General features: G+C 46.3%; 61 protein-coding genes, 1 tRNA gene and 1 riboswitch. Of the genes, 35 read left to right on the forward strand and 27 right to left on the reverse strand.

All coding sequences use genetic code 11. The features are described 5' to 3' along the window. Positions 1–226: 226 nt before the first annotated feature. The 4 genes from ACKTT9_RS09855 to ACKTT9_RS09870 all read right to left on the reverse strand — a co-directional run bounded on the left by ACKTT9_RS09855 (position 227) and on the right by ACKTT9_RS09870 (position 4,080). Positions 227–700 (reverse strand): CBO0543 family protein, encoded by a 474-nt coding sequence (locus tag ACKTT9_RS09855; RefSeq protein WP_407871404.1) that lies wholly within the window; start codon positions 698–700, stop codon positions 227–229. A gap of 247 nt (positions 701–947) precedes the next feature. After that, positions 948–1,211: a type II toxin-antitoxin system Phd/YefM family antitoxin gene (locus ACKTT9_RS09860; RefSeq protein ID WP_407871405.1), complete on the reverse strand. Its 264-nt coding sequence runs from the start codon at positions 1,209–1,211 to the stop codon at positions 948–950. Positions 1,212–1,474: 263 nt separating this feature from the next. Then, positions 1,475–2,737: a P1 family peptidase gene (locus ACKTT9_RS09865; protein ID WP_407871406.1), complete on the reverse strand. Its 1,263-nt coding sequence runs from the start codon at positions 2,735–2,737 to the stop codon at positions 1,475–1,477. Between the two features lie 1,270 nt (positions 2,738–4,007). After that, positions 4,008–4,080: transfer RNA gene (locus ACKTT9_RS09870), tRNA-Ala, on the reverse strand. 199 nt (positions 4,081–4,279) lie between these two features. On the opposite strand from ACKTT9_RS09870, the gene ACKTT9_RS09875 reads away from it, so the two are divergent. Both ACKTT9_RS09875 and ACKTT9_RS09880 read left to right on the forward strand, forming a co-directional pair. Further along, the gene (locus tag ACKTT9_RS09875) at positions 4,280–4,567 is read left to right on the forward strand and encodes a hypothetical protein (protein ID WP_157322781.1); all 288 of its coding nucleotides are present in this window, start codon (positions 4,280–4,282) and stop codon (positions 4,565–4,567) included. A gap of 15 nt (positions 4,568–4,582) precedes the next feature. Beyond that, entirely contained in the window at positions 4,583–5,101 is a 519-nt protein-coding gene (locus ACKTT9_RS09880; RefSeq protein WP_407871407.1) for a VanZ family protein, read from the forward strand. Here ACKTT9_RS09880 and ACKTT9_RS09885 read toward each other — a convergent pair. Beyond that, positions 5,076–5,225 (reverse strand): hypothetical protein, encoded by a 150-nt coding sequence (locus tag ACKTT9_RS09885; RefSeq protein WP_157322777.1) that lies wholly within the window; start codon positions 5,223–5,225, stop codon positions 5,076–5,078. The genes ACKTT9_RS09880 and ACKTT9_RS09885 overlap by 26 nt on opposite strands. A gap of 116 nt (positions 5,226–5,341) precedes the next feature. On the opposite strand from ACKTT9_RS09885, the gene ACKTT9_RS09890 reads away from it, so the two are divergent. Both ACKTT9_RS09890 and ACKTT9_RS09895 read left to right on the forward strand, forming a co-directional pair. After that, positions 5,342–7,168 (forward strand): ABC transporter substrate-binding protein, encoded by a 1,827-nt coding sequence (locus ACKTT9_RS09890; protein WP_407871408.1) that lies wholly within the window; start codon positions 5,342–5,344, stop codon positions 7,166–7,168. Between the two features lie 66 nt (positions 7,169–7,234). Continuing rightward, positions 7,235–7,639, forward strand: a complete 405-nt coding sequence (locus ACKTT9_RS09895) for a hypothetical protein (protein WP_407871409.1) — start codon at positions 7,235–7,237, stop codon at positions 7,637–7,639. Between the two features lie 33 nt (positions 7,640–7,672). Here the strand turns inward: ACKTT9_RS09895 and ACKTT9_RS09900 are convergent, their stop codons facing one another. Further along, positions 7,673–7,936: a hypothetical protein gene (locus ACKTT9_RS09900; protein WP_407871410.1), complete on the reverse strand. Its 264-nt coding sequence runs from the start codon at positions 7,934–7,936 to the stop codon at positions 7,673–7,675. Positions 7,937–8,111: 175 nt separating this feature from the next. Between ACKTT9_RS09900 and ACKTT9_RS09905 the strand changes: the two genes are divergently transcribed. Next, positions 8,112–8,777 (forward strand): tetratricopeptide repeat protein, encoded by a 666-nt coding sequence (locus ACKTT9_RS09905; protein WP_407871411.1) that lies wholly within the window; start codon positions 8,112–8,114, stop codon positions 8,775–8,777. Between the two features lie 13 nt (positions 8,778–8,790). Here the strand turns inward: ACKTT9_RS09905 and ACKTT9_RS09910 are convergent, their stop codons facing one another. Together ACKTT9_RS09910 and ACKTT9_RS09915 are read right to left on the reverse strand one after the other, a co-directional pair. Beyond that, the gene (locus tag ACKTT9_RS09910; protein WP_407871412.1) at positions 8,791–9,837 is read right to left on the reverse strand and encodes an acyltransferase; all 1,047 of its coding nucleotides are present in this window, start codon (positions 9,835–9,837) and stop codon (positions 8,791–8,793) included. A 71-nt stretch (positions 9,838–9,908) separates the two neighbouring features. After that, a complete protein-coding gene (locus ACKTT9_RS09915) occupies positions 9,909–11,141 on the reverse strand; it encodes a Gfo/Idh/MocA family protein (protein WP_407873002.1) in 1,233 nt (410 codons plus the stop codon). Positions 11,142–11,491: 350 nt separating this feature from the next. On the opposite strand from ACKTT9_RS09915, the gene ACKTT9_RS09920 reads away from it, so the two are divergent. Next, positions 11,492–11,923: a DUF86 domain-containing protein gene (locus ACKTT9_RS09920; RefSeq protein ID WP_407871413.1), complete on the forward strand. Its 432-nt coding sequence runs from the start codon at positions 11,492–11,494 to the stop codon at positions 11,921–11,923. Between the two features lie 84 nt (positions 11,924–12,007). Next, positions 12,008–12,637: a metalloregulator ArsR/SmtB family transcription factor gene (locus ACKTT9_RS09925; protein ID WP_127458053.1), complete on the forward strand. Its 630-nt coding sequence runs from the start codon at positions 12,008–12,010 to the stop codon at positions 12,635–12,637. A 970-nt stretch (positions 12,638–13,607) separates the two neighbouring features. Here the strand turns inward: ACKTT9_RS09925 and ACKTT9_RS09930 are convergent. Next, on the reverse strand, positions 13,608–14,240 hold the full coding sequence (locus ACKTT9_RS09930) for a bifunctional 4-hydroxy-2-oxoglutarate aldolase/2-dehydro-3-deoxy-phosphogluconate aldolase (RefSeq protein WP_407871414.1): 633 nt from the start codon (positions 14,238–14,240) through the stop codon (positions 13,608–13,610). Between the two features lie 170 nt (positions 14,241–14,410). Between ACKTT9_RS09930 and ACKTT9_RS09935 the strand changes: the two genes are divergently transcribed. Together ACKTT9_RS09935 and ACKTT9_RS09940 are read left to right on the forward strand one after the other, a co-directional pair. Then, positions 14,411–14,857 carry a DUF948 domain-containing protein gene (locus tag ACKTT9_RS09935; RefSeq protein ID WP_407871415.1) on the forward strand — a complete coding sequence of 149 codons (447 nt, stop codon included), beginning with the start codon at positions 14,411–14,413 and terminating at the stop codon, positions 14,855–14,857. Positions 14,858–14,871: 14 nt separating this feature from the next. Next, entirely contained in the window at positions 14,872–15,243 is a 372-nt protein-coding gene (locus ACKTT9_RS09940) for a YtxH domain-containing protein (RefSeq protein ID WP_407871416.1), read from the forward strand. Between the two features lie 53 nt (positions 15,244–15,296). Here the strand turns inward: ACKTT9_RS09940 and ACKTT9_RS09945 are convergent, their stop codons facing one another. Then, positions 15,297–16,412, reverse strand: a complete 1,116-nt coding sequence (locus ACKTT9_RS09945) for a phosphodiester glycosidase family protein (protein WP_157323261.1) — start codon at positions 16,410–16,412, stop codon at positions 15,297–15,299. 118 nt (positions 16,413–16,530) lie between these two features. Beyond that, entirely contained in the window at positions 16,531–17,199 is a 669-nt protein-coding gene (locus tag ACKTT9_RS09950) for a helix-turn-helix domain-containing protein (protein WP_407871417.1), read from the reverse strand. A 170-nt stretch (positions 17,200–17,369) separates the two neighbouring features. On the opposite strand from ACKTT9_RS09950, the gene ACKTT9_RS09955 reads away from it, so the two are divergent. The 7 genes from ACKTT9_RS09955 to ACKTT9_RS09985 all read left to right on the forward strand — a co-directional run bounded on the left by ACKTT9_RS09955 (position 17,370) and on the right by ACKTT9_RS09985 (position 24,433). Then, a complete protein-coding gene (locus ACKTT9_RS09955; RefSeq protein ID WP_407871418.1) occupies positions 17,370–19,406 on the forward strand; it encodes a glycoside hydrolase family 15 protein in 2,037 nt (678 codons plus the stop codon). Between the two features lie 18 nt (positions 19,407–19,424). Then, positions 19,425–20,576, forward strand: coding sequence for a glucose 1-dehydrogenase (locus tag ACKTT9_RS09960; RefSeq protein WP_407871419.1), 1,152 nt, complete (start codon positions 19,425–19,427; stop codon positions 20,574–20,576). A gap of 114 nt (positions 20,577–20,690) precedes the next feature. After that, positions 20,691–21,110: a disulfide oxidoreductase gene (locus ACKTT9_RS09965; protein ID WP_127454697.1), complete on the forward strand. Its 420-nt coding sequence runs from the start codon at positions 20,691–20,693 to the stop codon at positions 21,108–21,110. Between the two features lie 84 nt (positions 21,111–21,194). After that, positions 21,195–22,190 (forward strand): polysaccharide deacetylase family protein, encoded by a 996-nt coding sequence (locus ACKTT9_RS09970; protein WP_407871420.1) that lies wholly within the window; start codon positions 21,195–21,197, stop codon positions 22,188–22,190. A gap of 114 nt (positions 22,191–22,304) precedes the next feature. Next, positions 22,305–23,114 (forward strand): glutamate racemase, encoded by an 810-nt coding sequence (gene racE, locus ACKTT9_RS09975; RefSeq protein ID WP_407871421.1) that lies wholly within the window; start codon positions 22,305–22,307, stop codon positions 23,112–23,114. Positions 23,115–23,243: 129 nt separating this feature from the next. Further along, a complete protein-coding gene (locus ACKTT9_RS09980; RefSeq protein ID WP_407871422.1) occupies positions 23,244–24,134 on the forward strand; it encodes a M14 family metallocarboxypeptidase in 891 nt (296 codons plus the stop codon). 89 nt (positions 24,135–24,223) lie between these two features. Next, the gene (locus ACKTT9_RS09985) at positions 24,224–24,433 is read left to right on the forward strand and encodes a hypothetical protein (protein WP_127454690.1); all 210 of its coding nucleotides are present in this window, start codon (positions 24,224–24,226) and stop codon (positions 24,431–24,433) included. Positions 24,434–24,719: 286 nt separating this feature from the next. Here ACKTT9_RS09985 and ACKTT9_RS09990 read toward each other — a convergent pair whose 3' ends face one another. Both ACKTT9_RS09990 and ACKTT9_RS09995 read right to left on the reverse strand, forming a co-directional pair. Then, positions 24,720–24,899, reverse strand: coding sequence for a hypothetical protein (locus ACKTT9_RS09990; RefSeq protein WP_127454688.1), 180 nt, complete (start codon positions 24,897–24,899; stop codon positions 24,720–24,722). Between the two features lie 197 nt (positions 24,900–25,096). Next, positions 25,097–27,343, reverse strand: coding sequence for an FAD-dependent oxidoreductase (locus tag ACKTT9_RS09995; protein WP_407871423.1), 2,247 nt, complete (start codon positions 27,341–27,343; stop codon positions 25,097–25,099). Between the two features lie 121 nt (positions 27,344–27,464). Between ACKTT9_RS09995 and ACKTT9_RS10000 the strand changes: the two genes are divergently transcribed. Continuing rightward, complete coding sequence (locus ACKTT9_RS10000) at positions 27,465–28,247, forward strand: helix-turn-helix domain-containing protein (protein ID WP_407871424.1); 783 nt, start codon at positions 27,465–27,467, stop codon at positions 28,245–28,247. A 47-nt stretch (positions 28,248–28,294) separates the two neighbouring features. Here the strand turns inward: ACKTT9_RS10000 and ytvI are convergent, their stop codons facing one another. The 3 genes from ytvI to ACKTT9_RS10015 are packed head-to-tail and all read right to left on the reverse strand — an operon-like array spanning position 28,295 to position 30,570. Then, positions 28,295–29,407: a sporulation integral membrane protein YtvI gene (gene ytvI / locus ACKTT9_RS10005; RefSeq protein WP_407871425.1), complete on the reverse strand. Its 1,113-nt coding sequence runs from the start codon at positions 29,405–29,407 to the stop codon at positions 28,295–28,297. A gap of 24 nt (positions 29,408–29,431) precedes the next feature. Then, positions 29,432–30,178 (reverse strand): type I methionyl aminopeptidase, encoded by a 747-nt coding sequence (gene map / locus ACKTT9_RS10010; protein ID WP_407871426.1) that lies wholly within the window; start codon positions 30,176–30,178, stop codon positions 29,432–29,434. A gap of 32 nt (positions 30,179–30,210) precedes the next feature. After that, on the reverse strand, positions 30,211–30,570 hold the full coding sequence (locus tag ACKTT9_RS10015) for a helix-turn-helix domain-containing protein (protein WP_127454678.1): 360 nt from the start codon (positions 30,568–30,570) through the stop codon (positions 30,211–30,213). 249 nt (positions 30,571–30,819) lie between these two features. Here ACKTT9_RS10015 and ACKTT9_RS10020 point away from each other — a divergent pair, with 249 nt between their 5' ends. After that, entirely contained in the window at positions 30,820–31,122 is a 303-nt protein-coding gene (locus ACKTT9_RS10020; RefSeq protein ID WP_127454676.1) for an iron-sulfur cluster assembly accessory protein, read from the forward strand. Further along, positions 31,122–31,343: a DUF1450 domain-containing protein gene (locus ACKTT9_RS10025; protein ID WP_127454674.1), complete on the forward strand. Its 222-nt coding sequence runs from the start codon at positions 31,122–31,124 to the stop codon at positions 31,341–31,343. The genes ACKTT9_RS10020 and ACKTT9_RS10025 overlap by 1 nt, the downstream gene beginning before the upstream one ends. Positions 31,344–31,389: 46 nt before the next feature. On the opposite strand, the gene ACKTT9_RS10030 is transcribed toward ACKTT9_RS10025, so the two are convergent. Continuing rightward, positions 31,390–31,884 carry a glutathione peroxidase gene (locus ACKTT9_RS10030; protein WP_407871427.1) on the reverse strand — a complete coding sequence of 165 codons (495 nt, stop codon included), beginning with the start codon at positions 31,882–31,884 and terminating at the stop codon, positions 31,390–31,392. A gap of 24 nt (positions 31,885–31,908) precedes the next feature. Further along, on the reverse strand, positions 31,909–32,799 hold the full coding sequence (locus ACKTT9_RS10035) for a TIGR01777 family oxidoreductase (RefSeq protein WP_407871428.1): 891 nt from the start codon (positions 32,797–32,799) through the stop codon (positions 31,909–31,911). 132 nt (positions 32,800–32,931) lie between these two features. On the opposite strand from ACKTT9_RS10035, the gene ACKTT9_RS10040 reads away from it, so the two are divergent. The 11 genes from ACKTT9_RS10040 to ACKTT9_RS10090 all read left to right on the forward strand — a co-directional run bounded on the left by ACKTT9_RS10040 (position 32,932) and on the right by ACKTT9_RS10090 (position 42,104). After that, positions 32,932–33,957, forward strand: coding sequence for a hypothetical protein (locus tag ACKTT9_RS10040; protein ID WP_407871429.1), 1,026 nt, complete (start codon positions 32,932–32,934; stop codon positions 33,955–33,957). A gap of 126 nt (positions 33,958–34,083) precedes the next feature. Next, complete coding sequence (locus tag ACKTT9_RS10045) at positions 34,084–34,785, forward strand: FadR/GntR family transcriptional regulator (protein ID WP_407871430.1); 702 nt, start codon at positions 34,084–34,086, stop codon at positions 34,783–34,785. Positions 34,786–34,841: 56 nt separating this feature from the next. Then, positions 34,842–36,074 carry an MFS transporter gene (locus ACKTT9_RS10050; protein ID WP_407871431.1) on the forward strand — a complete coding sequence of 411 codons (1,233 nt, stop codon included), beginning with the start codon at positions 34,842–34,844 and terminating at the stop codon, positions 36,072–36,074. 21 nt (positions 36,075–36,095) lie between these two features. After that, a complete protein-coding gene (locus tag ACKTT9_RS10055; protein WP_157322730.1) occupies positions 36,096–36,887 on the forward strand; it encodes an ABC transporter ATP-binding protein in 792 nt (263 codons plus the stop codon). Positions 36,888–37,010: 123 nt separating this feature from the next. Beyond that, positions 37,011–37,142, forward strand: coding sequence for a hypothetical protein (locus tag ACKTT9_RS10060; protein WP_268597870.1), 132 nt, complete (start codon positions 37,011–37,013; stop codon positions 37,140–37,142). A gap of 86 nt (positions 37,143–37,228) precedes the next feature. Next, the gene (locus tag ACKTT9_RS10065) at positions 37,229–37,657 is read left to right on the forward strand and encodes a MarR family winged helix-turn-helix transcriptional regulator (protein ID WP_157322728.1); all 429 of its coding nucleotides are present in this window, start codon (positions 37,229–37,231) and stop codon (positions 37,655–37,657) included. Between the two features lie 233 nt (positions 37,658–37,890). Further along, on the forward strand, positions 37,891–38,580 hold the full coding sequence (locus ACKTT9_RS10070; RefSeq protein ID WP_157322727.1) for a carboxymuconolactone decarboxylase family protein: 690 nt from the start codon (positions 37,891–37,893) through the stop codon (positions 38,578–38,580). 186 nt (positions 38,581–38,766) lie between these two features. Continuing rightward, positions 38,767–39,993, forward strand: a complete 1,227-nt coding sequence (locus ACKTT9_RS10075) for an MDR family MFS transporter (RefSeq protein WP_407871432.1) — start codon at positions 38,767–38,769, stop codon at positions 39,991–39,993. A 100-nt stretch (positions 39,994–40,093) separates the two neighbouring features. Then, a riboswitch (cyclic di-GMP riboswitch) is annotated at positions 40,094–40,186 on the forward strand. Positions 40,187–40,290: 104 nt separating this feature from the next. Next, the gene (locus tag ACKTT9_RS10080) at positions 40,291–40,590 is read left to right on the forward strand and encodes a hypothetical protein (protein WP_157322706.1); all 300 of its coding nucleotides are present in this window, start codon (positions 40,291–40,293) and stop codon (positions 40,588–40,590) included. Between the two features lie 130 nt (positions 40,591–40,720). Beyond that, on the forward strand, positions 40,721–41,635 hold the full coding sequence (locus ACKTT9_RS10085) for an exopolyphosphatase (RefSeq protein ID WP_407871433.1): 915 nt from the start codon (positions 40,721–40,723) through the stop codon (positions 41,633–41,635). A 70-nt stretch (positions 41,636–41,705) separates the two neighbouring features. Beyond that, complete coding sequence (locus ACKTT9_RS10090) at positions 41,706–42,104, forward strand: VOC family protein (RefSeq protein WP_174806786.1); 399 nt, start codon at positions 41,706–41,708, stop codon at positions 42,102–42,104. Between the two features lie 188 nt (positions 42,105–42,292). On the opposite strand, the gene ACKTT9_RS10095 is transcribed toward ACKTT9_RS10090, so the two are convergent. Continuing rightward, entirely contained in the window at positions 42,293–43,801 is a 1,509-nt protein-coding gene (locus ACKTT9_RS10095; protein ID WP_407871434.1) for a stalk domain-containing protein, read from the reverse strand. Positions 43,802–44,131: 330 nt separating this feature from the next. On the opposite strand from ACKTT9_RS10095, the gene ACKTT9_RS10100 reads away from it, so the two are divergent. Continuing rightward, complete coding sequence (locus ACKTT9_RS10100) at positions 44,132–44,908, forward strand: metallophosphoesterase (RefSeq protein ID WP_407871435.1); 777 nt, start codon at positions 44,132–44,134, stop codon at positions 44,906–44,908. A gap of 696 nt (positions 44,909–45,604) precedes the next feature. On the opposite strand, the gene ACKTT9_RS10105 is transcribed toward ACKTT9_RS10100, so the two are convergent. Next, positions 45,605–46,744, reverse strand: a complete 1,140-nt coding sequence (locus ACKTT9_RS10105) for a class I SAM-dependent RNA methyltransferase (protein ID WP_407871436.1) — start codon at positions 46,742–46,744, stop codon at positions 45,605–45,607. A gap of 115 nt (positions 46,745–46,859) precedes the next feature. Here ACKTT9_RS10105 and ACKTT9_RS10110 point away from each other — a divergent pair, with 115 nt between their 5' ends. After that, positions 46,860–47,495, forward strand: coding sequence for an O-methyltransferase (locus tag ACKTT9_RS10110; protein WP_407871437.1), 636 nt, complete (start codon positions 46,860–46,862; stop codon positions 47,493–47,495). A 79-nt stretch (positions 47,496–47,574) separates the two neighbouring features. On the opposite strand, the gene ACKTT9_RS10115 is transcribed toward ACKTT9_RS10110, so the two are convergent. Further along, the gene (locus ACKTT9_RS10115) at positions 47,575–47,793 is read right to left on the reverse strand and encodes a hypothetical protein (RefSeq protein WP_407871438.1); all 219 of its coding nucleotides are present in this window, start codon (positions 47,791–47,793) and stop codon (positions 47,575–47,577) included. An 81-nt stretch (positions 47,794–47,874) separates the two neighbouring features. Beyond that, complete coding sequence (locus tag ACKTT9_RS10120) at positions 47,875–48,648, reverse strand: metallophosphoesterase family protein (RefSeq protein ID WP_407871439.1); 774 nt, start codon at positions 48,646–48,648, stop codon at positions 47,875–47,877. Positions 48,649–48,800: 152 nt separating this feature from the next. Here ACKTT9_RS10120 and ACKTT9_RS10125 point away from each other — a divergent pair, with 152 nt between their 5' ends. Then, positions 48,801–50,048 (forward strand): CapA family protein, encoded by a 1,248-nt coding sequence (locus ACKTT9_RS10125; protein WP_407871440.1) that lies wholly within the window; start codon positions 48,801–48,803, stop codon positions 50,046–50,048. Positions 50,049–50,065: 17 nt separating this feature from the next. Then, on the forward strand, positions 50,066–50,689 hold the full coding sequence (locus tag ACKTT9_RS10130) for a fumarylacetoacetate hydrolase family protein (RefSeq protein WP_407871441.1): 624 nt from the start codon (positions 50,066–50,068) through the stop codon (positions 50,687–50,689). A gap of 52 nt (positions 50,690–50,741) precedes the next feature. Here the strand turns inward: ACKTT9_RS10130 and ACKTT9_RS10135 are convergent, their stop codons facing one another. Then, positions 50,742–51,932 (reverse strand): HD domain-containing phosphohydrolase, encoded by a 1,191-nt coding sequence (locus ACKTT9_RS10135; RefSeq protein ID WP_407871442.1) that lies wholly within the window; start codon positions 51,930–51,932, stop codon positions 50,742–50,744. Positions 51,933–52,107: 175 nt separating this feature from the next. On the opposite strand from ACKTT9_RS10135, the gene ACKTT9_RS10140 reads away from it, so the two are divergent. Beyond that, positions 52,108–52,926: a DUF92 domain-containing protein gene (locus ACKTT9_RS10140; RefSeq protein ID WP_407871443.1), complete on the forward strand. Its 819-nt coding sequence runs from the start codon at positions 52,108–52,110 to the stop codon at positions 52,924–52,926. A 69-nt stretch (positions 52,927–52,995) separates the two neighbouring features. Here the strand turns inward: ACKTT9_RS10140 and ACKTT9_RS10145 are convergent, their stop codons facing one another. The 4 genes from ACKTT9_RS10145 to ACKTT9_RS10160 all read right to left on the reverse strand — a co-directional run bounded on the left by ACKTT9_RS10145 (position 52,996) and on the right by ACKTT9_RS10160 (position 56,515). After that, a complete protein-coding gene (locus tag ACKTT9_RS10145; RefSeq protein ID WP_315954197.1) occupies positions 52,996–53,304 on the reverse strand; it encodes a lipopolysaccharide assembly protein LapA domain-containing protein in 309 nt (102 codons plus the stop codon). Positions 53,305–53,368: 64 nt separating this feature from the next. Continuing rightward, entirely contained in the window at positions 53,369–55,159 is a 1,791-nt protein-coding gene (pepF, locus tag ACKTT9_RS10150; RefSeq protein WP_407871444.1) for an oligoendopeptidase F, read from the reverse strand. Positions 55,160–55,407: 248 nt separating this feature from the next. Then, positions 55,408–55,590, reverse strand: a complete 183-nt coding sequence (locus ACKTT9_RS10155; protein ID WP_127454635.1) for a hypothetical protein — start codon at positions 55,588–55,590, stop codon at positions 55,408–55,410. Positions 55,591–55,678: 88 nt separating this feature from the next. After that, positions 55,679–56,515, reverse strand: coding sequence for a YjbE family putative metal transport protein (locus ACKTT9_RS10160; RefSeq protein WP_407871445.1), 837 nt, complete (start codon positions 56,513–56,515; stop codon positions 55,679–55,681). Positions 56,516–56,644: the final 129 nt, after the last annotated feature.

Below are 56,644 nucleotides of genomic sequence, written 5' to 3' on the forward strand. Positions count from 1 at the left end.
ATGGACTACGCCCGATTTTTGGTAACCGACCATCACCGACCATTGGATCGGGCCGTCGATGATTTCGTGGCATTTTTTTGAGACACTTTCGGAGGGCGTATGGCTTCATTTCCATTACCGTTGGCGGTGTGGGATGCGCAAGTTAGAACGCCTTGGTCTGTATGGAGTCGAAAATGAGAGAGAGGCCGTATTTCCTTTCAGGGGATGCGGTGTTTTTTCGTTTTAGTTACTGGTATTTTTCTTTGATTTTTTTAAAAAACCAGAGGTAAAACCAGTAAGAAATTAATAAAGTAATTGTTAATGTTATGTAGCTTAAATACCAAGTCCAATGTATGTATTTGATTAATTCGGTATGAGTCTCTAAAATGACTTCAACTATTGTAATTACCGTGGGAAAACTAAGGGTATAAATTGTTTTAATAAGCCAAGATTTTTGCTTAGGGAAATAGACATTAAAAATGGCACTAACAGCCGGCAAGATGAAAAACTCAAAAGTAAAACTCGCTTTGTAAGCCATTTGTAGAATGCCGACAGGATACTCGATTAATCCACCTTCGACAACTAAAGCTCCGAACAACCAAGAAGGTACTTGCATAAATAAAAAGCTTAGAATGGCTTGCATCAGGTTTTTTCGGTTGATAAAAATTAACAGCAGAATAGCAGTAACGATCCAAGCGGACCAAAGGAGTATCGTATCCATGAGTATGACCATCCATGTTTGTAATACATCCATTATGATCTGAAAAGATGAGCTTTAATCGTTCGGAGCAAGCTGCTCCATTTCATTTTTTCTTTAAGACTCCGGATCATTGTAAGGGCATTAGCATTTGAAAAGTGGCTTCAGTGATTTTGGATCGAGCTGTCAATGGTTCCGGTAATTCGATACTCGGCTTTGTACAGCAAATCCGCTTCTGGTGGGTTAGTAATCACTAAGCGATATACTAAACTCACTCTGGAATACCTTTCTGGATATCTGCGAGTGCTTCACGAAAAGGCCGTACTTTCTCCTTTTTTAAAGCTTTCATACCTTCATCCAGCAGTTTATATAGCTCGAATTTACCAACTAATTTTTCGTATCTTTCAATACTCATTACAACAAGATCACCTTGGTCATTTTTCGTAATGTAGACAGGTTCATCAAAATTATGGCAAAACTCGGAGATCTCGTTGTAATGATTTCTTAGATCTGAACTTGGTCGAGTAGTGGGCAAGTCATTTCCTCCTCGTCAGTTATATCGTTATTTTATCTGAAAAACGATATATATTCGAGGTTATCACGCGGATTTTTGTTTTAGTGATAAATTCAGATGCTGTAGTCCTACGCTTGATGCAAAGCTATGAGGTCAACGTATCTATTCCGTTCGCATGGGCGAAACCCTAGGGCGCATCGCTGGCAGTGATGTACTGTATGAACGAACAGTTTGCAAACGATCCTTACCTCATTTTGATGAAGGTAGTGTAAGAAAGCGTCATTTCACTTTGTACTTTGTTGATGTTTAATTTCTGCTTGGGCTGCCATTACTCCCCTAACGATTGCCTGCTCGAGTACTACCGCTGCTACTGTCCCGACTGCTGTCACGGCAGCATTGCCTATAAGCCCGCTTTTATCGGTTCCGGTAGCTATACAGAATACAGTATCCCCGTCGGCTTGAATATGCACCGGTGAAATCGCTCGCGCCATTCCGTCATGGGCGAGTGTCGCTACCCTCCCTGCCTCAGCTTTGTCTAGTTTGGCAGTGGTTGCGATAACGGCGATGGTTGTGCTCCTGTTCTGGATTGAGCTGGGCATTGGGGGTATTCCTTCAAGAATTGCTCTGGTTTGGTTAACGAATTTACTATTAGGTTTGAGCGCCCCGGCTATGATATGATCATGATCCCAAATATCTCCAAGGGCATTAACTACTACAATGGCAGCTACGATAGGCCCACCCGGAATTTGCCAAGAGGCGGTTCCAACTCCACCTTTCATTGGCGTACCGTAAATTTTCCCTACTGTCGCACCTGCTCCAGCACCAACACTGCCCTGCGCCACTGTACCAGCCTTTGCAGCTTTTGCAGCCTTGTAGCCCAACTGTGCGTCAGGTCTGCGGGAGCCTTTCGCATAATAAAGGTCAAAAATAACAGCCGCAGGTACGGTAGGAAGTGGTCCAACATTTGTCGGAGTACCATATCCATGCTCTGCAAGCCAGTTCACAACCCCTGCTGTTGCCGCAAGGCCGAAGTTGCTGCCGCCAGTAAGAAGAACCCCCTGGATGAGGTCCGTTGAAGTACCAGGTTTAATAGCATCTGTCTGCTGCGTACCCGGAAAGCCTCCTCTAACATCCACACCGGGAACTGCGCCCTCAGGATATAAAATAACTGTACAACCAGTACGACCGCTTTTATCCTCTGCATGCCCGACCAGGACACCCGGAACATCAGTAATACTCCCTTTGGGATGAACTTTTGTTCCTTGACCAATTAAATTGCTGGCACTTGGCCCAATCGGTTGATTAAGTATGCTGCGATCGTCTCGATATTTGGTTTGCTCGGGATTTTTATCACTATTGAAAAAAACTTTGTTGTATCTTTTAGTTATTCCCTTGCCTCGGTAAATCCCTGAATTCCTCATTCGAACTGGAGAACCCCAGTATTTCGCCGATACATTAGCATTGTCTTCGTTCCTGCGTTTCTCATCATGCGATGTATCCGCTGGGCGTATGAGTTTCGCGGTCAATTTTGTTTTCTTTCTATCCATGATTTCATCTCCAATTTCATGCAGTTTGGGACTGCTTCAAGCCTTATTTGATGACATTCACCTATAAATAATATGTTTGGGCTGATAAATGTGCTCTGATAAAAAGCAATTTTTTCAATCGGATTGTTTATTTAAAAAAACAATAGAATTGCTTTGGAATCGAAAGAAGAACTTGCCGAGGAGAAAGAGGACCAGAGAAGATATGAATGTGACCGTGGAGAGATTGAGGGTAGTAAATGAAAATTAGACCTACAGCTTTCTAGGGCTGTAAGTCCAATTTCCTTTATGCTCTAACAGTGGGGTGGTCTTTAGAGTAACGAATTAAGATTAAACCAAGATTAAGTTTAGATAATTATTGTATTAAAAGAAAAATGCTTCTTTTTCTATGGAGCCTAGGGGGATGTATGAATCCCGATTTAAAAGGCTGATGAAGCAAACTCGACGAGGCCAAAGCCTAGCGGAAGATTCAGACGCCGTGCTCCTACACTCGAAGCCAAGCTACGAAGTCTAATCATCCGTTCCGTCCGCGCGGGCGAACCCTCAGGGGTTCTCTCCCCACAGCTCCATACAAAAAACCGCGATCCCGAAGGACCGCGGTTTTTTATTATGGAGCCTAGGGGGATGTATGAATCCCGATTTAAAATGCTGACGAAGCAAACTCGACGAGGCCAAAGCCTAGCGGTAGATTCAAACGCCGTGCTCCTACACTCGAAGCCAAGCTACGAAGTCCATCATCCGTTCCGTCCGCGCGGGCGAACCCAGCGGGGTTCTCTCCCCACAGCTCCATACAAAAAACCGCGATCCCGAAGGACCGCGGTTTTTTATTATGGAGCCTAGGGGGATGTATGAATTTCGATTTAAATGGCTGACGAAGAAAACTCGACGAGGCCAAGCCTAGCGGTAGATTCAAACGCCGTGCTCCTACACTCGAAGTCAAGCTACGAAGTCAAATCATCCGTTCCGTCCGCGCGGGCGAACCCAGCGGGGTTCTCACCCCCATGGTCCATACAAAAAACCTCGATCCCAAGGGATCGAGGTTTTTACTTGTATGGAGCCTAGGGGGATGTATGAATCCCGATTTAAAATGCTGACGAAGCAAACTCGACGAGGCCAAAGCCTAGCGGAAGATTCAAACGCCGTGCTCCTACACTCGAAGCCAAGCTACGAAGTCTAATCATCCGTTCCGTCCGCGCGGGCGAACCCAGCGGGGTTCTCTCCCCACAGCTCCATACAAAAAACCGCGATCCCGAAGGACCGCGGTTTTTTATTATGGAGCCTAGGGGGATCGAACCCCTGACCTCATCGCTGCCAGCGATGCGCTCTCCCAGCTGAGCTAAGGCCCCGAAATGACGTGTATCAACGTCGACTTTTCGTATTATACATGAAATATTTGAAGCAGGCAAGCCCTTTGTGCAGATATTTCATATTGTCTTTTATGCCTGCGACGTTTCTGTTGCAAACGGTGCCAAACGTTGTTTTCATTCACATTTTCATGCTAACCTAGTAACAGAAACTAGTTGATCGTGTAGGAGTGACGAAAGAGTGTCAAACGGGGTTTTGTATTGGGTTTACTTGGGAATAGCATTTATATTGCCGTTTGTGATCGGCGTGTGGTTAATGCGGAAAACGAACCGGCTCGGATTCTCTTTCTGGATAACAACAGCCTTAAATATTGTTTTGACTTTAGCTGCAGCATTTTGGTGGAAATCAGTGACGGAGGATCCGTTCCGCATGATGTTTGGGATGGCGTTTTATGGGGTATCGGCCGTGAATTTGATGGTCATCGAGTTTTTTGCGCTATTTAGCATTCGCAAGAAAATGAATTCGTAGAGGGATGGTTTCTTCATGACACAATCTTCCTCTAAGGTTTACTTTTATGTCTTTACAATTGCTGCCGTCCTATGGATGGCATTTATTTTTTTCAAGTCAGGGCAGACCTATCAGCAGCAGACACTGCGTCCGCTTTTAGAATCAAAGCTTAGTGGATCTCATCTTTTAAATTACTCCCCGCATTTGGCATTCACCTACGATGGGCAAAAACTGTCGTGGCAGGACCCCGCCGGCGTTATCGAATTCTTCATAAGAAAAGCAGGGCACGTAAGCGAGTTCGCTTTACTTACCCTGCTCTGGATCTTGGCATTACTTGCAAAACGAGTACAAGTAAACATGGCACTGCTCACCTCCTTTATCATTTCTATTTTGTATGCAGTGACCGATGAGTGGCATCAAACGTTCATTGAAGGCCGCACAGGTCATGCAATTGACGTGGTCGTCGATTCCATAGGAGCACTATTGGCTGTTTTCTTGGTATTGGCGGTTCTCGGGATCCGCGCTGCAATTAGACGAAGAAGAATAAACTTGTAATCATCATATACACTTTTCTTTTTTTGATGGATTTGAATTTCCAAAGCTCGCGAGCTTCGACTTCCAATTCGTGCTGCTGCCATTGCATTAATTTCTCAGATACATATAAGTTGGATGGTTGCATGATTCGATTCACCTTCCTTTCTTTTCCTGTTAGATCCAGTTTACATCTAGAATAAGGGGAACAAAAAGTGTATAATTCACTTTAACAATTTCCCCTTTTGGAGAAGGAGGTGGATTATGCAGCTGTTAACTCATTTTTTGGAGTTGCGTGCCAGCTTTGCGCATGACATAGAGCATGAACCGCAACCTATTACGTTAGAAGAATTATCGGAAAGAATGTATTGTACGACACGGAATGTTAAGATTTTGCTGAAAAAAATGATGGAGCAGGACTGGATTTCCTGGAAGCCCGGAAGAGGCCGAGGGAACGTATCCGAGCTGACGTTTCTGGTTTCGGCGGAGGACATGGTGTCCCAACAGGCGATGGAACTGGCGGCACAAGGGGATTACCGAGGAACGATTGAACTCATCCACCAATTGGGCAGGGGAGAGTCGTTACAGGACTCTTTTGTCGATTGGTTGTTCAGCTATTTCGGCTATCGCGCGGTCGTTCAGGAGGAGTGCTCCAGGGATACGCTCCGTTTCCCGGTGTACAAATGGCTGGTATCGCTGGATCCGGCTTTTTCTTTTTTTGCTTTTGATACGCATTTGATGAATCAAATTTTCGACACGCTCGTTCTGTACAACCCCAGTACGATGGTAGCTGAGCCGCATTTGGCTCATTACTGGGAGAAAAGTGAGGACGGTCTTCACTATACGTTTTATTTGCGAAAAGGGGTCCTGTTTCATCATGGCAGAGAAATGACGGCGAACGACGTGTATTACTCTCTGTCCAGAGTCAAGGAACTTGGCGCAAAGGCTTGTCAAGGATGGATGACGGAAAGCATCGAGAATATACGTGTGCTGAACCGAAGCGCTATTGCGATTGAACTGAAGCAGCCTAATGAGCTTTTTCTGCAGCAGCTGGCGCATACTTCTTTAGCGATTGTGCCGGAGGAAATTTGTAGGGATAACGAAAACATATTCGGGCGAATGCCGATAGGAACCGGGCCGTTCAAACTGGAGCGAAACGATGATTACATCTGTAAGCTTCGGGCATTTGACGGCTATTTTGGGGTCAGACCGCATTTGGATCAATTGGAAATTTGGCTGCTGCCGCATGAACTTTCAGAGGTTGGACCCAGCTGGGATATGGTGCAGGTGCTGTGCGATCATACGAATTCCCGGAAACCGGCCGGTGCCGTCGGCAAAGATGCCGAATGGCATCAGATTGAGCAGTCGATCCTGGGCTGCAGTTTGCTAACGTTTAATGAGGCTAAAATGGGGCCGCAACGCCATCTGAACTTTCGCAAGGCGATTGATTTGGTCATCGATCGGGAAAGGATGATTGAACAGCTGGGAGGCTTCAGGGAAGCGCCGGCAAGCTCTTTTTTGCCAACGATGAATCTCAAACGTACGTCAGCGGAGTACCGCACCGATGTGGAGGAGGCGAAACGCCTGCTTGAGGAGATGGGGTACAACGGCGAGCCGATTCAAATGTACATCTACAGCAATAACAGTGAAGATGCCCAGTGGATTGGTGCGCAGTGCGCCAAAGCTGGAATTCGTATCGAGCTCACGACCAGAAGCATGGGGGAAATGATGCAGCTGGACACGATTCACGAAGCCGATCTCATTTTTTATCACATTTGTCTGGAGAGTGAGTACGATCTTCATATTATTCAGACGCTGAAACAGTGCAACAGCTATGTACGGGCTCACTTAAGTCCGGAACGTATGGCATGGATCGATGCGGAAATCGACCGTATTCTTACGATTGCATCCCGGGACGAAAGGATTAAGAGACTTCATGAGGTGGTTGAGGTGCTTCAGGAGGAGAAAACATTTTTGTTCGTACTTCATCGCTCCCAGCAAACGACCTATCATGATTCAATCAAAGGCGTATGTATTAACGATTTGGGCTGGGTTGATTTTCGGAAAATATGGTTCACGCCTAGTACTTGATAAATCTTGGCTTATCTGGAAATACTCTTGGTAACAATCATCATGAATGACCAGGAGGGCATGGGTATGGGCAAAATAAAAGAGGCTAATCTTGTTCGATTTCTTGAACGTCACGATGTGTGGTGCGCAGATGTCGAAGTCATCGCTGAAGGTATCTCAGGTACGCTGGTTGCTGAATTTTCGTCGACCAAAGGGAGTCAATTCGAGATGAGTCATGTGTACCGCAAAAACATGTCCCGTGAAATGGATTGGTATGATAATCATTTGCACAATGCCTATGAAGACGTTTCCAAAGAGTTGTTCGGATCCAAATCCCCTGAATCGAAAAAATGGGGGAAACGCGAAGATTTTGAAGAGGAAATTCTTGCTTTCGGCTCTATTCGCGAAGAGTTGAAAGAGCATTTTCAGCTTAGCCGCACGGCAGCCTTATTTCATACGGAAGATGTGGAGGATCAAACCTACTTGCATTAATTTTCCGGTTTCTACCAAATAAAAAAACGACCGTTAAGGTCGTCGGCTTCTAGGTTCGTAACGGTTTTCCATCGCCATCCAGCGACCATTCGCAACGAAAAAACCAATAAAAAAGAACAAAACTAAACGAATAGGCACCCAAACTAAGCTAATCTCATGCGTGCTTAGTAATTCAATGATGCTAAATAAGGCCGTAAGCCCAACACCCCAGGGGAGAAGGCCGAAATTCACTAAATATTTGTTTCTGCCAAGCTGTTTTCTTTTCAGCCAAATGGCCTTGCGTGGATCCTCGTTCATATCGAAACTCCCTTTTTCTTTTTATTATAGCATTGCTTGAAATAAATCTCGAATCAGTATTCATAAGAAGCCTCCATTCATATGCTAGTCATAGGACGGAAGCTTTTTTTAATGGAAGAGATGACCAAAGTCCTCATATTATGGTAGTATAAGGAAGTTGAAAGGAGGTATCACTTTGCTGCTTAAATTTCTTGCTTTTGGCCTGTTATGGCGACTTGTCGGCAATCCATTTCTTGCACTTCTTATTCTATTAATCATTTTATATGTGTTAGATAGAAGATTTATCGGATTAACGCCGAATATTTTTAAGCCATTTCAATTAAGACGCAGGGCGTCTAGGCTACGAACGGAATTGCATGCGAACCCACATCATACGTCTGCGAAGCTGGAGCTTGCAAGGAACTTGCTGCAGCGCAATAAATTCCAAGAAGCGCTTCCTTACTTGGAACAAGCGCTGCCCATTATGGAAGATTCCGCAGATGTACATTACGAAATCGGACTTTGTTACCTGAAGCTGGGGGATTTAAAAAAGGGAGAGCGCTTCATGCTCCAAGCGGTAGAGCTGAACCCGAGGGTTAAATATGGCGAGGCCTATTTACGCCTAGGGGAAGCTTTAGCGCCTGTTGCACCCGAAAGGGCTGCGCAGCTCATCGAGCAGTTCCGTGATCTGCACTCCTCTTCGGTCGAGGCGTATTACCGCCTTGGCTTGCTGTATCAGCAGCTTGGGCGCAGCAATGATGCGAAAGCAACGTTCCGCGAAGCGCTGGACATTTACCGCGGCTTGCCGCGATACAGCCGCAGACAGCAGCGTCGCTGGGCCATGCTGGCACGCTTCAAATGAAAAGGTTCCGCTGCTAAGCGGAACCTTTTTTCATAGCTGCGTACATTCGTATGAGCAGCCAAGAGCCGAGCACGCCGATCAAGAATGCGGCGATGGTGTGCAGATCATAGAGCCAGAGCTGATCCTGGTTCGGCGTGAGGCGCCCCCAGAGCGTAAGAAGCGCAGGGTGTACAAGATAGATGCCGAAAGAAGCGGCTCCTAATGCGGTGAGTACAACGCTAAGCCTCGGGCTATCGGCAAGACGCCTTAGCGACCACTGGACGGCCCATAGCGGAACCGCCATACAAAACACGAGGAGAGCCAGTTCAAACCAACTAGTGCCGAAGCTGACCCGACCATACTGGTGCAGAAGAAGCATCCCCACGAAAGTGGCGCCTGCAAGGCACATGATGCTCCCCGTTAAGTGTCTGTAACGTTCAGACCAGGCAGCAATAGCTGAATAATGAATGCCCACGAAAGCTCCAAAAGTGAATAGCGCTGAATAGCTGACAAATAGCGAGGTATATTCCGGCAGGGGATGCACCCAATGATGAATAACGTAAGCTCCGGCTTGAATAACGATACCTATCGGAATTAGCGCCCGTTGAACCCAAGTGAACCGTCTCACCACCGTAATCAGAAGCGGGAACAAAAGGTAGAACTGAACAATGATGACCATATAATAGAGATGATAGCTGGCATTCCCCGAAATAAGCAGTTTAATGAAGTAAATGATGTCAAATCGAACGGTTCCATGAAACATAAATTGGTTAAACAAATAATAGAAAAGGGACCACAGGACATAAGGAATCAGGATTCTTTGCAGTCGTTTTGTCCAGAAAACACGCGACATTCCTGGGCCCCATCGATCATAATACGTATAAAAAAGCACGACGCCACTGATCCAAATGAATAGCGGCACGGTGAATAAACTGGCTTTGTTAAGGATGAAAAAGATGGTTTGCGAGCCGCTCCCAATCGGAAGCAGCGTAGCGCCCGATGTGCTGTGAATCAGCACGACGGCGATGATGGCGATTGCGCGGATGAGGTCGATCTCGGGTAGTTTGGGTCTTGACGGCATGACGGTATTCTTCTCCTTTTTTCACTTTGTCCAATGTAACATGAATGAAAAAGGAGGACAATACACGCCAATTAATCGCGATAAGCAACAAAACTGTCTGGATCCAGAAGCTTCCACTCGGATGGAGGCGACCCGAAATCAGGAACGTCCAACATTTCACCTTCCCGTTTGGAGGATTCATGTGCGACCAACCCTGGCGCTAAGTAATCCGCAGCCCGCCATGCGTTATTTGGCGGCAATTTTTTCGTGTATATGGCTTTCAAATAATCATCAACAAGGAATTGATGCGAGCCGAAGTGGCCGTTAGGAAGCCCCTCAAAGGTATGAGGCAGGCGGAAACTGTGATGCACCTTGGCAAGGCTGGCATGGAAATCGTTTTGCAGCGTTTGATTCATATTGGCATCGCTCACATGTACATACCGATCCTTGCAGGCAAGCTGTGGTGTCAGATTCTCGACCGCGCCCCATTTCAGAGAAGTCCACGCAGAACCACCCGCATGCTCCTCATAGCTGCCGTTTGTTCCGAACATGCTCATGTATACGCTGTTGTTCCCTCCCCAGCCTACGCGTCGGAACTCATTAAGTCGCATCATTCCGCCATCTGAGGTACGCACTAGAGCACTCTGATTGCTGAATGTATTGTCCCATAAGTTAGCTCCTTCCTGAAAAATCCGATCCTCATGCTGGTCGACATAGCCCAAACAGGATACCTTGGTCGCCTTAGCCCCGGTAACAGACAGAACCATAGAAACGGAATGTGTCGGATAATACATCGGCGGAATGCCGGCTACTTGCTTCCAATCCTTCCCGCCCGAATATTTGAAAGCATCGTAGAACCCATGCGTCATATCATGCAAATACTGAGCTTCACCGTAGACAAAGTTGCCGAAGTGGCCCGCCTTGAATTGGTCTCGGCAGTAAACCGTGGAGGGGTAGTAATAACTTGTCTCCCCAGTCATGTAGATTAATCCGGACCGCTGCACTTCCTGGATAATGGCGGATATTTCCTCTAAGCTTTGCGCCATCGGCACAGCACAATAGACATGTTTGCCAGCCTGCAGAGCTTGTATGGTTTGAGGGCCATGCAGATGTCTTTGTGTAAAAATAGCAACGGCATCCACATCGCTGCTCAGCAGCTCCTCTAATGAAGCGTAAGTCTGTTTGAGGGAAAAAGCTTTTGCAAATTTTTCGCGGCGATACTCGTGCAATTCCGCCAAAACAACCTCATCCACATAAGGATGAGCTTGAAACAGCTGTACGAAGCATTGTGAGAATTGGCCAGCCCCAACGATCCCTATTTTCATACCCACGAGAGTTCCTCCTATAATGAGAGCTTCAAATTCTGCTTCCGATATGTGCGACATCTCTTTTATTGTAAGGAGGTTTCTGCGCCATGTATTTAGTCCAAAGTAACAATATGGTTTCCAAAATCACAGTAAGATGAGCTAGTCTTTGGCAGCAAGAGTGCTTGCTTGACGCTCTACAGCTAGCGCGATACACTATATAGAAGTGAAAACAGCGAAAGTCAAGAGGGTGATAGTACATGAGTTACGAATATCTCATGCAAGCGGTATTGTTAATTTTCCTGGTTATCATTACTTTTTTTGCAATGTTGATTTGGACGAAATGGCGAAAAAGAGGACGGAGATAGACAATGTATTTTATTAATCATGAACAGATTGATGCGCGTATTCAGTTTCTTTCGGATTTGACCGATGCAGTCAAACAATTGGAGCAGCAGTGGGAGCAAGGCGTTAACGGCCTCGTTTGGCAGCTGGCTCAGGAGCGGGTACTGCACTTGGCTATTGAAACCGTGACCGATGTGGGCAGCTTGTTGATCGACGCTTTTATATTAAGAGATGCGAGCAGCTACGAAGATATCGTGGAAATCGTACACGGCGAAGGTGCCTATTCCGAATCATTGACAGCTACGCTGCTTGAGCTTGTGAAGCTGAGAAAGCCGCTCGTGCAAGACTTTGTGGACTGGAACCGTCAAGCGCTGCATCCCGTATTGCCTAAGCTTCCTGCGGCATTTGAAGAGTTTGCTGCGAGTGTTAGGGCATTTATTAAGAGTGAATTGGAATAACATACATAGATGTTTCTTAATTTACAACTTCGATATGATGCTGTAAAATGAAGCATAATGATTGTTCCGAGGGTAGGTGAGCTAATGAATCAAACACTTGAGACATCCACGCGCAAAGTGATTCTTTCCATGCTCAAAACTGGGGGACCTCTCAGTGTTCAAGAGATGTCCAAACAGCTCGGAATTACAGAGATGGCCGTCAGGCGGCATATTCATTCTATGGAAAAGGACGATCTGCTCGAAACGAAGCTTGTAAGGCAGGCGATGGGGAGACCTACGAATGTTTACACATTAGCTCCCAAGGCAGATGAATTATTTCCCAAGAAATATATGCAATTGACACTCGATTTATTGGATGAGTTGCTTGAAGATCAAGGGCATGAGAAGATAGAGCGGCTTTTTGAAGGCAGACAGGATAAGCTTGAGTCTCGCTACCAGCCGCGCATGGTGGATAAGAACTTGGAAGAGCGCGTAGCTGAATTAGCGCATATCCAGAACGAAAACGGGTATATGGTCGATTGGGCGCAAACAGGTGCCGACGCCTATACATTCAGCGAGCATAATTGCCCGATCTCCCAGGTCGCGAATACGTTCGGTCAAGCCTGCCAGTGTGAGCTTGCTTTGTTCCGAAATTTGCTGGATGCCAACGTGGAACGCACCGAATGCTTGGCCAAAGGCGCGAACAAGTGCGTCTATATCATTAGTAAAAAATAAATAAGGCTGTCCCAGAGGTATTATACTCTTGGGACAGCCTTTTCTTGTGTGGAGAGTCAGCTCGCGCTCGAACTTGCCAGCCCAATCTAACGGACTCCACAGACGTTATTATCGTGAAAATCGCCCTGTTTCATTTCTAACGGACACAGGAACCCTTATTTACCGATTTCGGGGCGAAATCAGGGTTGAAACAAGCGAATAGCGGCGCTGGAGTCCGTTAGATTTTCAAAACGGCTATTTTTCGCCGATTAAGGGCCGCTGTGTCCGTTAGACGGTCGGGGTTCGTTGGTACACCTTGTCAACTCCTCCAACCTGCCACTCATGCATGTTTGCTGGGCAACTACCCGTCTACCCGGTTCTGTCTTATCCTGTACCGACCCATCGCGCCGGCCGCCACGTACCGTCAAGTTCTGTCCCATTCTGTACTGATCCGTTGCGCGCGCCACGTCAGCCAATCCGCGACACACATCCGCCCCGGTAAATAGGGGTAACCACCTTACGCGCGCTCGCCTGACAATTCTAACGGACTCCACAGACGTTATTATCGTGAAAATCGCCCCTGTTTTAATTCTAACGGACACAGGAACCCTTATTTACCGATCTCGGGGCGAAATCATGGCTGAAACAAGCAAATAGCGGCGCTGGAGTCCGTTAGATTTTCAAAACGGCTATTTTTCGCCGATTAAGGGCCGCTGTGTCCGTTAGACGATCGGGGGCGTTGGCACACCGTGCGATCACTGCTAACGTTGCCTGTCTGGCAGGCACTGGTTCCGCTCCGTTCAGTCTCATCTTGTACAGATCCGCTGCGTTCAGCCCCGTCCTAAATCCGGACCTCCCGACCGCCCCGATCCAAGGGGGAACAATCTTGACCGCTCTCGCCGGCCAATTCTAACTGACACGCTTCATCCGGTCCCATAACCGCGCAGGAATCAAATTAGCGGCTGATTCTCCTCTCCTACCAGTCCTGCACTTAACGCGAAGCCGCAATAAGCCGGGCAGCCTTGTCCGTCACCCACTCGAAGCGGCCGGCTTCGATTTCTTTTAGATTAATAAGCGAGCCGCCGATACCAAGCCCGTAGCAGCCTAGATCCAGAAATTGTTTAATGTTCTCTTCGGTAACGCCGCCAACAGCCATCATCGGAATATGGTCAAGCGGTCCCATTAATTCCTTGATATAGGAGAGACCCAGGCTCGCGCTCGGGAAAATTTTAATCGCTGTAGCGCCTGCTTTCCACGCTTTGACTACCTCGGTCGGTGTCATCGCTCCAGGGAAAATCGGAACCCCCTCACGGCTCGCATAACGAATGACGTCCTCGTCCAAATTCGGAGTTACCAGAAAAGAGGCGCCTGCTTGTACAGCTTTTTGCGCATCCTCCACATCGAGTACGGTGCCAGCGCCAATATACATATGTTCGCCAAACTTCGTTTGTAGCTCGCTAATCATCGTCAATGCGCCAGGTGTGTTGAGCGTCACCTCCATAACGGTAACTCCACCCTTCAAGAGTGCTTCCGCTACGGAAAAAATGTGAGCTTCTTTCACGCCACGAACAATGGCGATAATGCGCGTTCTTTCAATTTCCTTTAATCCTTGCTCTCGGTTCATGCGGCTCCTCCAGAAGTTCGATTTGCTTTTCATTATGACAGGTCCCTGAAATTTTTCCAGTTTTTTTGTGTCAAAACAAGCTGCTCCTACCTATACTGTAGTAATTCATAGGCATTCGTCTAGAAGCCGCCATCGATCAACGCAGTTTGCAGACTCGGGAGGTGCTCGTCATGACTTGGATGGAGATTAGTGCAGTTAGTTCGGCTGTTGCTTTTATTGTGCTCGTCGTTTTTGCCGTTCGCATGCTGATTACAGCAAAAAGGATGCTACAACAACTTAGCGATACCGTCGCTCAAACAGAACGGCATGTAGCCAAAGCAGCAGGGGAAGCTGAGCAATTGCTGAACAAAGCGGGGCAGCTGACCGAAGAGGTGCACTTGCAAGTGCTGGCGTTAGAGTCAACCGTTCATTCCATCGAGAAGACTGGAGCAGCTATAGGGGATGTCGCTTCGGTCCTTCGCAAAGGTGCACGCATGATGAGTGAGTCGCTTCACGGTGCGGAAAGGGTTGTACATACCCACCAGAATCGGATAGAGGACGTCATGGAGTGGGCAACGACGGGGTATGAGCTGTGGCAGAGGTGGCAGGCGAATCGGAAAGCCAAATCAGACCATTAAGGAGTGGATTTCACATGGCAAGCGAAAAAAAAGGTAAAGATCTTCTCATCGGTGCGATTGTTGGAGGTTTACTGGGCGCAGCGACAGCTCTGCTGTTCGCACCGAAATCCGGGCGCGAGCTTAGAAACGACATTGCGGAAAATGCCAAAGCCGTTAGCGACAAGACGGTTCAACTGGCTACTTCGGTCTCGCAAAAAACGCAAGAGGTTGCAAAATCCGTTAGCACCACAACATCTGATTTCGTAGGCAAAGCCAAAGACACGGCAACAAATGTGGTGGGCACGGTTCGTTCCTGGAAAGAGTCCAAGATTGACGATGCGGAATTGCAAGATGAAGAGGAAACATCTGAAGCCGCAGAAGATTTAGTTATCCTAGGAAATCGCTAAAATAAAACAAAAAAGCAGCAAGCTCATGAATTCGAGCTTGCTGCTTTTTGCCTTTACCATTTCGATGGATCAATCTTGCGAATATCCAAGCCTTCCCATACGTTCTTGATGGGAGCCGTTTCCGGATGTTCAAAGACCAGCCATGCCGTAGGAAGATACCTCTCCCCGTATTCACTGGACGGCTTGTTGATGATGGCATTATTGTGCACAAGCACGGTAGAAGCTCCACCGTCTAAATTAGCGGCTGTGACAGCGCCATGCGCCAGGAAAATCTCCTGAATATCGTACAGCGTTGCTCCTATGCTGTGGGTCTGCCTGCCGTCGATGACGGCGAATAGAATGGAGCCGTCTTTCGTTTGCGCCATGCTGGTACGCGGAGCAATTCCCCATCCGTCCGCTTGGCTTTTGATTTGTCCAACCCCGTTGACAATGAACCGTGGGGAAAAGGAAACAGCTTCCTGAACACCCATCGCCACCAGCTCGGAGACTTTATATTTGCCGGCGATCATACGGCCTTCTTTATCGATGCCAACCACTTGCACAGTGCCGTTCATGCCTTTGTCATTGTAAAAGATTTTGCCCCCGGACATAACGATGCCTTCCGGTTGGAATCCGTTCCCCTCCCAGTTGGGGTCGATGAAACCTCCGCCGTTAACGCCGAGGATCGCTCCCGTTCTTTTGACCATGGAGGAGACTTTCTCGCCTTTGCCCACTTTATCAGGAACGGCAATGCGAAGCTTTTTTGGATCAGAAATCGTGACAAGCTGCCCTTTGAAATTCGTCCCTGAAATGGGTTCAATGGTGACAAGCTCCTTCTTGACGGCCGCCGTCGGGGCTGTAGAACTCACAGGTTCAATCTGCACGATGCCTTTATCTTTCTCATCGCCCATTTCGTCAAACTTCTTCCAATAAGCTTCTACGCGCTTCTGCAATTCCTCGGAGCCAATTAAATATTTGGCCCAATCGCGATGCTGGGTTGTAATCAAAGTATCGGCCATCATGAGCCGAACAGTCGTACCTGATGCTGTAAGGAAAAACCAACATAAAGACAGAATAGAAAGAAGGACAAAACTAAAAATCGTATACAGAAAAAAACGCATGCCCACAGAACGTTTTCTGTTCTTTCTCGCTAGTCGAGATTGCGTGGAGGCGGTCTGTTGAACAGCCATGATTTCTTTACCAACCCTCTCTACCAAAAAATCAATGCAATCAACCTTTATAGATAGACGAAAAAAAAGGAGTAAAGTTTCATTCTTCATGAACTTTACTCCTTTTTAACAATTCGTATTAGATTGGGCGCTTTACTGAAGACAGCAATGAATCTGCTGCGGAAGGACGTTCGTAATGAAATTCCAAGCCCATTCCCGTATTCCGGGCTACGCTGCGCAGAATGAGATCGTGGTACTTCTTTTGACGGATGGCAGCAATAACAACAAATTTCGAAATACCGAGCGTGTCAAAATAAAGTTTTCCTTCTTTTTCAATATACTTTTGCACATGATTCATATTGACGAAAAGGTCGGTATCCATCTTTTTAAAGCCCATTTCTTCGAGCTTATCCAAGAAAAGACTGAAATCGAGCAACGAATTTACTGCTTGGCTTATACGTTCAAAACGAGTGTGATAAATCATTTCTTTCGAGCTGACTTCAATAAATAATGTATCGTTCATGGAAACCGGTTCCTGCAAGGCTTCTTTGCTGCTTGCTTGCTCACTCTCGTTCTCGAGGTAGCCAGCTTTCTCCATTAAATCGGTGTATGGAATGTTGTAGGCATCCGACAGCTTTTTTAACGTAACAGGCGATGGGTTGATTTTCTCATTGGTCGAGCGATTGCGCTCCAGTTCCAAATCTCTGATGTAGGCGTGTGAAAGTCCGCTTTTGTTAGCTGCTTCGCGCAGGGACATTTTGCCCCGTAAGCTTTCCAAAAATTTACCGAATCCTTCTAATTGCTTCATAGTGATGAATCCCTCCATATTGTTTAATTGTAAATGAGTTTGGTGGAAATGAAAATGTTTACGCTTGAATTGGTGCTATTTCCCTGAAATCCCTGCCATGTGGGCAGCGTGCATATTTATGCTTGGCGATTGGAAAATTAGTAGCATCATCATGGAAAGAGGCTGATCGCATGGCAAGAGATTTACCCATTGGGAACGGGAATGTACTCATTAATTTTGACGCTGCTTATAATATTCGTGACATGTATTACCCTTTAGTAGGTCAAGAGAATCAATCTAGCGATCATCTTTCACATTTTGGTATTTGGTGTGCGCGAGATTTCTTCTGGATCGACCATCCGGAAGTTTCGAAAAAGCTGAAATACCTAGAAGATTCGCTGATTACGAACGTTGAATGCGCCCATGAGAGATTGGGATTAAGCTTCGTTATTCGAGATGGTGTAGATGTTCAACAAAATGTTTTTTTACGCAAAATAAAGATTGAAAACCAGTTTGATGAGGAAAGAGAGATCAAACTTTACTTTCATTTGGATTTGCAAATCTATGGCAACGGTGTCGGCGATACCATTTATTTTGACCCTGAGTTGAATTCGCTTCTGTTTTATAAAGGGCATCGTTATATGTCGCTGTCGGGTCTATCTCCAGATGTCGATAAGCCGTATCCCAGCGGTTATGCAACGGGGCAGAAAGGCATACATGGCCTTGAAGGCACATGGCGTGATGCGGAAGACGGCCATTTAGGTGGAAATCCGATTGCGCAGGGTTCTGTTGACGGGACGCTTGAGTTGACGATGATGCTGCCTCCCAAAAGCTCGAAAGAAGCATGGTTCTGGGTTTGCTTCGGCCATACGAAGCAGGAAGTCGAGCGATTGGAAAGCTTACTGCGCACAGAGTCGCCACAAGCTTTACTGCAGCGCACCCACGATCACTGGGTAAGATGGGTCAACCAGGATGCTCATCAGCTTAGTTTGCTGAAGCCGGAATTGGCTTCCTTTTACAAAAGATGCCTGTTGATCACTAGAACGAATGTTGACAATCGTGGCGCCATTATTGCAGCAAATGACTCAGATATTTTGAAGTTTGCCAAAGATACCTACTCCTACATGTGGCCGCGGGACGGGGCCTTGGTATCTCATGCCCTAGACCGGGCCGGGTATTATGAGCTGTCCAGGAAATTTTTTGACTTTTGCATAAAAGTGTTGACGCCTGAAGGGTATCTCATGCACAAATACAATCCCGATAGCTCTGTAGGTTCAAGCTGGCACCCATGGGTGGATGGTCAGGGGAAAAAGCAGTTGGCCATTCAGGAGGACGAAACGGCACTCGTTCTGTATACGTTGTGGCACCATCATAAGCTGGCCGGCACGATAGAGCGTTCCCGTGAAGATTACGAGAAGTTTGTGAAACCCGCAGCGGATTTTCTTGTTCATTATCGGGATGCTTCCGGGCTTCCGCTGCCCTCCTATGATCTCTGGGAAGAGCGTTATGGCGTGCTAGCCTTTACCGTCGCCTCCGTATATGCGGGTTTGGTTGCTGCCGCTCGTTTTGCCGATTATCACCAGGATAAAGCGCGTTCCGTTTATTATGCCGATATCGCGGATCAGGTGAAAAAAGCAGCAGAACAGCAGTTGTTTGCAGCTGACCAGAATCGCTTTTTGCGAGCTTTATATTGGAGTTATGGTGAAAATAAATATGTGCCTGACTATACGATGGATATGAGTATGTATGGGTTATTCGATTTTGGATTGTTTGAGCTGGAGGATCCAAGGATCGTGGCGACGATGAAGATTCTAAAAGAGAAATTGTGGGTACATACGGATATCGGCGGCATCGCCAGGTATGAAAATGACTACTACCATCAGGTGACGAATGATATCGCTAAGGTGCCGGGCAATCCGTGGTTTATCTGTACGCTTTGGTATGCGGAATGGCTGGTGGCCTCGGCAAAAGGGATTGAAGATTTGCAAGAAGCGGAAAATCTGATGTTCTGGGCAATACGCCATGCGCTGCCCTCAGGGACAATGGCGGAGCAGGTGCATCCGTTCACAGGCGCGCCGCTTTCCGTTTCGCCTTTAACATGGTCACACGCTTCTTTTATCAAAGTTACGCAAGAGTATTTATCTAAACTTAAAAAAATGACCTCGACAGGAACCAAACAAGCGGCGGATGCCAGTGAAGACAAAGTGTTGGAGCCGATTGTTCAATAGTTGGGAGGAGATGATGAGATGAAAGCGATTCGCGTCAAACAACTGCGCCAAGGTAACCCTTCGATTGCGCTGGAAACCGTGGATGATCCCGTGATTTCTCATCCGCAAGAGGTTATTGTCAAGGTATTGGCAGTAGGTTTAGACGGCACGGATAAGGAAATTTTGCAGGAAAAATACGGTGTTCCCCCGCAAGGCGAGGACGACTTGACGACAGGACATGAATCTTTAGGAGTTGTTGCTGAAGCTGGCGCAGAGAGCGGATTCCATGCAGGAGATCTCGTGACCGCCATTGTCCGGCGGCCCTGCCGGAATCAAAGCTGTGTCAATTGCCGGAACGGTCACTCAGACTTCTGTCAAACCGGGGAATTTGTGGAGCGTGGTATCAAAGGCGCCCACGGTTTCCTCTCCGAATATTACAGAGAAGACGGGCGTTATCTCGTGCAAGTACCAACGGATCTGCTAGAGCACGGCGTACTGGTTGAGCCGCAGAGCATTGTAGAGAAAGTGTGGGATCAGGTGCTCCGCGTACAGCAGCGGCTGATCTGGGAGCCGAAGACAGCGCTCGTCCTTGGCTCAGGCCCGTTAGGGCTGCTTGCTGCTATAACGTGCAGGCTGCTCGGCTTGGACGTGTACGTTTGGTCGAGATCCCCGCAGGACAGTCTGCAAGCGCAGCTTGTCAAGGACTGCGGGGGCGTGTATCAAACGGCGGACGAAGACGGCGGTTTGACGGCTTACGCGAAGGGACTCGGCAAGCCGATAGATTTTGTGCTCGAATGCACGGGCTTCAGCCCGCTGGCCTTCGAGGCTATGGCTGTGCTAGCGCCGAACGGCGTGCTGGCGCTGCTCGGGGTTACACCAGCTGACCGCAAGCTGGAGATTTCCTCCGACATGCTCAATCAGAGCATGGTGTTGGAGAACAAATGCGTGATCGGTTCGGTGAACGCGGCACGCAAGGATTTTGAGACAGCCATCTATCGACTGCAGCAGATGGAGCGGGTGTACTCAGGTTGGCTTGACCGGCTGGTCACCAACCGGATGAAGCTGGAGGCCGTGCCGAAGCTGGATTTTGCGAGCATCCCGATCAAAGCGGTCGTCGACATCGTTCCGGTGGAGCAGTGGCGCGGTTTGGTGAAACAAACGAACGAAGTTGAGTACAGCTTCTCAGTATGATTAGAGCCAAGCAGGTTGGGAAGTGCCTGCTTGGTTTTTTTGCAACCTGACCCAAAATGTTAGACTTCCCTCCTATATTTTTCTATAATATGGGGAAAGGGAGGACGAGCACAAATGTCAAAAAAATTCTTAAGAGAAAACGGTATGCACCTATCCTGGCTGATTGCCTTAATCGCCACATTAGGGAGCCTGTATTTCTCGGAAATTATGCATTTTATACCTTGCAAACTATGTTGGTATCAACGTATTCTCATGTATCCGCTGGCCATCATTCTGGGGATCGCTGCTGTGCGCAGAGACTACAAGCTGACGATTTATGTATTACCGCTCACGATTTGGGGAGCCTGTATTTCCGTTTATCACGTTTTGCTTCAATCCGGAGTTTTTCACGAATCCGCGACTGGTTGCGGGCCAATTCCATGTGATGTGGATTACTTGAACTGGCTTGGTTTTATCACGATTCCTATGCTTGCCGGAACGGCTTTTATTTTGATCACCATTCTCCAATATTTGACATACCGAGCTACGAAATAACACCACGTTCCAAAAATAGGCAGGTAATTTGTCTAGCACTGTCGAAAGGAGTACTGAACGTATTCCATCATGCGAGGTGCTACAATGACATCTATTACCAAAAGTGCTGCACTGCTGATCCTTTTAAGCGCAACATTGGTCGGTTGTGCAGACAAAAGCCTGTTCTCTCCTGCTGCCGAAGCTGTAACGACACCAAGTCCGCAAGCAACAACCAAAGCAGCGGAGCCTACGCCAACTTCAACTCCAACTCCTAAACCAACAGCAAAGCCCATAGCTACTCCCAAACAGACCGTAGTTCCGAGCGCAACGCCGCATCCTACGACTGCCCCTAGCCCTTCAGCATCCGCAAAGCCGGCAACTGACGCCACCAAAACAAAGCCAGTCGCAGGGGATAAGACCCCCTACTCCTGGTATTACATGAAGAAGAAAACCGGGCAGGTTCCTGATTTTCCGAAAGAAACGAAATCATTTACCGCTGACCAGAAAGCCGTTTGGGTTGGGACCGGGAAAAAGGTTTATCTAACGATTGATGCGGGAGGCCCGCTGATTGAAGTGGATTTAATGCTAAAATCCTTGAAGGAAAACGGAGTGAAAGCGAACTTTTTCATCTCAGGGAACAATATCAAGTCAAACCCGGATTATTTGAAAAGAGTTGTGGCAGACGGCCATTTCGTAGCCAATCATACGATGACGCACAAAGATTTCAATGAGCTGAGCGATGACCAAATTCGCAAGGAAATTACGGATTTTGAAACCTTATATAAGAAGATAACCGGTAAAGAGGTCGAGAAATACTTTCGCTTCCCTTACGGTCACTACAATATGCATAACTTGAGTTTAGTTTCGAGCATGGGGTATACGTCTGTCTTTTGGTCGACGGCTATGCGTGATTGGGAACCGCGGGAGAATGGGGCCGAGGATCCGTACAACGATATCATGAATAATTTGCATGATGGCAATGTTATTTTGATGCATCAGGGATCTTTGGAGAACATGCAGGCGCTCGCGCGCATCTGCAAAGAAATCAAGAAGAAGGGCTACGAATTCGCACTTGTGAATGATTTGCAGCCAAAAAAATAGGTGACAGACGACCAAGAATCAGTGTTGTAAGCCTAGGTACCTTTCAGCTTGTACGTTCATATTCTATCCATGTAGCCTTTGAAATTCATTAACCGGCAAAGGAAGCGGATAGGTGTGCAGCAAGCGATAGCCGTACTGGACTCCGGAGTCGGAGGATTAACTGTAGTAAAAGAACTCATGAGGCAGCTGCCGCAGGAAAAAGTCATCTACTTCGGTGATACGGCTCGAAGTCCTTATGGACCGCGATCAGCTGTAGAAGTACGTACATTTACACGGCAAATTGTGGATTATTTAATTCAATTTAACCCTAAAATGATTGTGATTGCATGCAATACGGCAACCGCGGTTGCCATAGAAGATATTCGAGAGCGCGTCTCGATTCCAGTGTTGGGGGTTATCTCGCCAGGCGCGCGAGCCGCAATCAAGCACACGCGAACCGGGATTGTCGGGGTGATCGGCACGGAAGGTACGATCAAAAGCAAGGCCTATGAACATGCCTTGAGATTAATCTCGCCGGGCATACAGGTGTACAGCGAGCCCTGCCCGCTTTTGGCGCCTTTCGTGGAAAAGGGGCTTTTTGGAAGAGAGCAAGAGCAGGAGATTGTGGAGCAATCGCTTCAGCCGTTGGTCGACAAGCCCATTGATTGTTTAATATTGGGATGTACGCATTATCCATTTTTGATGGAGCCGATCTCCCGGGTGATGGGGCCGGACGTCACCTTGATTTCATCTGCCGACGAAACGGCAAGGGAAATCAGCACGATTTTGTACCATCGCGATCGGATGGAAACATCAGGGATATTGCCGATTCACCAATTTTTTTGCAGCGGAGAACCTACGTTATTTAAGCGCATAACGGAAAGTTGGCTCAAAGATCAGATAGCCATAACACCTGTCGTGTGGCAGGTACCTACTATTTTTTGAATAGACCCTCAGGGGTCTATTTTTTTGTGGAAAGTGTGCAATAACTTAACTTCGTTACGCCGCATGATTCTAATGGAGCAGGCATATTCATAACCTACGTAGGAGATCAAAGAGCTGTGAGGTGGTCGTATGTTGGGTTACGGGTATGGAACGTTGTGTGATGAATTGAATCGGCTGGGCAGGATTTATCCTTTCCTGCATGTCGAAGTTATAGGAGAAAGTGTGATGGGAAAAGGCATACCTGCGCTGCGTATCGGTCAGGGGGCCAGGGAGCTTCATGTCAACGCAGCGATTCATGCCAATGAATGGATTACGACACCGCTTGTTATGCAGTTCGTAGAGGATCTCGCTTGTTCCTATGCCAGAGGAACGGCTTGGCAGGGCAGAAACATCAGACGCCTGCTATCCGAATACTCCCTGTGGGTTGTTCCGATGTTGAATCCTGACGGTGTAGAACTTGTCCTTAATGGCATCGGAGCTGACCATCCCTACCAAGCCAATCTGCTGGAATTAAACGGAGGTCAGACAGATTTTAGCAGCTGGAAAGCGAATATAAGGGGCGTAGACCTCAATGACCAATTCCCTGCCCATTGGGAAGAAGAAGCTGAGCGTAGGGGGCAGCTGGGGCCGGGGCCGCGGGATTATGGCGGTGAGACACCGCTCTCGGAGCCGGAAACTGCAGCGCTCGCGCGTTTTACAGAATGCCACCCGTTTGAGCTCGTTGTTGCTCTGCACACGCAAGGAAGAGAGATCTATTGGAATTACCGGGGGTATGAACCTCCGGAATCCGAGTCGTTTGCCGACCAATTAGCGGTTGTCAGCGGTTATGAGGCCGTGAAATTAACCGATAGCGATGCAGGGTATAAAGATTGGTTTATCCAACAATTCCGCAGGCCTGGATTTACAGTCGAGTTGGGTTACGGTGTTAATCCGCTGCCCGTGGAAGCCTTCGCCGAATTGTATGGAGAGATCGTCCCGATTCTGCTGACTGCGTTGGATTTACAAACCGTTAACCGGTAAACAAGATCAGGAACATAACCTTGTCTCTCAAGAACCGTTCTGTCCAGACTTCATATACTGGAGTAAGTAGACGGTTGGGAGGCGAGGTTATGGCACCACCTAAAGGCAAAGGCAAAGTTGCTAAGAAGAAAATAGTATCTTCCAGAGAGCAGTACACGATGAGAATAGTGGAGTCGTCTACGTGTGCGGTTTGTAAAACACAATGTACAAGAGGACTTCGTTATTTGGAGCATATGGCTCAACCTGGGGCTGTAGGCAGAGGGGTTCCCTGTATTTTAACAAGAAGAAAAATCAATTAACGAAAAAAAGTCCACGCCTAAAGCAAGAGAGGCATGGACTTTTCTTTATTTACTTGTGCCCTTTATTGCTTTTCTGATCCTGCGTTTTCGTCGTTGTATTTTTGCGGGATTGTCCTTGCTGTTTATGATCTGCTGACATGGCCGGTCCTCCTTGAATATCGTTGTTGAGAAGCGCGTGATTATTATAAGCAGTTGGTTGATTTTGATACGGCTCCAAGAGGAAAATAAAACCCAACGCACGATGGTAATCGTTCGTTGGGCTGTATGCGAAGATGGTAGAGTGCAATTAATGGTTAGGAGGAAGCAGTTTATCTTCGAGGCGTTGTTTTACCTTCTTGATGGCATCTCGCTCTAATTTGTGGTTTAAGTTGAACTTCGCACCCGTTAGTGCAAGCGCTTCCTTAACAGTCATTTCTACATAAATAATCTCTTCACCTTGACGAATTTGAATAGAATTTTGTTCCATTTCCATCACTCCTATGTCAACTTTTTGAAGAGGAAACCTTGATTTGTCGCACTTTTAATATAACATATCATGTGAGGTTAAACAAGGGTTATTAAGACCTATTTATAGAAAAAGAATGTCGGAAACGATGTCGGCCACCAAAGAAAAAAGCACGCGAAACGGCAGCATTTGCTAGGCCATTTTGCGTGCTTATGAGACTAACTGTAGCAGCGAATTTCTACGATTTCGGCTCGCTCAGCTCCGTTTGTTGATTCCACTAGCAAGCGTAAGCGGCTGGTTACAACGGTCTCTGGGAATGTATGAGTATGAAGGCGAGTGTGATTATTAGATTCTTCAGCGACAGTTTTCCATTCCCCTCCAACAAAGGCCTGGAGTTTGTAGTCTTTAACCAACTCAGGAATAATCTCGAATGCTGTCCGATGATGATGCAAATTAATTAAATCCTCATGGACGTCATCATTTAAGGTTAGCTGTACGCTGCGGATTGGCACGGCATTCGGCCAGCTGACTTCAAGCCACTCCGGTTTACCGGCTTGCAGATGAGCGGATGACCACATGTTCGGGCCGCCGTATGGCCGTTTAAAGCCATTAGCCGCTTTATCCGGCGAGTATGCCGAAGTAGGTGAGAGCAGCCGGAAGCAGATCGGCTTGCGGTTGAACTCGCCAGGTGTCCAATCAACGACAGGCTGGTTCGGTGTTGTGTCGCCATAATCTGCGGCATTGCTATTATCCTTATGCTTGAGCCCAAGGACGCCGGACTGAAGCTGGTCGGACTTATGGACCGACAGTGCAGGATTGCTGCGCAGAATAATAAACGCATTTTGAGCGGTATCCGGATGCCAGCTTAATGGAACATGAACCCACTGTCCGGATCCTTGCGGGACCGCTACTTGAACGGCTGTTACCTGTGTGTGCGGAACGTAGTTCTGCGGCTTCCCTGTGCTCCACAACTCCACGGATAGTTCTGTATCCTCCGAGGCGTCAAGCAGCAGCTCCAAGCCCTCGATATACGGATCTACAGGCACGAGAAGAGCAACACTATCCGCAAGCGGGAACACCGACGCGGATTTCTCTACCGCCAGCTGGCTCAAGGTGCTGGACGCTGTTAAGGTCGCGCCAAGCACAAGATCGTCTGCGTCGGCGTTTTTGATCCCGAGCACGGAGGCATCCTGCCGCAGCAGCGTTTGCTGCAGCTCGCTCAGATGGCTGCCGTGCAGCTCGCGAGGGGAAATGCCTTTCGCTGCGCAAAGGGCAGCGCCCGTTCCTGCGGCTTCGCCGATGACGGCACAAGTCGCCATGACGCGTGTCGTGCCGAAAGCGACGTGGGACGCGCTGATATTCCGCCCAGCCATAAGCATATTCGTCGTATTGACCGAATAGAGGGAACGAAACGGAATATGGTAGCTGCCGTCCACATGCATATGCTTGGAGCCCTTCGCCGTGGCATACATGCCTTGCGGCGGATGCAGGTCAATCGACCAGCCGCCGAAGGCGACGCGGTCTTCAAACAGCTCCTGTGCGATGACATCGTTCTGATTCAGCACGTAGTCCCCTACGAAACGACGGTATTCCCGTTTGCCCGGAACCGAACCGATCCATTCGAGCGTAAGGTTATCCGCTTCGAATTTACCGGAATTTTTGATATAATCCCAAATCCCGTAAATCACGGAAGACAGTTCATCACGGATTCTTTCGTTATCATGAACCGTATCCAGTTCACCGCCCCACTCAATCCACCAGTAAGCGCAACCATTATCGCCGCTGCGAATAACCCGTTTCATCGGAATTGTGGTCTGCGTAATGTCTTTGGCGAAACTTGGCGGGATGTACTTCACAGGTCGGCCGGCATCTTTGGTATAGAAGAGCAGAGTGCTGCCTAAGGTAATATCATCCGGGACGAGAGGTGCCCATTCTTCATTGAACTCCTCCTGCGCTTCACGGCCAATACGGAATTTTGCGCCTGCCAGAAAACCGACGAGCCCGTCGCCTGTGCAGTCGAGATAGACACGGCTGTCGAAGCGGATACGGCGTTCCGACCCCATCATCCAGCCAGTAACGGATCGAATGGTCCGGGAAGTTTCGTCTCCGTCTGCATCAACTTCATGTACGTCCGTATTCAAGAAGAGACTAATATTTTTCTCGGCTTTAACTTTTTCAAGTACAATCAGATCCCATAGATAGGGATTTCCATCGATATTGCGGTATTGATTCTCAACGAACATTTCCCCCATGATACCGGTTTCACGCGCATACCGATGAAGCCCGTGGGAAGTAGCTCCGCAAACCCACACGCGTACTTCACTACTGGAATTACCACCAAGGACAGGGCGATTTTGAACAAGGGAAACGGTTTGACCTAATCTGGCTGCAGCGATCGCGGCACACACGCCGGCTAAACCTCCGCCGACAACGGTGATGTCGGATGTAACGATTTCATGTTTCATGACCAGCACCTCACTAGTTTATAGAATATCTTTGATTTCATTGTAAAAGATTATATTCCTATTGAACATGCAGTCAGTTACAATGAGCATATACTTTATTTCACTTAAAGAGGGTGCGGGTATGGCTTTTCGTGATGTGGCGGTGAAACTTATTTCGCATGTTTACTGGCATCGTAAAGATGAGTTTATGTATAACGAGGACACGTATCCTTGCTGGACGTTATTTGCTGTGGAGGAAGGCAGATTTGTTTATGGAATCGGAGAGCACAAAGGGGAAGCGGGATTTGGCGATTTTGTTATTTGCCCGCCCCATGTTGGTTTTCGAAGGAGGACGCTGGAGCCGTTGTCGTTTCATTTTCTGCAGTTTGTTTGGCTGTCGGAACCAAGTTCAGAGGAAGCAACCAGCTGGAGAGGCAAGCTCGTCATTAAGGATATCGAGAGATTAGCCTCAAATTATCATTATTTGAAGGAGCTTCCGGGGTGGGATGAAGAGAGCACGCTGCATAAGCAGCACATGCTCAGCGATATGTTTCGTTTAATCGCAATTGAACGAGAGCTCAAAGAGGACCATACTACAGAAACAGACAGTCTGATGGAAAAGGCACGCAAATATGTAACGGATCATGCGTACGGAAGTTTATCCATGTCGGATTTGGCAGAGAGCCTGGGGCTAACTCCCGTGCAGCTTACGCGAAGGTTTCGCAGAGCTTTCTCGCAAACACCATCTGAATTTCTGAATGAATTGCGTTTAACCAGAGCGCGCCATTTGCTGGAAGGGTCGACTTTGACGTTAGATGCAATCGCAGGAAAATGCGGTTTTGAAAACGGTTTTTACTTGAGTCGCGTGTTTACACAAAAAATGGGGATGGCTCCATCGGTGTACCGCAGTATGTATCGCGTATAATAACGAAAAAAGCTCATCTTTCCAGAAAGGAAGGATGGGCTTTAAGTTTATGGACCACTTGTAGGAAGATTGCTCTGTGCATATTCGTCCTCAGGCTGGCGTATCCAACGATGGAAATAGCCTTGTGTATACAGAGCTTTGAGCAAAATGATTAAAACAGGCGACAGGATGACTCCCGCAACGCCAAACAATGAAAGCGACACGATCATAAAGGCTAACGTCGTAAAGGCCGACACGCCCAGGGATTCCCCTGTAATTTTGGGTTCCATGATTTGTCTGACAAGGATAACGACAAGCAGCAGCGCGCTTAACCAGATCGCAAGTGTTGTCTGACCCACGATAAACAAATAAATGATCCATGGAATGAACAAAGTGGAGACACCCAACAGCGGCAAAACATCGAAAATAGCCGAGAGCAGGGAGATAGAGAAAGCATTATTGACGTCGAGCAGAAGCAAAGCGACAAAAACGACGATAAACGTTAGGGAAATCAGCTTAAATTGAGCTTTTACGTAAGAGACAATCCCCTTCACGACATTTTCCTTTAGAAAGAAAAATACCGATTTAAACGTTCTTGGTGTTTTCTCACTGGCAAGGCGTTTCCAAGAGTCGATTTCTATGCTGAGGAAGTAGGCCAAAATGATTCCGACAATGAAGTTGAACATGAAGGTGGAAAAGGAAGTCAGCGAGGCTACTAGTCCGGATAAGAAAGTAATAATGAATTTTGAGGCATTACCTGCAAATTGTCCGGCATATTCTTTAATTTTCACAATGACATCAGGGGGCAATGTTTGGAAGCGATTATTTAGTTCGCTAATTTTATGTATGATTTGGTCGTTGAAAACGGCTTGGTAATCGTCTACTTTATCGACAAGGCTCATGATCTGGCTTGTGAAAATAACGGCGGCGCCCGCCAGCGCGCCCAAGATGATCAGGACGAAGAGGAGCGTCGAGATCGCTGATGCAATCGACTTTCGCATCCCTTTCCGGTTCAGAAACCTAGCAAAAGGCTCGATCATCATGAAAATGATCAGAGCCAGAAAGATAGGTGTCGCGATGCGATACAGATAGCTGAACAACAGCATGAAGAGGTAGACGGTTAGAACAATGAGAGCAATGTCAAAAGCAGTTCTCCAATATTTCTTGTAAAAAGAAATCATGCATGTTCCTCCGGGCTTAAATGTTTATTGTTCCGTCAAAATAACCGGACCTTGGCTCGTAATCGCAATCGTGTGTTCATATTGTGCAGACAGACTGCCGTCGTAAGTTCTTGCTGTCCAACCGTCGCTATCTACTTTGGAATGATATTTGCCGACATTCAGCATTGGTTCTATGGTGAACACCATGCCTTCTTTAATGCGCGGCCCTTTGCCTGCTGGTCCGTAATGCGGAACTTGCGGTTCTTCATGCATTTCGGAGCCGATGCCGTGTCCGATAAAATCTCTGACGACGGAGAAGCCTTGTGATTCCGCATACACTTGAATCGCGTGAGAAACATCGCCGATGCGGTTGCCTGGAATCGCTTGCTCAATGCCTTTGTACAGCGATTCTTTGGTTACTTGAAGCAATTTCTCCGCAATCGGAGAGATGTTCCCAACGGCGTAGGACCAAGCGGAGTCCGCCAACCAGCCATCAATCCGAACAACCATATCGATGGTGACGATATCGCCGTCGTTCAAGGCCTCTTTCTTCGGGAACCCGTGGCAAATCACATCGTTAACCGATGCGCAAGTAGCGTAAGGATAGCCGTGATAGCCCTTTTGTTCCGGTGTAGCGCCGTGCTTCGCCAAAAAGCCCTCGACGAATTGGTCGATTTCCCAGGACGTGATGCCAGGGCGAATCATTTTGGCAATTTCTTTATGACAATCGGCTAGAATGCGTCCGGCTCTGCCCATTTTTTCAATTTGTTCTTTTGTTTTAATGATAATCACGTAAGTCCAACTCCTCAGCTGTTATTCAATCATTATGTCCATTTTGCGGACCATAGCTTCATCTCTTTTAATATTTGATGCAAATCCTGGCCTTTCGGTGTCAAGGTATACTCAACGGTAACAGGGACAGTTGGGTATGCCGTCCGCTCTAAAACACCGTGATCCTCCAGATGACGGAGAATATCGGTTAGAGATTTGGGGCTGATTCCAGTTACTTGACGCTGCAGTTCGCCGAAACGCTTCGTACCGCAAAACAGTTCCCGAAGCACGAGGAAAGCCCATTTGCCACCGATAACTTCAAGTGTACGTTCAATGGAGCATTCAATGACTTTCGGTACTTTAGGAACATAGTTGCTGAGCGGGGCGACTTTTTCATTTTCAAGAGTTGACATTCAGAAACGCGTCCTTTCCATTTTGGAATGTACATAACTATCCATGAAGTAAGTAAGTTACCATCTTGAATTTAGGATAAAATAGTTCCACTACTATGTATTTTAAAGTTCGTGAAGGCAATTAGCAATAGCAGCCCGATTGGGCTATTTGTAAATCGCTTTTTAAGTCGGATGCTGTCAAAGGTTGATTTCGTGCCTTAGATTCTTTACAATAAGAAATAAAATTATTGTTTCAGGAGATGTGTACATATGAACGTCAAAATTTCTCGTAATGCAGCGAAAGTACTTCAATTGGAGCTTGATAAAGAAGAAAACAAAGGTCTATTGGTTCGAGTACAAGTGACTCATAAACATGGCGACCACGCTCACTATGGCTTGGGTCTTGACGATAAATCTGCAAATGATGTCGTTGTCAGCACAGACAAAGGCATTGATGTTTTGCTGGATGGGAACGAACCATTGCTTGACGGAATCCGTATTGACTACTTCTACACGCCAGAAGAAGGTTTCATGATTACGAACCCAAGCAAGGGGAACAACGGAGATCACTAATGCGCAATGATATTCGCATTTGTGATAAATGCAAACATATGAAAGTGAAATCTGCACTTTCAAAAATTAAAGTCATTGCACCTGATGCTGAAGTCAAAGTTGCCTGCAAATCGTATTGCGGTCCTTGTTCTCGTTTTGCTTTTATATTCATTAATGGCCGCTATGTGACAGGAGCAACAGAAGACGAAGCAATCGAAAAGGCTAAAAAATACGTCAAATAAAAAGAACCGTCTGGGCGATCGATGCCCTGGCGGTTTTTTCTATCTGTTAAATATGCGTGGTGGCTTTTGCTAGCAGTTGGCGAATTTGGCTTTCAATTTTACGCGGCGTTGTCGTTGGTGAGAATCTTTTAATGACGTTGCCGTTTTGATCCACGAGAAATTTGGTGAAATTCCATTTGATGCTGGAGCCGAGCAAACCGGAAGCCTGCTGCTTCAAGTAGCGGTAAAGTGGATGGGTGTCAGCGCCGTTGACATCAATCTTGGAGAACAAAGGGAAGTTCACGCCAAAATTGATTTGGCACGCCTGCTCAACCTCTGTATCGTTTCCGGGCTCTTGATCTCTGAATTGGTTGCATGGAAAGCCCAGTACGCTAAAACCTTGATCTTTATATGTATCATGAAGCTCCTGCAGTCCCGTAAATTGAGGGGCAAATCCGCACTTGGTTGCGGTATTAACAATGAGCAGCACTTGTCCTTTGTAGTCGGCAAGCGACTTATCTTCACCGCGGATCGTCCGGGCTGAAAATTGATGAACGGTCAAAAGAATCACCTTTTCACAGTTATTTTAGTTATTCACGATATCCGCCAGCGCTTTGTCAACGGAACGATATGTAAAGCTAAAACCATGTTGGAGTAGTACATGCGGCAGCACCTTCTGGCCTTCCAGAAGCAGTGTGGATAATTCGCCGAAAGCAAGCTTCATGACAAAAGCAGGGAGAGGAAACAGATTCGGTCTATGAAGAGCTTGGGCCAGCTGCGCCCCGAACTGCTTGTTTGTGACAGGATTTGGCGCTGTCGCATTGACAGGTCCGCTGATTTCCTCGTTTTGTATGCAGAAATCGATCAATCTTACCATGTCTTCAATGTGAATCCAAGACAGCCATTGTTTGCCGCTGCCGATAGGGCCGCCAACACCAAGTTTATAAGGGAAAGCCATCTTTGGAAATGCGCCCTCTTTCCCGTCGAGCACAAGTCCAACGCGAACTTTGACGATTCGCGGGCCTTTGATTTGATCTGCGGCTTGTTCCCATTTGTCCACGACACTCGATAAGAAATCCATCGTATGGTGCGGGCTGCGCTCATCGAAAGTTGCCGTCTCAGACGTGCCATAAATAGACATACCGGAAGCGTTGACGACGACCTTAGGTTTCTTGTCCATACGTTCCACAAGCTGCGCCACTTGCTGTGCTGCCTTAATGCGGGACTCCAAGATGCGCTGTTTAGCCGCAGCCGTCCAACGCTGATTAATCGATTCGCCGGCCAAATTTACGATGGCGTCCAGTCCTTCAAGCTTCTCAGGGGCATCTTGCAATTCTGCCCATGTGACCGTGCGCGCACCTTGTACGACGGCTTGGGCAGAGCGGGAAATCGTTATCATTTCATGGCCGCGCTGTTGCCAATAGGCGATTAAACGTCTGCCAATAAAGCCGCTTCCACCGGTTACCGCTATTTTCATCGATGAACACCTCCTCCTGGTTATTATATCATTTACAAAATTTGCATGTCATCTAAGCAGGCTGCCGAAAGCAATATCTTCATTGACATGGATTAGGAAGCAAATGGTATATTGGGAAAAGGAGGGATGCCTATGTTTCGTTTTTTATTTGGAAAATCATCTAAACCGCCAAAACGCAGTCGACTTGGTAAAGCTAAGCCCGTCTATCGGGCGTCCGAACTGCCTAATGGTCTGGGACTGCTTGAAGGTATTCCGTTAGATCGTATTGTTACGAAGTTAAACAGTTCAATTCCTGCTGACTATGCGGAAAGAATTCAATATCGGGTAAAAGCCGAACATCCACGTATGACAGAAGATGAATATGCTTGCAAATGGTTTGAATTAAAGCGTTATTTTGTCATGAGTCTCGTTATGAAATCAACACCGATGTTTAGCAGCGAAATCGATGACTTGTGGCACGAAATGCTAATGTTCACAAGGGAATATCAGCGTTTTGGAGAACAGTTTGCAGGCGGTGTTATCCATCATTCTCCCGAACGTGAACCGAAGTTGATGCCTGGAGAACGTGCTTGGTTTGATTGGGTGTATGCTCATTTGTTCGAATTTGCTCCGAGCAGCAAGCGCTGCTGGAACGGATTTTTCCGCAATGCCTTGGATCCTGACCGTACAGATCTGCTTCGTGAAGGCAATGTGGATGCGATTGCTCGAAGCATGTTCAATATGGAGCAGGCCGATCGATATCCCGAGGTTGCACAAACGATTCGTATCTTGGTTGAGCAAGCCATTCTGGAAGCTAATAAGGCTGCCGAAAGCCGCCGACTCGAGGATACGGGGTGGGATTATTCCACAACTAACCCGAACTCCATGCTCTATCTGGCAGGCGCTATGATGTTCTTCTCCATCCAAAGCCCACAAAGCTATGCCCATGAGATGAATACGAATTTCCCGGAGAATTCCCCGGAATCTCAGCGTGACAAACATAGCAGCTGTTCTTCTTCGGGTTGCGGAAGCTCTGCAGGAAGCTGCGATAACTCTGGAGATCAAGGGGGAGGCAGTTCCTGCTCGTCCAGTTCTTCTTGTTCATCAGACTCCTCAGGTTCCTCCAGCTCCTCATGCTCAAGTTCCTCCTGTTCAAGCTCCAGCTGTGGTTCCAGTTAGAGATTGAAAACACTTTCCTCGAAAAAATCAGGGAAGTGTTTTTCGTATGCAAGGGCATGCTAAAATTTAAACTAGAAAAATTCAGATGCCGTATGCTATACTCATGTTCAAACAGGAGATGATCAGATGAATTCAAAAATGTCTTTCCAACCGCTGAACCGTCCAAAGTTGGTAGACGATGTAGTGAATCAACTGCAAAAGAAAATTTCAGAAGGAGAAATAAAACCTGGGGATAAGATTCCTACGGAACCGGAATTGATGCAGCAGTTCGCCGTGGGACGATCAACGATTCGTGAAGCAGTCCGTGTCCTTGTGCACGCTGGCCTGCTTGAGAAGAAACAGGGCTTCGGTACTTTTCTGAAGGCGCAGTCGGCCATGCAGGAACCGCTGGATCACAGGCTCCGTAGAGCACAGATTCTGGAGGTTTACGAGGTCAGAAGGATGCTTGAGTTAGAAATCTCCAGATTGGCTGCTGAGCGCCGCGACGAAAACGACCTCGAGCAAATGCGAAGTGCGTTGGATCAACGTTATGAAGCATTGGAGAAAGGCGATACAGACACGTATTTGCGTGAAGATGTGAAATTTCATCTATCGATTGCTGTTGCCAGCAAAAATAGTGTTGTCATCGACCTGTATCGATCCTTCACATCGGCGCTTTTTGAAGCATCACAGAAATTGATCGTGACGTTGCAAGATCCTCATCATCTGTTTCATGAGAATATGTACAAAGCTATCAAAGACAAGGATGTCACGGAAGCGGAATATTGGACCATGAAAAATCTGGATGAAACGGTCACACAGCTTAAACAGTTTGTAAACCAGGAGTAGCTTGACTCTCCTATGTCTTTAAACATCAGATGATATGATGAAAGGGGTTAGTAATAGTGTCAGATTCAAGTTCAGTACGCAATCATACGGTTTATGCGATTTTATTCTCGATCTCCCTGGTCCACTTATTGAATGATGCCATTCAATCCGTTATACCTGCCGTTTTCCCGATTCTTCATAATTCGCTGCAGTTGAGCTTTACTCAAATCGGATGGATTGCTTTTACACTAAACGTAACAGCCTCCTTGTTTCAGCCTTTAATTGGTTTGTACACAGATAAAAAGCCAAAGCCGTTTTTGTTGCCCGCAGGCGTATTTTTCTCGTTATTAGGCGTGATTTTGCTTGCTGTAGCGTCTTCGTTTGTTCAGGTGCTTGGAGCTGTTGTGCTGGTTGGTCTCGGATCTTCCGTGCTTCATCCCGAAGCATCGCGTGTTGCCTATTTGGCTGCCGGACCTCGTCGAGGCTTGGCGCAGTCGATTTTCCAAACAGGCGGTAATATCGGGCAGGCGCTTGCTCCTATTTTTACAGCGCTGATTTTCGTTCCATTCGGCCAATTCGGCATTATTTGGTTTTCGTTTGTCGCTGCTGCAGCGATTGTCGTTCAGTTTTTCGTGGCCAAATGGTATGGTAAAGCGGGCAGCAGCCGCTCTGCGGCTTCAAGTAAAGCTTCTGTCAGTAAACAGCCTCTGCCGCGCAAGACAGTTACCTATGCCATTTCGATTTTGATCATGCTCTTGTTTTCCAAGTTTGTTTATGTGGCAAGCATGACGGGTTTTTATGCTTTTTACTTAATCGAACACAATCAACTTTCCGTTGAAAAAGCGCAGCTATTCATTTTCACTTTGCTTGCTGCTGGAGCAGTCGGTACGTTCATGGGAGGTCCGCTGGCGGATCGGTTCGGAAGACGGAACATGATCTGGTTTTCCATTCTGGGAACGGCTCCGTTTTCACTGCTTTTGCCATATGCCAACTTATTTTGGGCGGGCGTGTTGTGTGCATGCATTGGATTCATTTTGCTATCCGGCTTCTCCGTCATTGTCGTTTATGCGCAGGAACTTCTGCCAGGCAAAGTCGGGACGGTATCCGGTTTATTCTTTGGCTTGGCTTTCGGACTAGGCGGGATCGGATCAGCTGTGCTTGGTACACTTGCGGATGCAACCAGCATCTCGTTTGTCATTAAACTCTGCGCATTCTTGCCGCTAATTGGACTTTTGGCCGCTTTCCTGCCATCGGATAAAAAATTGAATATGACACAAATTGAACTACCACAAAATGTTGTTAAAGCTTAATTGATCACGAGGTGAAACCGAATGCCATCGATTATTGAAATGAATAACGTCTCCTGGTATAGAGATAACAAAACGATTCTGAATGAAGTGAATTGGCAGGTATCCAAAAATGAACACTGGGCCGTACTGGGGCTGAACGGTTCAGGCAAGACGACCATATTGAATATGATCAATGGTTATATCTGGCCGAGTCAAGGACAAATGGCTGTACTCGGTCATCCTTTTGGAACGGTAGATTTAAGAGATTTGCGTAAAATGATTGGTTGGGTAAGCTCATCCCTCCAGGAGAAGTTGTATGCCTCCGATAAAACGCAAAATGTCGTAATAAGCGGTAAACATGCTTCAATCGGGCTATATGAGAAACCGAGTACGGAAGACTTCGAGCAGGCCAAAGCGCATATGCAGCGGCTGAATTGTATGCATTTATACGACCGGACTTATCAATCGTGCTCTCAGGGTGAAAAGCAAAAACTATTAATTGCACGTGCATTAATGGCCTCGCCTAAGCTGCTGATTCTGGATGAAGCAACGAACGGATTAGACTTCCTTTCTCGGGAAGCATTGCTGTCCAGCATCCAAGAACTAGCCAAGGAACCGGATGCACCGACATTAATATTCGTAACGCACCATATTGAAGAAATTTTACCTGTTTTTAATCAAACCTTATTGATTCGTCGTGGTGAGGTATTCGCAAAAGGGCTGTCGCGCCATGTACTGACTAGTGAAGGTTTGTCCTCTTTCTTTGAGACGGAGGTTGAAGTGAAATGGCAGCGAGAACGCCCATGGCTTTCGATTCCTGCCAGTGATTTGTGAGATTCTAAGGGCACTTTCTTTATGGAAGTGCTCTTTTTTTTGTGGGAATTATTGACATTAAATTTTTGGTGGCATACTATATATTTAGATATCTAACTAAATGATGAGGAAGGAGGTTGAAGAATGAAATCATGCCCGGTTAATCCTCAAAAATCAATTCTGAAGCCAAAGTTTTTTGGCTGTCTCATCTGTTATACGGCTGGCTGGATTTCGTATTGGATTGCGAAAAGGAAAATGTCCAAAGGCCAGTACTAAGTATACGAGCTTGTCATATGTTCATCAGAGAGGTGATCGTATATAATGGCAATATAACTCAAGCAACTTGTAAAGGGAGAACCAACATGAACGCTACACTGCATGGATCAATTGGATTCTGGTTAAAGAAGAATTATCGCAATGCCTGCAATTATTTGGATCAAATGCTGGAGGAACAGGGTGTCACGAACTCTCAGCTAGGTGTCCTTATGATTCTATGGGAAGAAGAGGGACGGACCCAAAAAGATATGGTGCATATTTTAGGCATTCAACCGGCTTCCATGACCTTCCTTCTTCGTGGGTTAGAAGATAGAGGGATGATCAATCGTGTACCAGACAAGTTGGATACCCGTATCAATCGTATTTATTTGACGGATAAGGGCTCCTCCATTAAAGAGGCTTGTTTAGCTATTGTCGAAGAGGGAGAAAAGATGATTCGCCAAGGATTTTCCGATCAGGAAATCGCCTTGATGCTGCATTGGATGAAGCGTGTTGACAGTAATTTTCAAGGGTGAGTGGACTGGTAAAATAGGTTGTATTGCAGTCTTTTTTTGGATATATAGTTAGATATCTAAATAATATTCAGAGTCGTTGATTTCATGTTTGGGATCATTATAACGGATTTCGGGCTTTTTTTATAGATAAAAATGAAAATTTAACATAATAAAGTCGAAATATTTAATTGTTGACAGCTAAAAATAAGTTAGATATCATAATATTCAAATCAAGGAAATGGAGGAAATTGGAAATGAATAATAAAAATTCTAATTCATTGTATGAACGCAGCAATTTGAGAAGAGTAGCGGAACTGCAAGAAATTGTGCCACAAGGTTCCAAAGCATTTTTTCAGTTTATGGGTGAGGCTTTTGGCGAGAAGGCCATTACGTCGAGAACGAAAGAATTGATCGCTGTTGCTGTCACGCATGTTACGGGATGTCCTTACTGTATTGATGTTCACACGGGCAAATTCAAAAAGTTGGAAGGCTCTGTAGAAGAGGTAGTGGAAGCTATTCTTGTGGCAGGGGCAGTGAACGCCGAAACTGTGTTATTTCATAGCGTGAACGCATGGAATACCATGCATGATCTCGTTTCTAACGAGCTTTATGCAACGAGCAACGCAAGCAAGCTGCCGCAGGTTAAGGAAACTCGTCCGGAGACGTTTGCGGCTTTCGAACAATTCCAGTCCACTGCCATGGCGGATGGCGCTATCGATGCCAAAACGAAACAGTTAATTGCTGTTGTCATCGCACATGTGAATGGCTGTGCTTATAGCATTGACAACCATACGCGGAAATTCAAGGAGTTAGGCGGGACAGCGGAGGAACTAATGGAAGGGCTGCTGGTCGGCGGTGTTGCGAATGCAGGCTACGTCCTGACTCATGGCATTAACGCACTCAACGCCTTTGATTATCATTCGGACGCAGTAGCCCAGAATTAGAGTTAACATCAAATTCTAAGCCACAAAACATGATTAAAACTGGCTTCCCGCTCGACTTCGGGGAGTTCTTTTTTATTCGACAAAAAAATATAATTAAGGACACGAACTACCGTTTTTCGTGTATAATGGGTTCTTGATCTCATTTCTTAACCTTTGGTAAATTAGCAGCGAGAGGAGTTCTGACAGATGAATCGATTACGTGGTTTTCTTGGTTCGTATCATCCGATTGTACATACGTTAATTTTGGGAACGGTCATGGCCAGAGCGGCGTCTTCCATGAGTCTGCCTTTTCTGGCGATTTACTTGGCTAAACATACGTCGATGAGCGCGGTAATGATTGGGGTCGTAATTGGAATGGGAGCCTTGGCAGGAACAGTCGGAGGTTTTATCGGCGGCAATTTATCGGACCGATTTGGCCGACGCATCATCATGCTTGCTGCACTTTTTGGATGGGCGGTTGTGTTTGTAGGTTTTAGTATCGTGAAATTACCGGTTTTGTTCATGATGCTGAACATGCTGAACGGCTTGTGTCGCTCCTTCTACGAACCTGTCTCGCAAGCCTTGATGGCTGATTTGACCGAGCCGGCTAAGCGACTCAGTGTGTTTTCAATGAGATACATGGCCATCAATGTTGGTGTTGCTGTAGGACCTTTATTGGGTGCTTTTTTTGCAACGATGGATGGAGCATTGCCGTTTCTACTCACTGGAATCGTATATTTTATCTATGCGGTTACCCTCTACGTTCTCCTTATAGTTTTTGGTATTAAGCAAATAGAAGGGGAGAAAAAACAACCTGTTACGTTTGTCTCCGCATTGCGGGTCATTCAACGTGATGTCACGTTTCGCTATTATATTCTTGGCGGAATTATAGGGGCTATCGGCTACTCGCAAGTCATGGTGACACTATCGCAATATTTGGAGCAGAATTTCACTGAAGGTGTGAAAATGTTTGCTGTCCTCATGAGTGTCAATGCCATTGTGGTTATTGCGATGCAAATACCGCTTACGCGTATTTCTGATAAATACTCGCCACTTGTAGCGATTATTTTTGGCAATTTGATGTTTGCGTTAGGCGATATCGGTTTTGCATTCTCGCATTCGTTAGTACCCATGATTATTTCCATGGCGATTTTTACACTAGGCGAAATATTAAATTACCCCGCGGCCAATATGCTGATTGATAAACTAGCACCGGAGCATATGCGCGGTACTTATTTTGGAGCACAAACGTTAACCAACATAGGTCATTTTATGGGACCTTGGGTTGGTGGCTTTCTGCTCGTAGCGTACGGGGGCACTGCACTTTATCTGGTTATCGCTTTTGTGACCCTTGCGGGATCTCTCTTTTATTGGAAGGGCGCCAATAATCTACAAGCACTGCCCAAAAATAGGTCGAAAAAAGAAGTTTTTTGATAGATATTGCAAAATTAGTTCTTGCGAACTATACGATTTCAAAACAACATCCCTTATTCTTGAGAGTGTAGTTATTTCTTGTATAAGAATTCACAACACATCTCGACAATGGCAAAACTGACGAAAGTCAGTGACGCAAAGCTAAAGGGGCTACCTTGTTCATAAACGAACTCGTTGCCAGCCAGCTGCCGAACGATTGGGTATTCAACTTAGATCCCCCTCCGATCGGTACACTATGGTGGGGTTTTTCTCTGTCATAACTTTCATAATCTATGGATAAAAGGAGGACCAAGCAGCATGCAGTCTGATTTACATGAAGAGCAAAAAGTAACATCACTTTGCGGCAATCATGTTGCCCGTTTGGTGCCATCCTCGGATGGACCGAAACTAATGATTAATTTAGAAGAGTACGCACTTAATGAGACGTGTTGGGATGTTGAAATGTTTCAGGGGAGAAGCAACAGCATTTTAATTTTCTACTGGAAAGGCGAAGTTAAGCTTTCTGTGAAAATGCCTCCGATGCCGCAAATTGAAGCATTTATGACTAGACTCTACCAAATTTTGACGTCCAAATTAAGAACGGTTCAGCCCATCTAGGCGAACTGTTTTTTTTTATCCCAAAAGCTCTAATGACAAAATGATTGTCACAAATCGACAGGTGCTGATATAATGATACACATATTCATACATAGTTCTTAAGTACTAACTTCGTAGGGGGATTTGCGTTATGCGATTAATTACGCGTTCGGATTTTGACGGTTTAGTATGCGCAATGCTTTTCAAAAAGCTAAACATGGTCGATGAAATGAAATTCGTTCATCCCAAAGATATGCAGGATGGTCTGGTCGAGGTTACCGAGAACGATATTTTGGCGAATGTGCCTTATGTTGCAGGTTGCGGATTATGGTTTGACCATCATTCCAGTGAACTTGAGCGGATGGGTGAGAAGGTAGCTTTCAAAGGGGAAACCCGTATTGCACCAAGCGCAGCACGCGTCGTTTATGATTATTATGGTGGGCAAGAAACCTTTGGTGATATTGACGATATTATGCAAGGCGTAGATAAAGCGGATGCGGCACAATTCAGTAAAGAAGATATTTTGAATCCAACGGGTTGGGATTTATTATCGTTCATCATGGATGCCCGTACGGGTTTAGGACGTTACCGGGACTATCGAATTAGCAATTATCAGCTAATGGAAGAGCTTGTGGATCACTGCGCGGTGATGACGGTCGATCAAATTATGGAGCTTCCTGACGTTAAGGAGCGGGTAGAACGGTATTATGAATTGGATGCTCTGTACCGTGAAATGCTTGCAAAACATACGTATACAGAAGGAAACGTGATCATTACGGATCTTCGGGACGTGGAAACCATCTATCCTGGCAACCGTTTCATGGTTTACGCGCTTTATCCGGAGCAAAATGTATCCATTTGGATCGTGGACGGACGTAACAAACAAAATTGTGTATTTGCCTGCGGACACAGCATTGTGAATCGCACCTCCCAAACGAACATCGGGACTTTGATGCTACAAAATGGCGGAGGCGGTCACCACGCAGCAGGTACGTGTCAGGTAGAATATGCGCAAGCAGAGAATATTTTGAAGAAAATTGTTGAAACGATGAGAGCAGACGGATAAAATAAGAAACGAGCCGCAGGATGGGGAATTCCCGGATTGCGGTTTATTTACGGAGTGGGGAGGCGTGTTAGTGAAAATCGATCGCATTCATCATGTGGCCATTATTAGCTCGAATTACGAACAGTCGAAGCATTTCTATGTTGATTTGCTAGGAATGACGATCGTAAACGAGTTGTACCGGGCAGAACGTGATTCCTACAAACTGGATTTGCGCATAGGAGAAACAGAGCAGCAGATTGAATTGTTTTCGTTCCCAAATCCTCCATTAAGAGTGGATAGACCGGAAGCGCGAGGACTTCGGCACTTGGCTTTTGTCGTTGGAAATATGGACGAAAGCGTCAAAGAACTAGAGAGCAAGGGAATTGCGGTTGAACCGGTACGGATTGATCCCATTACAGGTGATCGGTATACGTTTTTTGCAGACCCAGATGGACTCCCATTAGAGTTGGTGGAACATGCCGAACGATGATGCATCAAACAATGAACAAAAAGCAAAATTAGGCTTTGCTATAGGATGCATGTGGAGTATTCTGCTGTCTATTCCGCTTTGGGCCATAATCATTTGGCTTTTGATGAAAAAATAAATCCCTCAAACGCTCGACTGAACAGGGTCGGATTAGCGGTTGGGGGATTTTTTTGTTGGCATTGGTATTAAACTTAGTAAACGTTGATTCGTCGAATAATTCCGTTTAGGCTGTCATAAATCACGATGTTTCCATGATGATCGATAGTAAAAAGGAAACTGCCCTTGAAACTTAAAGCGCCAGGACCTTCAACCTGATCAGTAACGGATTTACCATCAACAATTTTATCATTTACGGCAGGCTGCTCATAGGTTTGTGTTTTCGGATCATATAAACCCTTGTTATAGGTTAAAAGAGCAACATTAGTGTACTCATCCATTTTCCCAGCAACATCAACTTGATAAATCCTAGTAGTATCTGAAATGTAGAAATACCCATTCCTCGAAGAGGCTCCGGTTATTTGACCCAAATTAACCCTCGCTACCTCAGTAATCGTGCCGTCCAAGTTAACCTTGCTTATTTTTTTATTCGTTTTATCGAGGATATACATTTTCCCGTCAGTGTTTAAAGAAACATAACTTGCCTTCTTTTCAGGTAGGAATCCAATTACTTTACTCTCATTAGGTGCCTGAAAGTCGAATATTTTCCCCGAAAATGCATTGCTGTAGTAAAAATGATCTTGATCTAAAAACGAGATAAAATTGTTTTCTTCATTCATGGAACTTTCTAAATTATAAGTTACCATTTTAACTTCTGGTAGTATCTCATAAATAATTACGGCTTCTTCGACAAAGGGTCTCGCAGCATGTGCCATCAAATACAATTTGTCAGTTAAACTATCGTAATACAGTTTTTTTGGTGTGATATTTTGATAGGATACACGTTGCACAGCACCTTTTGAATCCTTATACTGCACGTCAAATTTACTATCTATAAAGGTTGTATGCTGTATGTTTTTTCCATCCCCATTGTTTTGATTATAGGATAAAATTCCATAAGGGTAGGATTGACTTTTGACGTCAAAATCTATCATATATAGATTGCTTTTTGAGTCTGAAATAATATCTTCTATTTTTACATTGCTTCTTTCTGTAATTGGTCGTTCAATCGATAAATTATCTACAGTTGGCTTGTCTCGTTTTTCATTTACAGGTGTAGGTTGAATGAGCTTATTAGTGATTGTAATCATTTGCGTTGTACCATCGAACGAAACAGTCTGATCCATATTTTCAGCAATAAAGCGGAGAGGGACCATAGTCGTATCATTAAGTATTGTAGCTGGCTGCTCCAATGAAGTAGAAGCACCGTTAATCACGGCATCTTTACTGTCGATTGCCAGAGAAATCTTGGTTTTGGCTGTAGAAAGTATAATTATCCGTGTAACGTCATCCCATTGGACCGTAACTCCCAGAGTCTCAGCAATAAAACGAAGCGGCACCATGGTCACGCTGTTCATTAAAGTAGGCGGGACTGGAAGTGTTTGAGTTTGACCATTAACGGTAACAATTTGCTCATTCAGTTTAAGTTTTAGCTCATGCTGATACTTAGTAGCTGATGAGTCTTGTGCAAAAGCAGGTTGAATAGATAGAAAAATACAGCTGATGCTTAGTGTTAGAAGTTTTGTGATTTTTTGATGAAACACGATTATCTTCCTCGTTTTCTATGATTTAAAAGCGTAGATTCCACTTTCTGAATAATGTATATTCCACATATTGTTACATTTTCCTTTTACCAAAAATTATCTGTTAACTTAATAGCTTTGGAGATGAAAACTGTGAGGAATAAACAAACTGTACGGATAGCTCGTCTAATAGAAGAGATCGAGAGTAGACAAAGGTAATAAAATCAGTCAACAAAATTGAACTCTTATACTCATGTGGCATTAATGTATTAACCCTATAATAAAACTTAGTATATAAACCTTATTGATTTCAGCAGCTATTAGATCCCATTTTTGGTGAGGAGGATGCGCTTGGAAGGAATTTTATTGAACGGCCTTTATGTATTCTTAGTTCTATTTATTTGCTACATAATCTTTATCTTGCCGACACAATGGCTAAAAATTGAGCGGATAAGATATCCTCTTAATCTAAATGTGAGAATCCTGCAAATAAGTGACATGCATGTTGAAAGATTAAGAATTCGTCCAGCCAGAATAGCCGCTATTATTCATGATGAAAAACCGGATTATATATTTATTACGGGTGATTTCACCAAATACCGAAAAATGCTTCCTAAACTTGAAGAGTACCTAAGAGCGATTGCGATTTGTAACGTGCCTATTTATTGCGTTCTTGGAAACCATGATTATCAGCAGAAAAATGTCAATGATCTTATCAAGCTTTTAAGAAAATATGGGCTTAAATTGTTAAGGAATGAGTCGCTGCATTTAGAACAATTTGAACTAATTGGAATTGATGATTTCGATTCTGATAAAAGTGATATTAAGGCTGCTTTTCGAGCTATTGATGATCGCAGAACGAAACTCATTATTACTCACGATCCTAACATCGTGCTACACTTGAATAAAGAATTCGATTATTTAATGGCTGGACATCTCCACGGTAAACAGTTTAATATTCCATTTTTCTTTCATATCAAAAACGCAGGTAAGCTGCCTAGAATGGGGATTTACAAGGGATTGCATAAACAGCAATATGGGGCTTACTACATATCTAAAGGTATTGGGCAAACTGGCGTCAATGCGAGATTGTTTGTTAGAAGCGAAGTGACTATGCATTATTTATAAAAAGACAGAGGCAGCTGAGATGTAAGGAACTCAGCTACCTCTGTTTTCATTTCGAGCGTTGCTACTGCGGAGTAAAGCTAAGCTAACGGACACCAGTGCCGTTATTACGCTGAAATTCGAATGGTTTCGCGCCTAACGGACATCAGCGCTCTTATTTGCCCATCACGCGGCTAAATTGCCTGCAAAGTAGGCGAATAGCAGCGCTGTTGGCCGTTAGAAATCTGAATCGGCGATTTCAGGCCGATTAAAGGCTCCTGTGTCCGTTAGCGTAATCGCTGTTCGTACTACTCGAGCTAGACAGTACTATGCGAAAACCTTAAGAGCAATCCAAATGCTGAGGGAGCAGAGATCTAGAGTTTCTCCTGCGAAGTAAACTGAGCTAACGGACACCAGCGCCGTTATTGCACTGATATTTGTATGGTTTCGCGCCTAACGGACATCAGCGCTCTTATTTGCCATTTCCGCGGCCAAATTGCCTGCAAAGTAGGCAAATAGCAGCACTGGTGTCCGTTAGAAATCTAAATCGGCGATTTCAAGCCGAATAAAGGCTCCTGTGTCCGTTAGCCTAAGCGCTGGCGACACAGCTCGGGCTTAGACTTTAACACGGGTCTATGGAGTACCCATAAGAGCCATCTAAAAACAAAGGCAGCTCAGACGTAAAGTCTCAGCTGCCTCTTTTTCGTGCTGCCTACGTTCCTACCTACGCGGAGGAAAAGGCCCAAGGTATTGATAAAGGTTACACTCAATCCGTCCGTTAAACAACTTGCGCTTCTTATCAGCGCGGCGGTTCATATAATGCTCGAGCTGTGTGCTCGGGCTGAGAATGAACATGCTCCACGAAGGCATCGGAGCTGTAAGAGCCCCGAGCTCGCGCAGCGCGACCTCGACATCCTTGGCTTCACCAAGCCGCTCTCCATATGGCGGATTGGTGATCAAACAGCCATAGTCGCCGCGCGGGCGGGCTTTGGCCACCGGTTCCACGCGAAGCTGGAACTGTTTCGTCAGCCCGGCCGACTTCGCGGCGGCTTCTGCCACTGCGATGGCAGACGGGTCAATGTCGCTGCCGATAATGTGCAGCGGCACATTGTCGCGGACCGCGTCGAACGCTTCGTCGCGCGCTTTGTCCCAGAGCTTGCGCGACACATTGCCCCACGCCTCGCTGGGGAAGCTGCGCCGCAGGCCTGGCGCGATATTCCAGCCGATCATGGCAGCCTCGATCGGGATGGTTCCCGACCCGCAGAACGGGTCGTAGAGCGGCCGATCGACGCTCCAGCGGCTGAGCAGGATCATGGCGGCGGCCATGGTCTCCTTCAGCGGCGCTTCAGTCACGAGCTTGCGATACCCGCGCTTGTGCAAGCTTGGGCCTGTGGTGTCGATCGTGAGTGTCGCGATATCGTTCAGAAGAGCCACTTCAATTACGTAACGCGCCCCGTTCTCGGGGAACCATTCGGTGCCGTATTGAAGTTTCAGCTTCTCAACGACGGCTTTTTTTACGATGCCTTGGCAGGCAGGGACGCTGGAAAGCTGTGACTTATGGGAACGCCCTTGCACAGGGAATTCGGCATCGTTCGGAATCCAGTCGGGCCAAGCGAGCGCTTTAGTGCCTTCAAAAAGCTCATCAAAGGTCAGAGCTTTAAACTGGCCCATAAGCACGAGAATCCGGTCTGCTGTCCGTAACCATAGATTGGCTCGGCAGATGGCCAGCTCGTCTCCCATAAAGCGTACGCGGCCGTTCTCAACGGTAACCTCGGTATAACCGAGGTCGCGGACTTCGCGAGCAACGATAGCTTCAAGTCCCATTGGGCAAGTTGCAATTAGTTCGATTGATTGTGGCATGTTTAGATTCCTTCCATCCGGGTTGTGCTTCGTTCATAAAACTCATACAATTAACAAGTATAGGACAAATAAGATATACTTACAAACGAAACGGCAAACTCTTAGGAGGAATAACATGGAAACCCTAACAGCTGAAAGCTATATGGAAGGTTTATATGCGGATGATCCCGTGCTTGAGCGGGTGAAGGAAGTTATACGAACCAATAATATGCCAGAAATCTCAATCGCCCCGGGCTACGGCAGACTGCTTACGATGCTAGTGACGATGATTGGCGCAAAAAAAGTACTGGAAATAGGAGCATTAGGAGGCTATAGCGGGATTTGCCTGGCTAGAGGGCTGCAAGAAGGCGGTAAACTCATCTCGCTTGAGTTGAAACAGGAATTCGCCGATGTAGCCAAACAAAATGTGGCCGACGCAGGTCTGGGCCAATTCGTCGAGTATCGTATTGGCGAAGCGTTGAAGCATCTCAACGAACTGCTTACGCAAGGGGAGCGTTTTGATTTCTTTTTTATCGATGCAGACAAAGTGAACTATCCAAACTATTTGGAGCTTGCCATTCAATTAGCGAATCCAGGGGCCATCATTGCAGGCGATAATACACTGATGAGGGGCAAAGTGGTTGACCCAGGCCAAACCAAAACCTCCGTGCAAGCGATGCGCAGCTTCAATAAGCTCATTGCTGAGGACCCGCGTTTGGAGAGCACAATTCTACCGGCCTATGACGGTCTAGCACTAGCTCGGGTGAAATAAGGTGTACATAGGAAGGGCTACCTGATTGTCTGAAAAGACATTCCGGGTAGCCCTTTTCCCTTTGAATAGAAGGTTTATCTTAAGAAGTTAACTGATGCACTTGAAAAAATTTGAATTCGTTCATTTGCCAAGGTGCTTTCTCTTCTACCTGTGTAACAGGCTGAGCGGGTTGCAGTGTGGATATAGGATGTACATTTTGCTGCTTCTTGAAAGGTGTAGCGCTCATCCCATTCCAGTAAATAAGCAAAACCTCCGCACATATAACGATAAAAGCAATTTTGGGCCAGTTCAGCTTCATGGAGGACATCCTCGCTTTCAATGATGAACCTATATTAGCATGTAGTGGAATTAATTTCCATAATAAATTTTGTTCAATCCCTTACTTGTGCACCAGCCCCGTTGAAATCTCAAGCGCATAGCGCTCAGTCTCTGGCATATGCACAGCATGAGCTCTGCTGATGGCATAGTCGATATCATACGGTACGCGTACAAATTGTAAGGAAAATCCTGCTTGCTGCTGACTATTCATATTGCCCTCCAGAACACAGTAACAGGCTTGTGGAATGCCATCATAGGGAATGCCTACACTGCCCACGTTAAAGAGCATTAGACCGCTGTCGGAAAGCGTTGCAACGCTCTTTTCTGAAGGGTTTTTCATCGTAATCAAAAAAGGGATGTGAATATCCCCGTAGCCAACAATATCGGGCAGCTTTCCGTTAGGAGCCGCACCGGTCATTTCTGTATTTTGAAACAGTGCCAGACGTTCTTTTTTGGAAGATTTACGCTTAACACGATGGTAAACGCTTTGTGAGGAAGCATGAAATAAACGGAACAGTTTGCCGCTAAGGTAAAAATCAACGGAGAATGGCAGTTCTGCCAAATAAGCAAGCCTTTCAGGCCCTAACTGCTGCTGCTGCCAAATGCCTGCCGGTTGGTCTTGCGGCCTATTGATGCCTAAGTCCCAATTTCCCTGTATGACAACCTCGCAGTTTCTTTGTATCGCGTCAACAACGGCTGCCGAATCAGGTCCTTTGCCAACGAGATCGCCTAAGCAATAGATTCGCTTAATGCCCCGCATTTTGATATCAGTAAATACAGCTTCAAGTGCAGGCAAATTTCCATGGATATCTGAAATAATCGCTATTTTTTCCAAAACGATGAATTCCTTTCCGTGCTGGTCTCAAGTGTAAATCTCATTGCTTCTGTTATATCATACGGATTCCATTCTGAAAATGAGTGTCCTTGACTATTACCCAATGCTAGATTCTTCTGCTATAATTTGTGGGGGAAAGGGGAAGGTTTTGAATGGAATCCAGAGTAGAGCGTCACCGTAAAGTGAAGGTAGTGCGCGCGCCTCAGAAGAAAACTCCGCTGAAAATGATCGGAGGACTCACTTTGGCTGCCGTTGCTTGTTTCGCGATTGGAATTGGTGCATCCTATTGGACGTCGAATAGCAAAACTACCGAAGAACAAGAGGCATCTTTACCATCGGTGTCCGTAAACTCGCCTCAACCGACGAATGCAGCAAGTAGCCAGCCAAGTCCTACAGCTACAGCAAACGCAATCGTACCGTCGTCATCACCGGAAGTTTCGGACAAGCCAGCAGGCAGTAGCGGACAAGTGAATCTCACTTTTGTTGGCGATGTGATGCTAGCCTCTAAGGTAGAAGATATTTTGAAACAAAAAGGCTATGATTATCCTTATACGAATGTAAAAGACTATTTGACCAAACCGGATTTCACCATCGCGAATTTGGAAACACCTATAACAACTAAAGGTACGGAACAGAAAAAGGATTACGTTTACCGCTCATCGCCTTTGGCTTTACCTCCGCTTAAGGATGCTGGCATCGATCTTGTTAATTTAGCGAATAACCATGTCATGGATTATGGCCCTGATGGTTTGCAGGATACGATGAATGCGCTGGACCAAGAGGGCATTAAGCGCATGGGAGCGGGCAATGATTTGAATGAAGCCTATCAGCCTGTCATAATGGAGAAAAACGGCATGAAAATCGCCTTTTTTGGCTTTAGCCGTGTTGTTCCGGAGGCCTCTTGGAAAGCAGGTCCCGGGCGCATCGGGGTAGCGGAAACTTACAATTACAAGCCGCCAGTAGAAGCCATTCAAAAAGCGAAAGAGAGTGCCGATCTTGTTGTCGTTGTTGCACATTGGGGCGTCGAGCGAAGCGACAATCCGGACAAGTATCAGACAGATTTGGCACACCGTTATATTGATGCCGGCGCAGATTTGGTTGTTGGCGGCCATCCACATGTGTTACAAGGCTTTGAGCAGTACAAAGGCAAGTGGATCGCGTATAGTTTAGGCAATTTTATATTTACAACAAACGATGTTTCAAAGACATGGGAAACAGTTATCTTGGAAGCTTCCTGCTCGAAAGATAAAGCGTGCAATATTCATCTTGTCCCTATTTTAAGCAAATTCGCACTTCCTACGCCTATGAATTCGGAAGACGGCTCCAAGCTGTTCCAGCGATTAAGCCAAATTTCGATTGGGTCCAAAGTTGATGCCGAAGGTAATGTTAGCAAGAAATAATGTGAGGAGATAACGACATGACAGATATTCGCAATATTTATTGTGTAGGACGCAATTACCGGGCACACGCTGCCGAGCTGGGGAATGATGTTCCGGATCAGCCGATGATTTTTACCAAACCAACGCATGCCTTGGCGGATATGAGTGGCGGGGAGCTGAAGCTTCCAGGCGATCAAGGCGAAATTCACTATGAAGCTGAATTGGTGCTGCATATCGCAAAGCCTTATCGTGAAGGCATTCAAGTTGATGAAATTGTTGATAAGTATGCGCTTGGCATCGATTTTACGCTAAGAGACGTACAGTCTGTTATTAAGAAAAAAGGCCAACCTTGGCTGCCGGCCAAAGGATTCCTGAAGTCAGCGCCACTGACGGAATTCCGTCCGTTCCCGGGAGCTTCCAAACTGACGGAAGAGAACTTCCAGCTTCGCCAGAATGGACAAGTCGTTCAAAACGGCAACATCAGCAACATGATTTTCGATTTGCAAACGATTATCGATTTCATCGCTAAGCATTACGGGCTGGGCGTAGGCGATATCATTTACACGGGAACTCCTGAGGGCGTTGGACCTGTAAATAATGGCGATCTCTTGGAATTAACATGGGGCGAAGAGGTATTCGGGGCAGTAACCATTCGCGTATAAAACAAAAAGGGCAGTCTCTTGCGGTCATCGTTGACCGAGAGATTTGCCCTTTTTATTGTCCATCTGCCGAGTCCTCCAGCGCACTATCGGCATATTTTTCACGCGCGTGAAGGATTGCCGGTAATTGTTCAAAAAACACATCAACGATTTGTGGGTCAAAATGCTCGCCCCGCTCTTCGGTGAAAAGTTGTAAGATGCGATCCAAGTCCCACGCTTTTTTGTAGACACGCTCACTGCCAAGCGCATCGAAAACGTCAGCAATCGCGGTAATACGCCCGTAGATGTGAATGTCTTCACCTTTGATTCCTCTGGGATATCCGCGACCATTCCATTTCTCATGATGCTCATAGGCGACCACCGCCGCCGTTTTGAGAATGTGACGGGTGGAGTTTTTGAGCAGGTTATAGCCGATTACGGTGTGATTTTGCATTAATTTGAACTCTTCATCGGTTAATTTGCCCGGTTTATTGAGCACACTGTCGGGAATCGCTACCTTGCCGATATCATGCATGGGTGAAGCAATTTTGAGAAGTTCCGATTCTTCCGTACTCATGCCTAATCCACGTGCAAGGATATAGGAATACTCGGCTACACGCTTAACGTGGTTCCCGGTTTCTTTGGATCGGCTCTCGCCAATTTCGCCCATGCGGAAAATAATTTCCTTCTGGGTTGCTTCGATCTCATTGGTGAGCAGCGCCGATTCTAAAGATTTGCCAGCATAAGAGGAGGCGAGCGTTAAATATTCCATATCTTTATCCGAAAATTGCTGGCATTCCGTTAGTTTATTAATGGCCTGGTAAGCGCCCATGATTTCGCCCTGACTGTCGCGGAACGGAATAACCATCAAGGCTTTCGTGCGGTAGCCTGTTTGCTGATCCGTTCGCAGTGCGCCATTAAGCAAGTAAGTTTTATATTCTTCATTCGTGTAGGCGTCATCAATAAATACAGCTTTATCATGCGTGACCGCATAACCGACAAGTCCTGCCGTGCTTGGGATACGAATCTCATCGAGTCCATGAGCCACTTTGGACCAGAGCTCGTTCTTGCTCTTATCCAGCAGCCAAACCGTGCAGCGATCCGAGACAATCATTTCCCGGCCCATATCCGCCATCAACATAAGGACATTCTCGAGTACTCGTTCATTGGCAATTTTGGCTGCATAATCAAAAATAACGCGCAGCATTTCTTGCGGATCCAAGTCATTTTTTATCTGGGACCTAGTTGTGATGTGGTCGTTATCCATGGCAGCCTCCTAGCTTTCGGAAATTATCTTACCATATTATTCTCGTAAAAAAGTTAACTTCCTGCTAGAATCTCACGAAAAATGATTGATTTTGTCGAAAAATAGCAGGGTGCTCTTGGGAAAATTCTGGGCACTGTGCTATGCTACAATAATAGTTGGAAATTGAGGTGATCAAATGGAATGGATTTGGGGTTTAGCCGGCAGTTTGCTTATTGCAGGCGCTGCCTACTGGAGAGGATCCCTCTCTGTATCAGGTTTGATTTCTGCGGTTATTCTTGGGACCTTGATGTTTGTATTTGGCAGTTTAGCTTGGTTTGGGACGCTGATCGCCTTTTTTATTTCTTCGAGCGTGTTGTCGAAGCTTAAGCATCAGCGCAAAGCCGCTGCGGAAAGCGGTTATGCCAAAGGCGGAAGGCGCGATGCCGGACAAGTTGCGGCTAACGGCGGTTTGGGTTTATTGCTGTGTATAGGCAATGCGATTTGGCCTGAGCCTGTTTGGTGGGTGTTGTTCGTTGGCGTGATGGCAACCGTCACAGCGGATACATGGGCCACGGAAATTGGCGGAATGAGCTCATCTGAACCAAGGTCCATTCTTAATGGTAAGCGTGTTCCAGCTGGAACATCAGGTGGCATTAGCACGATTGGCGTGCTGGCTTCTGTGGTGGGAGGAGCTTTCATTGGATGGCTCAGCGGTTGGTTCAGCACGATCGGCGATATGGACTACGAAACAGTCGCAATTCCTGTATTAATTCTATTCGGTGCCCTCTCAGGTTTGCTCGGTTCCTTAGCTGATTCATGGTTAGGGGCAACTTGGCAGGTGATGTATCAGTGTACGGTATGCGGGAAAACAGTCGAGAAAGAAGTCCATTGTGGCCAGAACGCGAAGCAAATACGCGGTTTCCGCTTCATGACCAATGATCGGGTAAATGCACTCTCCTCGCTGGTTGGAGGCGTAGTGTGCTACGTATTACTACTTATATCGACGCAGCTATAAAAACATGGAAAAAAGTGCAGCAAATTTATGAATTTTCGAATTCAATAGATTTGCTGCACTTTTTTAACTTTAATGCACGGTAGGTGAAGCCTCACCAGCTGTTTCTTTCACAGGCTGCGCGGCTGGAGGCAAGACGGCGTCTTGCAGCTGCTTTTCCAAGTGCTTGACTTTACGATTCAGCTTGTACTGACGAACCATTCCGAAGAGGCCGACAATTAGACCGCCCAATAAAGTAGAGGTTAAAATAACGAGAATGAGTGGCGTGGATGTTTGGGCGAATATGAAATTTACTTGCACCGGTTCGACATTCACAACCGCAAAAACGGCTGTGATGAGGGCGAATATTAATGCGCAGATCAGAATCCATTGCATCTTCATCCAGCATTCATCCTTTCCATGGAGAAGAGGTTGGAGGCTCGGGCCTCCAACCTCACTCGTTCACTTACTTCGTAAGCTCTTCCATCTGATCGAGCAAAGAGCTGAAGACGCTCATGGCTTGCTTGATCGGCTCCGGTGTCGACATGTCAACGCCGGCTTTTTTCAGGATGTTCAGCGAGTAGTCGCTGCCGCCGCTTTTCAGGAAGCCCAAGTAACGGTCAACGGCTGGCTGGCCTTCGTCCAAGATTTGCTTCGCAAAGCTGGTTGCTGCCGAGAAGCCTGTTGCATATTTGTAGACATAAAAGCTGTTATAGAAGTGAGGAATACGCGCCCATTCCATCTCAATATCCTGATCCACAACCATGTCATTGCCATGGTACAGCTTATTCAAGCCGTAGTAGATTTCGCTGAACTCTTGAGGTGTAAGCGACTCGCCTTGCTCCGATTTCTCATGGGTAATCATTTCGAACTCGGCAAACATCGTTTGACGGAATACCGTAGTACGGAATTGATCCGCATAATAAGTCAGCAGATAGAGCTTCTCTTTTGGATCCGTCACGCGTTTCAATAAATAGTCCATGAGGAGCGCCTCGTTCAGAGTAGAAGCGACCTCTGCCAGGAAAATCGTATACTGCGCATAGCGGTATTCTTGATTTTCGTCGGACAAATAGGAATGGATGGCATGACCCATTTCGTGTGTCAGCGTGAACATGCTGTTTAAATTGTCTTTATGGTTAAGCAGCACATAAGGATGTGTGCCGTAGGCACCCCAGCTGTACGCACCGTTACGCTTATTCTTGTTCTCATAAACGTCGATCCAGTGGTTGTCGAAGCCGTCTTGAAGAATTTTTAAGTAATTTTCGCCAAGCGGAGCCAGGCTTTTCTTGATTTCTTCTTTGGCTTGCTGGTAGGTGATATCCATTTTGAACTCTTCAACCAGCGGAGCAAAGAGGTCATACATATGTAATTCATCGACTTTCAGCAGCTTTTTACGAAGTTTCAAATAACGCTGCAGCTCAGGCAGAGAGTCGTGAATGGTGGAAATTAAGTTCGTGTAGACTTCCTTCTTGATGTTATCGCCGAAAAGGGTCGATTCCAGAACGGAAGGATAGTGACGCGCTTTGGCATAGAAAATATTTTTATTAATATTCGCGCTGAGCGTAGCGCCGATCGTGTTCTTGTTGTTGCGGTAAGTTTCGTAAACGGCATGGAAGGCATTTTTTCGAACTTCCGGATCACGGCTCTCCAGGAATTGAATGTAACTTCCATGGGTGAGCTCGACTTCCTCGCCTTTTTCGTTCTTCACTTTAGGGAACTTCAAATCGGCGTTGTTCAGCATGCCGAAGATCGTGCTCGGAGCTCCCGCCATATTGCCTGCTTGAGCCAGAAGTGCTTCTTGCTCTTTGGATAACGTGTGCGGCTTCTGGCGAATCATTTCTTCCAGCGTATCTTTATAAAAAGATAAAGAAGGATCGTTGACCAATTGCTGCAGTTTGTCATCGGATAAACTTAAAATTTCCGGCGAAATGAAGGAGAGAGCTTCGCCCACTTCGACACTGATTTTTTTCGATTTATCGGATAAGGCCTGGAATGTAGGCTCTGCTGTATCTTCATGATGTTTCATGTTGGCATACACATAAAGTCTTTCTGTCTTCAGAGAGACCTCATCTTCCAACTGGAAACATTGCTTGACGGCAGCAGCGTCGTTAAGTTTTCCTTGGAAGGCGCTGATTTTGCTGATCGAGCCTTTAACATCTTGAAATTCTTTTTCCCAAGCCTTCGCATCGGCAAATAAATCTTCCAGATTCCAACGGTGCTCGGCAGGTACTTGTTTGCGTTCCAATAGTTGAGCCATGGGAGCCCTCCTGTCCTTGTTTTGAGTTTGGGGTAAACGGTTTTCCTTCGCATGCAAATCAGCTGCTGGGACAGAGCTGAGGAGAAGTCCCATTGCTGCAGTTACATAGATCCAGCGCATTACGGTCACGCTCCCGGCTTATACCCATGTGGGGGAATTTTGATCTAAACCCACTTCATGGTTTTCACCTAGTATGACCGTTAACCCACTCAATTATGATTATAAGAAAAAGCTGGAAGGAAGTAAATTTACTTTCCGGCGCCAAAGAAGCTGATCAAGATGAGTACAAACGAAAACGAGACCATGACGATTGCCAATAAAGCGAGATATCGTTTCATTTGGGCGGGAAGGCTGTCTTTTTTCATAATCAAAATGATGGCTAGGCAGAAGGATACGAGAATAAATGTGAGTATAGAACCGGATTCGGTCATTGGTGAATCATCCTTATCCCTATAGAATATGACACTTGCTAATTACTGCATGATAGTAACTTTCGCTGCCTGTTGGCAAACTCCTTTTTCAGCCGGCATGCTGCATCGTTTCATCGGGATTTTCATCCTCTTCTGTCTTCACCAGAATTAACTTGCCTCGGGAATCCATCTTGACTGTAAAACGATCTTCCGGAGCAATTTGAGCTTCATCGCTTAATTCTTTAGGCAGTTTTAACTGTCCGCGGTCTCCGACTTCTACGAGGTAGCCGACCATTTTGGACCATTTGCCTGCCGCAAGCACGATAATGACGAGTAGTCCGATAAGCAGCCATTTGCCAAGCGGATTTGAAGCGAAATAAGGGGAGAGGAACTTCTCGCCGGTAATCATTTTACCTGCCGTTAATGCGAGCACGCCTGCGCCGATATACATAATCCATGGATAAGTTTCAATCCATTTGATGAACAAGGTGCTGCCCCAGACTACGATAGGGACGCTGACGAGCAAACCGATGATGACTAGCAGGAAATTTCCATGAGCGGCACCAGCTACTGCAATGACGTTATCTAGACCCATCACGGCGTCGGCAATAATAATCGTGCGAATGGCAGCCCACATGCTGCTCTTCGCTTGAACTTGTTCGTGATTTTTCTTTTCGCTGAGCAGCTTATACGAGATCCAGAGGAGCAATATGCCGCCCGCTAAGAGAAGACCGGGAATTTTCAAAAGCGTGACCACGATCAGGGTCGCAAGTGCCCGTATAACGATGGCGCCTACGGTTCCCCAAAGGATGACTTTCTTTTGTGTTTCCTTTTTCAAATTACGTGCCGCCATACCGATAACGATCGCGTTATCTCCTGCAAGTACCAAATCAATGAGGATAATACTGAGTAATGAAACGAAAAAGCCTGCTGATAACCATTCCACAACGACCACTCCTTTAGCAATTTTTTTTGAAAAAAATAGAGCCCAGCACCGACGACCGGTGAAGGCTCTAATTCATCAAAAAAGACCTTCACCAAAAATTTGGCAAAGGTCTTGCTAACAACGATAGTC

Source organism: Paenibacillus sp. P36 (assembly GCF_045866505.1).
Lineage (GTDB): Bacteria > Bacillota > Bacilli > Paenibacillales > NBRC-103111 > Paenibacillus_E > Paenibacillus_E chondroitinus.

Coding starts and splice junctions, on each gene's coding strand:
- ACKTT9_RS09855 (WP_407871404.1), bottom strand. CDS start 700: ATGGATACGATACTCCTTTGGTCCGCTTGGATCGTTACTGCTATTCTG.
- ACKTT9_RS09865 (WP_407871406.1), bottom strand. CDS start 2,737: ATGGATAGAAAGAAAACAAAATTGACCGCGAAACTCATACGCCCAGCG.
- ACKTT9_RS09880 (WP_407871407.1), top strand. CDS start 4,583: ATGACACAATCTTCCTCTAAGGTTTACTTTTATGTCTTTACAATTGCT.
- ACKTT9_RS09885 (WP_157322777.1), bottom strand. CDS start 5,225: ATGCAACCATCCAACTTATATGTATCTGAGAAATTAATGCAATGGCAG.
- ACKTT9_RS09890 (WP_407871408.1), top strand. CDS start 5,342: ATGCAGCTGTTAACTCATTTTTTGGAGTTGCGTGCCAGCTTTGCGCAT.
- ACKTT9_RS09895 (WP_407871409.1), top strand. CDS start 7,235: ATGGGCAAAATAAAAGAGGCTAATCTTGTTCGATTTCTTGAACGTCAC.
- ACKTT9_RS09900 (WP_407871410.1), bottom strand. CDS start 7,936: ATGAACGAGGATCCACGCAAGGCCATTTGGCTGAAAAGAAAACAGCTT.
- ACKTT9_RS09910 (WP_407871412.1), bottom strand. CDS start 9,837: ATGCCGTCAAGACCCAAACTACCCGAGATCGACCTCATCCGCGCAATC.
- ACKTT9_RS09915 (WP_407873002.1), bottom strand. CDS start 11,141: ATGAAAATAGGGATCGTTGGGGCTGGCCAATTCTCACAATGCTTCGTA.
- ACKTT9_RS09920 (WP_407871413.1), top strand. CDS start 11,492: ATGTATTTTATTAATCATGAACAGATTGATGCGCGTATTCAGTTTCTT.
- ACKTT9_RS09925 (WP_127458053.1), top strand. CDS start 12,008: ATGAATCAAACACTTGAGACATCCACGCGCAAAGTGATTCTTTCCATG.
- ACKTT9_RS09930 (WP_407871414.1), bottom strand. CDS start 14,240: ATGAACCGAGAGCAAGGATTAAAGGAAATTGAAAGAACGCGCATTATC.
- ACKTT9_RS09935 (WP_407871415.1), top strand. CDS start 14,411: ATGACTTGGATGGAGATTAGTGCAGTTAGTTCGGCTGTTGCTTTTATT.
- ACKTT9_RS09940 (WP_407871416.1), top strand. CDS start 14,872: ATGGCAAGCGAAAAAAAAGGTAAAGATCTTCTCATCGGTGCGATTGTT.
- ACKTT9_RS09945 (WP_157323261.1), bottom strand. CDS start 16,412: ATGGCTGTTCAACAGACCGCCTCCACGCAATCTCGACTAGCGAGAAAG.
- ACKTT9_RS09950 (WP_407871417.1), bottom strand. CDS start 17,199: ATGAAGCAATTAGAAGGATTCGGTAAATTTTTGGAAAGCTTACGGGGC.
- ACKTT9_RS09955 (WP_407871418.1), top strand. CDS start 17,370: ATGGCAAGAGATTTACCCATTGGGAACGGGAATGTACTCATTAATTTT.
- ACKTT9_RS09960 (WP_407871419.1), top strand. CDS start 19,425: ATGAAAGCGATTCGCGTCAAACAACTGCGCCAAGGTAACCCTTCGATT.
- ACKTT9_RS09965 (WP_127454697.1), top strand. CDS start 20,691: ATGTCAAAAAAATTCTTAAGAGAAAACGGTATGCACCTATCCTGGCTG.
- ACKTT9_RS09970 (WP_407871420.1), top strand. CDS start 21,195: ATGACATCTATTACCAAAAGTGCTGCACTGCTGATCCTTTTAAGCGCA.
- ACKTT9_RS09980 (WP_407871422.1), top strand. CDS start 23,244: ATGTTGGGTTACGGGTATGGAACGTTGTGTGATGAATTGAATCGGCTG.
- ACKTT9_RS09985 (WP_127454690.1), top strand. CDS start 24,224: ATGGCACCACCTAAAGGCAAAGGCAAAGTTGCTAAGAAGAAAATAGTA.
- ACKTT9_RS09990 (WP_127454688.1), bottom strand. CDS start 24,899: ATGGAACAAAATTCTATTCAAATTCGTCAAGGTGAAGAGATTATTTAT.
- ACKTT9_RS09995 (WP_407871423.1), bottom strand. CDS start 27,343: ATGAAACATGAAATCGTTACATCCGACATCACCGTTGTCGGCGGAGGT.
- ACKTT9_RS10000 (WP_407871424.1), top strand. CDS start 27,465: ATGGCTTTTCGTGATGTGGCGGTGAAACTTATTTCGCATGTTTACTGG.
- ytvI (WP_407871425.1), bottom strand. CDS start 29,407: ATGATTTCTTTTTACAAGAAATATTGGAGAACTGCTTTTGACATTGCT.
- ACKTT9_RS10015 (WP_127454678.1), bottom strand. CDS start 30,570: ATGTCAACTCTTGAAAATGAAAAAGTCGCCCCGCTCAGCAACTATGTT.
- ACKTT9_RS10020 (WP_127454676.1), top strand. CDS start 30,820: ATGAACGTCAAAATTTCTCGTAATGCAGCGAAAGTACTTCAATTGGAG.
- ACKTT9_RS10025 (WP_127454674.1), top strand. CDS start 31,122: ATGCGCAATGATATTCGCATTTGTGATAAATGCAAACATATGAAAGTG.
- ACKTT9_RS10035 (WP_407871428.1), bottom strand. CDS start 32,799: ATGAAAATAGCGGTAACCGGTGGAAGCGGCTTTATTGGCAGACGTTTA.
- ACKTT9_RS10040 (WP_407871429.1), top strand. CDS start 32,932: ATGTTTCGTTTTTTATTTGGAAAATCATCTAAACCGCCAAAACGCAGT.
- ACKTT9_RS10045 (WP_407871430.1), top strand. CDS start 34,084: ATGAATTCAAAAATGTCTTTCCAACCGCTGAACCGTCCAAAGTTGGTA.
- ACKTT9_RS10055 (WP_157322730.1), top strand. CDS start 36,096: ATGCCATCGATTATTGAAATGAATAACGTCTCCTGGTATAGAGATAAC.
- ACKTT9_RS10060 (WP_268597870.1), top strand. CDS start 37,011: ATGAAATCATGCCCGGTTAATCCTCAAAAATCAATTCTGAAGCCAAAG.
- ACKTT9_RS10065 (WP_157322728.1), top strand. CDS start 37,229: ATGAACGCTACACTGCATGGATCAATTGGATTCTGGTTAAAGAAGAAT.
- ACKTT9_RS10070 (WP_157322727.1), top strand. CDS start 37,891: ATGAATAATAAAAATTCTAATTCATTGTATGAACGCAGCAATTTGAGA.
- ACKTT9_RS10075 (WP_407871432.1), top strand. CDS start 38,767: ATGAATCGATTACGTGGTTTTCTTGGTTCGTATCATCCGATTGTACAT.
- ACKTT9_RS10080 (WP_157322706.1), top strand. CDS start 40,291: ATGCAGTCTGATTTACATGAAGAGCAAAAAGTAACATCACTTTGCGGC.
- ACKTT9_RS10085 (WP_407871433.1), top strand. CDS start 40,721: ATGCGATTAATTACGCGTTCGGATTTTGACGGTTTAGTATGCGCAATG.
- ACKTT9_RS10105 (WP_407871436.1), bottom strand. CDS start 46,744: ATGCCACAATCAATCGAACTAATTGCAACTTGCCCAATGGGACTTGAA.
- ACKTT9_RS10110 (WP_407871437.1), top strand. CDS start 46,860: ATGGAAACCCTAACAGCTGAAAGCTATATGGAAGGTTTATATGCGGAT.
- ACKTT9_RS10115 (WP_407871438.1), bottom strand. CDS start 47,793: ATGAAGCTGAACTGGCCCAAAATTGCTTTTATCGTTATATGTGCGGAG.
- ACKTT9_RS10125 (WP_407871440.1), top strand. CDS start 48,801: ATGGAATCCAGAGTAGAGCGTCACCGTAAAGTGAAGGTAGTGCGCGCG.
- ACKTT9_RS10130 (WP_407871441.1), top strand. CDS start 50,066: ATGACAGATATTCGCAATATTTATTGTGTAGGACGCAATTACCGGGCA.
- ACKTT9_RS10135 (WP_407871442.1), bottom strand. CDS start 51,932: ATGGATAACGACCACATCACAACTAGGTCCCAGATAAAAAATGACTTG.
- ACKTT9_RS10140 (WP_407871443.1), top strand. CDS start 52,108: ATGGAATGGATTTGGGGTTTAGCCGGCAGTTTGCTTATTGCAGGCGCT.
- ACKTT9_RS10145 (WP_315954197.1), bottom strand. CDS start 53,304: ATGAAGATGCAATGGATTCTGATCTGCGCATTAATATTCGCCCTCATC.
- pepF (WP_407871444.1), bottom strand. CDS start 55,159: ATGGCTCAACTATTGGAACGCAAACAAGTACCTGCCGAGCACCGTTGG.
- ACKTT9_RS10155 (WP_127454635.1), bottom strand. CDS start 55,590: ATGACCGAATCCGGTTCTATACTCACATTTATTCTCGTATCCTTCTGC.